The following is a 56,396-nucleotide window of genomic DNA, read 5'->3' on the forward strand; positions in this document are numbered from 1 at the left end:
CGAGCATCGCCATGTCGCCCGCCGCTTCCAGCAGGCTCGCCTGGAGCGCGGCGCCCTCGGCGCCGGTTTCCGAAAAGCCCGACGCGTAGACCACCGCGCCGCCCGCGCCGCGCGCCGCAAGCTCGCGCACGACGCCCACCGCCGCCGCCGAGGGCACCGCGATGAAGGTGGCGTCGGGTGCGCGCGGCAAGTCTTCGACGCGCGCGTAGCAGCGCTCGCCGTCGATCTCGGCATGCGTGGGGTTGACGAGCCAGACGTCGCCCTGGTAGCCGAAGGCGCGCGAGCGCTGCAGCGCGGCCGCGATGCTGCGTCCGCCAATGAATGCAATGCTCGAAGGATTGAGAAGTCGATGCAGGTTGGCGGCGAACGCGGTGTCGCCGCGCTCGGTGGCACGGGTATGGGCCATGGCGGGTGTGTCGATTGAAATCCGATTGGAAACCGAATGGTTACGTCGAGGCGTGTGGGCGCATTCAGGCGGGCGCACCGTCGCGCACCCGCCTGGGTCGCCGGCTAGCTATATTGCCGCATGATTTCCTTCGAGAGAATATGTCGCTGGATCTCCGAGGTGCCTTCCCAGATGCGCTCGATGCGGGCGTCGCGCCAGAAGCGCTCGATCGGCAGCTCGTCCATGAGGCCCATGCCGCCGTAGATCTGCACCGCATGATCGGTCACGCGGCCGAGCGTTTCGGTCGCGAGCAGCTTGGCGAGCGCCGCGTCGCCATCGGTCATGGTGCCCTTGTCGAGCTTGTCGGCGGTGTAGAAGGTCACGAGCTCCGCCGCGCGGATCTCCGTGGCCATGTCGGCGAGCTTGAACGACGTGCCCTGAAAGTCGCCGATGCGCTTGCCGAACTGCTGGCGCGTGGCCGCCCATTCGGCCGCCATTTCGAACGCGCGCTGCGCACGCCCGATGTTGTTGGCCGCCACCATCACGCGCCCCGCAGTCAGCCATTCGCTGGCCAGGTCGAAGCCATGATGCTCTTCGCCGAGGATCTGCGAGACGTGCACGCGGCAGTCGGAAAGGAAGATCTCCGACTGATGATAGCCACGCAGGCTCGTGCAGTGCGGCCCGCGCCGCACGGTCATGCCCGGCGTGTCCTTGTCGATCAGGAAGCAGGTCACGCGCTTGCGCGTGCGGCCGCGCCATTCCTCTTCGCCCGTTACGGCGAACAGGATCACGTAGTCGGCCGTGTCCGCGTGGCTGATGAAGTGCTTGCTGCCGTTGATCACGTAGTGGTCGCCGTCGCGCACCGCGCGCGTGCGGATGCCCATCGCGTCCGAGCCCGCGCCCGGTTCCGTGAGCGCGAAGCAGTCCACGCGCTCGCCGCGCACGGTCGGCTTCAGGTAGCGCTCGATCTGCTCGCCCTTGCAGGCCATCAGGATCTTGCTGGGCCGTGCGACGAACACGTGCAGCGCCCAGCTCGTGCGCCCGAGCTCGCGCTCGACGAGCGCCTGGCTCAGATAGTCGAGCCCCGCGCCGCCCACGCTCTCCGGCATGTTGAATGCGTAGAGGCCGAGCTCGATGGACTTCTTGCGGATCGAGGCGGCGAGCGCCGGCGTGACTTCGTCGGCGCGGTCCACGGCGAACTCGTGCGGTTGCAGCTCCTTTTCCACGAAGGTGCGCACCGACGAAACCAGCATTTCCTGCTCATGGGTCAATGAGAATTCCACGCGTTATCTCCCTGCGAATTGTGGGGCGCGTCGCTCTTTCGACGCGCGAAGGGCTTCCTGACCGTCTTCGCTATGGCCGCACGCGAGTCCGGCGGCGAGCTCGGCCTGGAGCTGCTCGGCGAGCGTGCTGGTGAGCGAGCGTGCGAAGAGGGCCTTGGTATGGCCGAGCGCCACGCTCGGGCCGGCCGCGAGCTGCGCGGCGAAGTTTGCGACGTGCGACTCGAATGCAACGTCGTCGACCACTTCGGAAACGAGGCCCGCTGCCAGCGCCTGCGCGGCGCTCCAGCGTTCGTTCAGGAATACGAATCGACGCGCGACGTCGGGCCGCGCGAGACGCGGGAGGAACCAGCTGCCGCCCATGTCGGGGCTGTAGCCCATGCCGGTGTAGCCGCAGCGCAGCGACGCGCTGGCGGCGGCAATCCGGAAGTCGCACGCGAAGCCGATGTCGGTGCCCGCGCCAACCACCGAGCCGTTGAGCGCCGCCACCGTGGGGCGCGGAAACGCCGCGAGCAACTGCACGAAGGCGTGGGCCTTGTCGGTCCAGCCATAGGTGTCGAGCTCGCCGTTGGCTTCGGCCTGTGCCCATTCCTCGACGTCGGCGCCGGCGCAGAACGCCTTGCCGGTGCCGGTGATCACGAGACAGCGCACCGACGGGTCCTGCGCATAGCCTTCGAGCAGTTCGCGCAGCCGGTCCAGATGCGGGCGCGCGAGCGCATTGCGCGCCGCCGGCCGGTCGATGCGCAGGGTGAGCACACCGTTGCGCGAGTCGATACGGATCTCTTCTGTAATCATGGTTTTCGCCAGTCTCCTGTGTCTCATGCAACCTGGTTGCGCACGGTCGTGTATGGATGGTGCAGACCCACGGCGGGGCAAGGGTCCGCTCTACTTGCAGCCTCCATTACGGCATAGTATAAGTTCTGTTAAATGAACGTTCAACCCAAATCGGAAAAGACGATCAGGAGACGAAGAGTGGAAGCAGGTCATGCGAGTGCGGAAATGGGTGTCGACTGGAGCGCCGGGGCGGCGCCGGCAAGCGCGAGCCGCGTGGCGTCCGGCGCGGGGCTGCTGATCGACCGGATCTCCAAGCGCTACGGGAAAGTGGTGGCGGTGCAGGAGACCACGATCGACATTCCGCGTGGCGAGTTCCTGACCATCCTTGGACCGTCCGGGTCGGGCAAGACCACCCTGCTGATGATGGTGGCGGGCTTCGAGCAGCCCACGGGCGGCGACCTGCGGGTGGGCGCGGAGAGCATCGTCGCGTTGCCGCCCGAGAAGCGCAATTTCGGCATGGTGTTCCAGGGCTACGCGCTCTTTCCGCACATGACGGTGGAGCAGAACGTCGCCTACCCGCTGATGGTGCGTGGCCAGAAAGGGCCGGACGCTGTCAAGCGCGTGAAGCAGGCGCTCGACCAGGTGCGCCTCAGCCATCTCGCGGACCGCCTGCCGCGCCAGATGTCGGGTGGCCAGCAGCAGCGCGTGGCGCTCGCGCGTGCGCTCGTGTTCAACCCGGACGTGGTGCTGCTCGACGAGCCGCTGGGCGCGCTCGACCGCAAGCTGCGCTGCGAGGTGCAGATCGAGTTGAAGGCGTTGCACGAGCGGCTGGGCGCCACTTTCCTGTTCGTCACGCATGACCAGGAGGAAGCGCTTTCGATGTCGGACCGTATCGCGATCATGCGCGACGGGCGACTCGAACAGATCGGCGCGCCGGGCGAACTCTACGAGCGCCCGGGCAATCGCTTCGTGGCGGACTTCCTCGGCGAGAGCAACTTCATCGAAGGCGAGGCGGTGGGCACGCACGACGGCGTCAGCGTCTATCGCGCCGGCAACCGTCAATTCGCGGCCAGCGCCGGCAGCGCGCGTGCCGGCGACAAGGTCCTCTACGCGCTGCGCCCCGAAAAGGTCGGCATCGCCACGACGTCGAGCAACGGCACGCTCAACGAGGTGTGTGGCCGCGTCGTGCACTGGAACTACTTTGGCGCGTCGTTCCGCTTCGAAGTCCAGACGGCCGAACTCGGCCGCATGATCGCCGACGTGCCGGCGTGGAAGGGGCTCGCTTCGCCGCATACCGGCATGGAGGTGTTCGTGCAATGGGAGCCCGACGCGACCTCGCCGCTAGCGGTCAGTTGATTGCCCTGGGCGAGCGGGCCGGCATGCGGGTGCCCGCAGTGAGCCTGCCGCGTGCCCACAGTGTGCTTGTACTTCATTCATCGAGCGAAGCATAAAAAAGGAGACACCATGACGCAACGCCATATGCGCGACCTCATCGAGCAAGCGCGCGATCTCGAGCCCCGCACCGAACAGGGCCGGCGCAACTTCCTGAAACTGTGCGCGGCGGCCGGCATCGCACCGACGCTGCTATCGGTCTGGAGCGGCGCAGCGCGCGCATCGAACCCGAAGGAGATCGTGCTGAGCGCATGGGGTGGCGAAGGGCGCGCGGCATTCCGCACGGCGTATATGGACCCGTTCTCGAAGGCGACCGGCATTCGCATGGGCTACGACTCGTCGCCCGACGACGGCAAGATCAAGGCGATGGTCGAGAACGGCAATGTCATCTGGGATGTGATGGACCTCGACGGCTTCGAGGCGATCAAGCTCGGCAAGCAGGGTTTCCTGCGCGCGATCGACTACTCGGTCGTGAACCGGCTCGCTCTGCCGGGACTCGCGTCGGACTATGGCGCGCCCGCCTACCTGCTGAGCTACGTGCTCGCCTATGACTCGCAGAAGTTCGGTGCGAATCCGCCGAAAAACTGGGCCGACTTCTGGAACGTGAGCAAATTCCCCGGCAAGCGCGGCTTGTGGAAATGGATGGGCGGCTCGCTCGAAGCCGCGCTGATGGCGGACGGTGTGGACAAGGACAAGGTCTATCCGATCGACACGCAGCGCGCGTTCAACAAGCTCAAGGTGCTCAAGCCCAACGTGCTGCTGTGGGATTCCGGTGCGGACAGCCTGCAACTGCTGCGCGACGGCGAAGTGAGCATGGCCTGCATCTGGCACACGCGCGCGAACGCGATCCAGCGTGAAAGCAAGGGGCGCTTCCGCTATACGTGGGAGCAGGGGCTGGCCTCGTGCGACGTGTGGTCGGTACCAAAGAACAATCCGGCCGGCGACCAGGTCTGGCAGTTCATCAAGTTCGTCCAGGGCATCGAGCCCCAGCTCAAGCTGCTCTCCGCACTCGGCAACGGGCCGGTGACGCCGGCCGCGACGGCGCAGGTGCCGGCCGCGCTGCGCGCGGACAATCCGGGCACGCCGGAGAACTGGGCGAAGCAGTGCAAGGTCGATCCGGCCTGGTGGGCCCAGAACTACGACGCCACGCTGCAGCGCTACACGGACCTGATGTCCTCGTGAGATCGATTGCCCGTCGCCGGCAAGCAGCACGCCGGCGATCCGCCGAACCTTCATCGAACGCCGCGCCATGAATACGCTGACTTCCTCCACGCCCGAAATCGTCGCGGTGCCGCGCAAGCGGATCGACCGCTACTGGCTGCTGGTGCTGCCGCTGCTCGCGCTGCTGGCCGTGCTGTATCTGTTTCCGCTGCTGCGCGTGCTGTGGCTGAGCTTTTCCGTGCCGCAGCCCGGGTTGCAGAACTACGCGCGCTTCATCGACAACGCGAGCGTGCACCGCGTGCTGTGGACCACGCTGCGCATCTGCAGCATGACCACGGTGATCTCGGTGGCGCTGGGCTACGCGATTGCGTTCGCGATGGTGCACGTGGGGCCGCGCCAGCGCATGGCGCTGTTCTTCGGCTTGCTGGTGCCGTTCTGGGCCTCGGTGCTGATCCGCGCGTTTTCATGGCTGTTCCTGCTCGGCGAGCAAGGGCTCGTGAACAACACGCTGATGGCGCTCGGCATGACCGACGAGCCGCTGCAACTGATGCGCAATCCGTTCGGCGTGGTGGTCGGCATGGTGCATTTCATGATTCCCTATGCGGTGCTGCCGCTCTACTCGAACATGAAGGGCATCGATCCGCAGCTGGCTCGCGCCTCGCAAGGGCTCGGCGCGAGTGCCTTCCTCACCTTCCGCAAGGTGTACTTCCCGCAGACGCTGCCCGGCATCTACGGCGCGGGACTGCTGGTGTTCATCTTCTCGCTCGGCTTCTATGTGACGCCGGTGATCCTGGGCGGCGGGCGCACCGTGATGGTGGCGGAGTACATCAGCACGCAGATCCTGCAACTGGTGAACTGGGGCAGCGGCGCGGCGCTGGCTTCCGTGCTGTTGATGGCGATCGTGGCGGTGCTGGTCGCGCTCTCGCGCTTCATCAACCTGCGCGAGCTGTTTGGCGCGAAGTAAGCGGCATCAGGAACATCAAGGACATCAAGGAAACCTTATGAATTCCAGACTCACCATCCGGCGCGCGCTCGTGATCGGCGTGGCGTGGGCGGCCATCCTGTTCCTGTTGCTGCCGCTGCTGGTCTCGGTGCCGGTATCGCTCACGCCCAACGACTATCTCTCGATGCCGGACGGCACGATCTCCATGCGCCACTACGCCGTGCTGTTCGAGGACGACGGCTGGCTCGCGAGTTTCGCGCAGAGTGGCGTGATCGCGCTGGCCTCGGCGACGATCTCGGTCACGCTCGGCACGCTGTGCGCGATCGGCCTGTGGAAGATCGCCTCGCGGCGCGGCGAGACCGTGCGCCTCGTGATCCTGTTCCCGCTCATCGTGCCGCCTATTGTTTCCGCGCTCGCGTTCTACCGGCTCTGGGCCGACTGGCGCCTGCTCGACAGCTACACGGGCACGATCCTCGCGCACGTGGTCTTGACCGTGCCTTATGTCGTGGTCTCGGTTTCCACCTCGCTCGCGACGCTCGGGCTCAAGGTCGAGCAGGCGTCGCGCAATCTCGGCGCGAACCTCTATCAGACGCTGCGCCACGTGATCCTGCCGCTGATACGCCCCGGCGTGTTCTCGGCGGCGGTGTTCGCGTTCATCCTCTCGTGGGACGAGCTCGTGGTCACGCTGTTCATTTCGAGCCGCCACATCTATACGCTGCCGCGCCGCATGTGGGACGGCATGCGCGAGAACGTCGACCCGGCGATCGCCGCCGTGTCCACCCTGATGCTCGTCGGCACCTGCGCCGCGATTGCCGTGACGCTCGCGCGCCGGCGCACGGCGGGCGAACTCTAAATATAGCCGCACTGGAGAAACAAAAACATGAAGGTATTGATCGTTCACGCCCATCCCGAACCGCAGTCGTTCACCACCTCGATGCAGCATTGCGCCGTGCGCACGCTCGAAGCGCAGGGCCACGAGGTGATGGTGTCGGACCTCTACGCCATGAACTGGAATCCGGTGGCGAGCGCGGCGGACTTCGGCATGCGGCGCAACGCGGATTACCTCGTCTACGCACTGGAGCAGCGCGAGAACGTGTCCGCCCAGGCGATCGCTCCCGACATTGCGGCGGAGCTGGAAAAGCTGCTGGCGTGCGATCTGGTGATCTTCAGCTTCCCGCTGTTCTGGTGCTCGGTGCCGGCCATCATGAAAGGATGGATCGATCGCGTGATGGTCTCGGGCAAGGTGTATGGCGGCCTGCGCTTTTACGACCGCGGCGGCATGCGCGGCAAGCGAGCGATGCTGGCCTACACCTGTGGCGGCCGCGATTTCATGTTCGGCCCTGAAGGCGTGCACGGCGAGATGGACCTCATGCTGCGCCATATGTTGCGCGGGACGCTCGGCTATGCCGGGTTCGAGGTGCTGCCGTCGTTCGTTGCGTATCACGTGCCGTATATCGCCAACGAAGAACGGGTGGCCATGCTCGAGCGTTACGCCGAGACCCTCACGAAGCTCGACCAGTTGGAGCCGCTCGCGTTCCCGACGCTCGATGATTTCGACTCCGAGATGCGCCCGCGCGCACTGGTTGAGCAGCTTGGCGAGCAAAACTAATTAATCTGAATGTGAGCATGCGATGAGTGTGAAGATCCTGGTGGGTGTGAAGCGGGTGGTCGACTACAACGTCAAGGTGCGCGTGAAGTCGGATGGCACGGGCGTGGATATCGCCAACGTGAAGATGTCGATGAACCCGTTCGATGAGATCGCCGTGGAAGAGGCGGTTCGCCTGAGGGAAGCGGGTGTGGCGACGGAAGTGATTGCCGTGTCTGCGGGCCCCGCGCAGGCACAGGAAACGCTGCGCACGGCGCTGGCCATTGGCGCGGATCGCGCGATTCTCGTCGAATCGAATGAGGATTTGCAACCGCTCGCGGTGGCGAAGCTTTTGAAAGCGCTCGTCGATAAAGAGCAGCCGTCATTAGTCATTCTTGGCAAGCAGGCCATCGACGACGATTCGAACCAGACCGGCCAGATGCTCGCCGCGCTGGCGAACCTGCCGCAAGCAACGTTCGCTTCGAAGGTCACGATCGCCGATGGTAAAGCCACGGTTGCGCGTGAAGTCGATGGCGGTGCGGAAACGCTCTCGCTGACGCTGCCCGCCGTGGTCACGACGGATCTGCGTCTGAACGAGCCGCGCTACGTCACGCTGCCGAACATCATGAAGGCGAAGAAGAAGCCGCTGGAAACGATCAAGCCGGAAGACCTTGGCGTCGATGTCGCGCCGCGTCTGAAGACCCTGAAGGTGGCCGAGCCGCCCAGGCGCAGCGCGGGCGTGAAGGTCGCCGACGTGAAGACGCTGGTCGAGAAGCTGAAGACCGAAGCCAAGGTGCTGTAAGGGGGGAGATACAAAATGACGAATCTGGTAATTGCCGAACACGACAACGCGTCGATCAAGGCGGCAACGCTGAACACCGTGGCTGCCGCGCAGAAGATCGGCGGCGACGTGCACGTGCTGATCGCGGGCCACAACGCCCAGGCTGCCGCAGAAGCGGCCGCAATGATCGCTGGCGTTTCGAAGGTGCTGCTGGCCGACGCGCCGCAACTGGAGCAGGGCCTTGCAGAGAACCTCGAAGCCACGGTCCTGAGCATCGCAAAGAACTATTCGCACATCCTCGCGCCGTCGACGGCCGCGGGCAAGAACGTCACGCCACGCATCGCCGCGAAGCTGGACGTCGCGCAGATTAGCGACATCACGGCTGTCGATTCACCGGACACGTTCGAGCGTCCGATTTACGCGGGCAATGCAATTGCAACGGTGCAGTCGCAAGACCCCATCAAGGTGATCACGGTTCGTACGACCGGCTTCGACGCCGTGGCGGCCGAAGGCGGCAGCGCAACGGTAGAGAAGATCGAAGCGGCAGCAGACAGCGGCCTCTCGCAATTCATGAGCCGTGAAGTCACGAAGCTGGACCGTGCTGAACTCACGAGCGCGAAGATCATCGTCTCGGGTGGCCGGGGGCTGGGCAGCGGCGAGAACTACACGAAGGTTCTGGAGCCGCTCGCCGACAAGCTCAACGCAGCACTGGGCGCGTCGCGTGCGGCAGTGGATGCGGGCTACGTCCCCAACGACTACCAGGTGGGCCAGACCGGCAAGATCGTCGCGCCGCAACTCTACATCGCCGTGGGCATCTCGGGCGCGATCCAGCACCTTGCAGGCATGAAGGACTCGAAGGTGATCGTGGCGATCAACAAGGACGAGGAAGCGCCGATCTTCAGCGTGGCCGACTACGGCCTCGTGGGCGATTTGTTCACGGCCGTCCCCGAGTGGGCGAACGCGCCGGCCTGATGCATACAAGCGTGGCTCGTCCATAAGGCCCGTCCATCCGGCTCTCCTCCCATCACACGACCCAACCGATCGAAACCACCATGACGTCCAGCGACGTACTGCTGTTCCTCACGGGCCTGCTCACGTTGTTTTGCCCGCCCGTTGCGATGCCGATGTACGCGGCGGTCACGGGCCATTTCCCCGACGCGACGCAGCGGCAGATCGCGTTGCGCCTGTTCGTGTGGATCGCGGCAGCGATGGTCGCAGCGGTCTGGGGCGGCCAGTTCCTGCTGCGCATGCTGGGCCTCACGCTCGGCGCCCTGACGCTCACGGGTGGTCTCGTGCTGTGCCTGTGGTCGATTCCGATGATGCGCGGCACGCAGGCGGACAAGGACGAGCGGCGCGGCGGCACGGGCCGGCTCGAGCACGCGCAGTGGCGCGGCTACATCGCGGTGCCGCTGATTTTTCCGCTCTCGATCGGCAGCGCGGTGATCTCGCTCGTCATCACGACGGCCTCGCGCTTTCATACGGTCGGCGATCTGTGCATCGTGAGCGCCGCGTGCGTGCTGCACGCGGGCGTGATCGCCCTCACGTACCTGTGCTCGGGCTCGTGGTGCAAGCGCCTGAGCGAAATGGGCCGGACCATCATCGAGCGGCTTTCGGGTATCGTGCTGACCGCCATCGCGTTCCAGATGCTTGCGCAAGGCATACGCGAATTGCTGCCGGGCCTCGCTTCATGACAAACCGGCTTGCCGGTTCCCAACACCTCCACCGATTCCTTCAAGACAGACTATGAAAACAGTCGGCATGTACCTCGTCGAGTTGCTTGCGGCCTATGGCGTGGATACCGTCTTCGGCATTCCCGGCGTGCATACCATCGACCTGTATCGCGGCCTCGAGCACAGCGGCATGCGCCACATCACGGCGCGTCACGAGCAGGGGCTCGGCTTCATGGCCGACGGCTATGCGCGCGCCACGGGGCGCCCCGGCGTGTGCTTCGTGATCACCGGGCCCGGCGTCACGAACATCGCAACGGCGATGGCCCAGGCCAGCGCGGATTCGATTCCGATGCTCGTGATTTCGAGTGTGAACGCGCTCGGGCAGATGGGCTCGGGCAACGGCCACCTGCACGAGTTGCCCGATCAGCGCCAGTTCGCTGGCAGCATCGCCGCGTTCAGCCACACCGTCACGCGCGGCGAAGAGCTGCCTCAGGTCATCGCGCGCGCGTTCGCCGTGTTTTCGGGCGAGCGCCCGCGCCCCGTGCATATCGAGCTGCCGCTCGACGTCATCAACGCGCCTGCTGGCGCGCTGCCTTCGCCGCCGCCCGCGCCCCGGCGCGTGCAGGCCGGCCCCGCGGCCCCGCAGGCGCTGGACGCACTGCGCGAGGCCGCGCAACGCGCGAAGGCGCCGCTGATACTCGCGGGCGGCGGGGCGCTCGGCGCCGCCGACGAGGTGCGCTGGCTCGCGCAAGCGCTCGATGCGCCGGTGGTCATGACCATCAACGGGCGCGGCATGCTCGCGCCCACGCATCCGCTCGCGATCTCCTGGTCAGCCTCGAGCGCGGCCGTGCGCGCGCTGATGCGCGAGAGCGATCTCGTGATCGCGCTCGGCACCGAGCTGGGCCCGACCGACTACGACCTATACGCGGACGGCACCTTCGTCGCACCGCGCACGCTCGCGCGTATCGACATCGACGCGCAACAGATCTTTCGCAACGCGCCGCCCGACTTGCCGTTGCTCGGCGACGTGGGCGAGACCATCGCGGCGCTGCGCCGCTCATGGGGCGCGGCGGGCGCACGCGCGGAAGGCGCGGGCTCGCCAGGCGCCACGCGCGCGGCCGCGTGCCGCGACGCCGCCCGGCTCGAAGCCGACGCGCAGACGCAGCGCGATCTCGCCTTGCTCGACAGCGTGCGTGAGGCGCTGCCGCAGGCGTGCATCGTGGGTGACTCCACGCGCATGGTCTACTCGGGCAACATCGGTTACGCGGCGCCGCGCCCGCGCAGCTGGTTCAACGCGTCGGTGGGCTTCGGCTCGCTCGGCTACGGCTTGCCGGCGGCGATCGGCGCGAGTCTCGCCGATCCGGCGCGGCCCGTCGTGTGTCTCGCGGGCGACGGCGGCCTGCAATACACGCTGGGCGAGCTCGGCACGGCGGTCCAGCATGGCGCGCGCGTGATCGTGCTGTTGCTGAACAACCGCGGCTACGGCGAGATCAAGAACGCGATGGTGCATCGCGGGGTGGAGCCGATCGGCGTCGATCTGCACACGCCGGACTTCGTCGCGCTCGCGCAGGCGTATGGCTGGCAGGCCCAACGCGTGGCCGAAGGCGACGCGCTGGGCGACGCGCTGCAACGCGCGGCCGCGCAGGATGCGCCGACGCTCATCGAAATCTGCGTCGCATGAAATCGCGCTAGCAGCGCGTTGCAACGAAAAAAAGCCGCCGCCTTTTTTGAAAAGGCGGCGGCTTTTTCACTGATGAGCCAGAGCAGACCGTGGCGTGCTCAGGCGCCCGCGCGCATGATCCGCGCGGTCACGAAGTTCTCCACGGCGCCCAGACAGCTACGCAGTGCGTCCTCGGCCGTGAACGAGCTCGGGTCGCGCGCGAGCTCCAGCCAGAAGCCGTCGATCAGCGCGGTCAGCGTCAGCGCCGCGAGGTCGCTGTCGACCTCCACGCCGCGGACTTCGCCAATCTGGTCGAACAGCTTCTTGAGCGCCTGCCGGTAGCCCGCATAGAGCTCCTTGTGCGCCTTGCGGATCACCGGGTCGCTATGCGCGACGCTCCAGAAGCCCAGCCAGACCTTCACGTTCTTCGGCGCGAACACGGGCGCGGCGAAGCACACCCTGATGATCGCGTCGAGCTTCGCTTCGGGGCCCGACGCGTTCGCGGCGGCCGCGCGCGAGACTTCCTGCAGGTCGGCGGCAAGGCGCTTGTAGGTCTGCACCATCAGCTCGTCTTTCGACTGGAAATGATGGTTGATGAGCCCGCGCGAGACCTTGGCCTCGGCACAGATGCGATCGATCGTCGTATCCGAATAACTGTAGCGGGCGATGCAGCGCATCGTCGCCTCGATGATGGATTGCTGGCGTACCTCAGGCGTTTCGCGCACCCCGCGCCCACGTGTGGGCACGGGTTCTTTGCGAGTGGTTTTTGGCACAGTTCACCTTTCACTATGGTTACCCAGCCGATTATATGCGACTGTCGGAAATCTGTTCAATTGCAGTGCTACGACCCCAGAGCCGGAGCCGCTTCGCGACGCAAAAAGTTTATTGAAACGAGTTGAACCAATGTTCAACAGAACATATACTCGGAACCCATGAAGGTTGGTTGACCATTCAACAAGCCACTGCGGGCGACGCTTCGAATCGCTTCAGCAGAGGGCACTGGAGACAACATGCTGGCCGTGGCAAACGACACCGCGCATCACCCCGATGCACAGCGGGGAGGGGGCGCGCAACGTGTGTGCGTGGAGAACCTGCACAAGTCCTTCGGCGATCTGGAGGTGCTCAAGGGCGTCTCGCTGGGCGCGAACGAAGGCGAGGTGATCTCGCTGATCGGCGCGAGCGGGTCGGGCAAGAGCACGCTGCTTCGCTGCATCAACCTGCTGGAAATGCCCACGAGCGGCAGGATCGTCGTGGACGGCGAGGAGATCCGCCTCGGCACCGACCGCAAGGGCCGCACTGTTGCGCTCGATGCGCGCCAGGTCGAGCGCATCCGCACCCGGCTCGGCATGGTCTTCCAGAGCTTCAACTTGTGGCCGCACCGCACGGTGCTCGAAAACATCATCGAAATGCCGGTGCATGTGCTGCGCGAACCGCGCGCCGAAGCCATCGCCCGCGCCGAGCAACTGCTCGAACGCGTCGGCCTCGCCGACAAGCGTCATGTCTATCCCGCGTTCCTTTCCGGTGGCCAGCAGCAGCGCGTGGCGATTGCGCGCGCGCTCGCCATGCGTCCCAAGGTCATGCTGTTCGACGAGCCCACCTCCGCACTCGACCCCGAGCGCGTGGGCGAAGTCCTGAAAGTGATTCGGGATCTGGCCTGCGAAGGCCGCACGATGCTGCTGGTCACGCACGAAATGGATTTCGCGCGTGATGTCTCGAGCAAGGTCGTGTTCCTGCACCAGGGGCGCATCGAGGAAAGCGGCACGCCGGAGCAGGTGTTCGGCGCGCCGCAGAGCGAGCGGTGCCGGCAGTTCGTCACCGCGCATCAGCAGCGCCGTTGAATGTCGTGCGGCCGGCGCCGCGCGACGCGGCGGCCGGCGCATTCGAGCCCATGTAGCGTCCAACCCGTTGATCGAAAAAGGTACACCACCATGAAGAAAATGATTCGCGCCCTGGCTGTGGTTGCAACGGCTGCCCTGACGATGCTGAGCGTGCCGGGCAGCGCCTCGGCCGCGTCGGATACGCTGCGCTTTGGCGTGGCCGCCGAGCCTTATCCGCCGTTTACCATGAAGACGCCCACGGGGCAGTGGAGCGGCTTCGAGGCCGACCTGATCCGCGCGCTTTGCGACCAGATGAAGGCCCAATGCCAGATCAAGGAGGTGTCGTGGGACGGCATCATTCCGGCGCTGCAAAGCGACAAGATCGACGTGATCTTCAATTCGATGTCGATCACGCCCGAGCGCGAGAAAGTCATCGCGTTCTCGCGGCCGTACTATGAAACGCCGGGCGTCTTCGTCGGACCGAAGGACGTGCCGCTCACGCTCACGCCGGCGGGCCTCGCGGGCAAGGTGATCGGCGTGCAGGGCTCCACCGGCAACGCCGAGTTCATCAAGGCCGCCTATGGCAAGACTTCGACGGTACGCCTCTATAACACCCAGGACGACTGCAATGCCGATCTCGTCGCGGGCCGCATCGACGTGATGTTCCTCGACAAGCTCGGCGTGATCGACTTCCTCAAGACGAAGGACGGCGCCTCCGTCGAAATGAAAGGCCCGGGCAGCGTGAAGATGGACCCGGCGATTTACGGCAGCGGCATCGGCGCCGGCGTGCGCAAGAACGATGTGGCGCTCAAGCAGCGCATCGACACGGCGCTCGTGCAGCTCCACGACTCGGGCAAATACGACGCCATCGCGAAGAAGTACTTCACGATCGACCTCTGGCCGCATTGAGCACGGCGCGCGCGAAGCCTGATGGGGGAATAGCATGAACACGTGGACCTGGGTGGCGTATCTCGGCATCGACCCGGACGGCTGGACCGCCGCCCTGCTGCAGGGGGCGCTCGTCACGCTCGAAATCTCGTTCGGGGCCTTTGCCGTGGGCCTCCTGCTCGGGCTCGCGGGCGCGGCGGCCAAGCTCTCGGGCGTGCGCACGCTCGAGCGCATCGCCAACGCCTACACGACGGTGTGCCGCGCGGTGCCCGAGCTGCTGCTGATCCTGCTGCTGTACTACGCGGGCACGGACGCGGTGAACCTGTTGATGCGCGCCATCGGCGTGGGCGACGTGAGCGTCAACGGCTTTGCCGCGGCGGTGACGGTGCTCGGCATCGTGCAGGGCGCCTACGCGGCCGAGATCATTCGCGGGGCGGTGCTCGCGATTCCGTATGGGCAGATCGAGGCCGGGCGGGCATTCGGCGCGCGGCCTGTGCTCGTGTTCCGGCGCGTGATCCTGCCGGCGATGGCGCCCTATGCGCTGGCGGGCTTCGCGAACCTGTGGCTCATCCTCGTGAAGGACAGCGCGCTGATCAGCGTGGTGGGGTACTCCGAGCTGCTGTACACGGCCAAGCAGGCGGCTGGGTCGACGCGCGAATATCTGCACTACTACCTGATGGTGGCGGCGGTCTACTTCGTGATCACGACCGTTTCGGGCGCGTTCTTCCGCGAGATCGAGCGCCGTTTCGGCCGCTGGATGCCGCAAGCTTGATGAAACCACGGCCGGCCGGCGGCCGGCCTGACTCTCGCAGGTGACAGTGATGGACTGGACTGTAATACCGTCGTACGGAAACATGCTGCTGCTCGGCCTCGTGACCACGATCAAGCTGCTGCTGGTCTCGGGCATCGCGGGCTTCGCATTTGCGGTGGTCGTCGCGTTCGCGCGGATCTCGCGCAATCCGCTGATTGCGAATGCGAGCAAAGGCTTCACCGCGCTCATACGCGGCACGCCGCTGCTCGTGCAGATCTACATCCTTTACTACGGCGTGGGCTCGCTCTTCGCGCAATGGCCGTGGCTGCGCACGAGCGTGTTTTGGCCGTTCCTGCGCGATGGCTTCTGGTATGTGGCGTTCGCGCTGGTGGTGAGCGTGGGCGCCTATGTGGGCGAGGTGATCCGCGCAGGACTGCGCGGCGTGCCCAAGGGCGAACTGGAAGCCGCGCGCGCCATGGGGATGCGGCCGCTCTTGATCGTGCGTCGCGTGTGGCTACCGCGGGCCATCCAGATCCTGCTGCCGACGCTCGCCGGCGAGTCGGTGATGCTGCTCAAGTCGACGGCGCTGGCCTCGACGGTGGCGGTCATGGATGTGCTTGGCGCTGCCAACTATATTCGCGCGCAAACGCTGCGCACCTACGAGCCTTTGCTCGCCATCGCGGTGATCTACGTCGTGCTCGCGTATCTGATCGAGCGGGGCTTCGGCTATCTCGAACGCCGCGTGCCGGTTCGCTCGGCGCGCTGAATGCATGATGAAGCACGATTAAGCACGATTAAGCACGAACAGGGGCGGCGCAGTGGCCGCAGCAAGGAGACTGCATGAAATTTTCGAAACTCGTGGAGCGCCTGCAGGGCAAGCGCACGTCGGCCTGGGAGATTCACTACGCGGCGCAGCGCGCGCTGGCCGAAGGGGAGGACGTGATCATGCTGAGCGTGGGCGACCCGGACTTCGCGACGCCTGCGCCCATTGTCGAGCGCGCCGTAGCCGCCTTGCGCGGCGGCGACACGCACTATAGCGAGGTGGCGGGCCGCCCGGCGCTGCGCGCGGCGCTCGCGCGCGAGCATGCGAGAGCGACGGGCTGTGACGTGACGATGGACAACGTGATCGTCACCGCCGGGGCGCAGAACGGTTTGTACGCGGTGGCGCAGTGCATCTGCGAGGCGGGCGACGAGGTCATCGTGCCCGAGCCGATGTACCTGACCTACGAGGCCAGTGTGCGCGCCTCGGGGGCGACGCTCGTGAGCGTGCCGGTGGACCCCGAGCGCGGCTTCCACCTCGATCTGGCGAGGCTCGAAGCGGCGATCACTCCGCGCACGAAAGCGATCTTCTTCGCGACGCCTTGCAACCCGACGGGCGTGGTCATGCCGCGAGCCGACCTGGAAGCGATTGCGCGGCTGGCGCGCCAGCACGACCTGTGGGTGCTGGCGGACGAAGTCTACGCGGACCTCGTGTTCGAGCGCGAGCATGTGAGCATCGCGTCGCTCGAGGGCATGGCGGAGCGCACGATCACGCTGGGGAGCTTTTCGAAGTCGCACGCGATGCCGGGCTGGCGCGCGGGCTGGGCGGTGGCGCCGGCGCCGCTCGTCGAGCATCTGGAGCGGCTCGCGCTGTGCATGCTGTACGGACTGCCGGGTTTCATCCAGGAGGGCGCGCTGGCGGCGCTCGAACAGCGCGAGCAGATCGTGGGCGCGATGCGCGACGTGTACCGGCGCCGCCGCGACGTCGTATACGAACGCTTGAGCCGAGTGCCTGGGCTGCGCTGCCTGTTGCCGGAGGCCGGCATGTTCATGATGGTGGACGTGCGCGGCACGGGGCTCGATACGCATGCGTTCACGTGGCAGCTCTTTCACGCGCGCAAGGTCTCGCTGCTCGATGCGAGTGCGTTCGGCGATACCGCGCAGGGTTTCGTGCGCTTTGGCTTCGTGGTGGATGAACAGCGCCTTGTCGATGCTTGCGAGCGGATTGCCTCGTTTGTCGCGAGCCTCGAGGTGGTCGATGCATGACGCGCTTGAATTGAGCGTGACGGGCGACTCGGGGGCGGCGCTGCCGCTGCGCGCGTGGCGCTTGAACGGGCGCGGCGATGGCCCGAGCGTTCATTTGCAGGCGGGACTGCACGCGGACGAGATCGCGGGTATGCACGTGCTGCATACGCTGTTGCCGCGGTTGCGGGAGGCGCAGGAGAGCGGGCGTCTTGCAGGGACCGTCACGGTTGTGCCGCAGGCGAACCCGCTGGGGCTCGGGCAGTTTCGCCATGGGCGTTTGCTTGGGCGCTTTCATGATGCTACGAGCCGCAACTTCAATCGGCATTTTCATGAGTCGATTGCCATGGAACGCGAACCTGGTACGTTCGCCGCGTGGCAGAAGGCGTTGTTTGCGCTGGCGAGCGAGGCGCAGATCGTGCTGGATTTGCATACGGATTCGGAGGCGTTGCCTTACCTTTATGTGCATGAGGGGTTCTGGCCGGAGGCTAGCGACCTCGCCGCTGCATTGAGCGCGGAAGTGGCGGTCGTCTGGGGCGACGATGACGATGGCGCGTTCGAAGGCGCGATTGTCGAGAGGGGGCGGCGTGAGCCGCATGCTGGGTTGCTTCTTGCTGCGACGATCGAGTTGCGCGGGCAGTCGGATGTGAGCGATGCGCTCGCGCAGCGTGATGCAGATGGGATTTATCGATTTCTGTGTGCACGTGGTGTTGTTGATGAGCGTGTTGAGCACATGGGCTGGGAGGGCGAGGCCGTGCCGATTGGGAATATGGAGACGATTTTTGCGCCGGTTGCAGGCGTGCTCGTTTATAGCTGTGAGTTGGGGGAGCGCGTGGCGCAGGGGCAGACGATTGCGCGGATCGTTGCTAGGCCCGGCGATCCTTCCAGCGAAGTCGCGATGAGGGCGCCGCAGAGCGGCCGCATTGTGACGAGGAATCGCGATCGGTTGATCGCTCAGGGCGATGTGGCGATTAAGATGACGGGCTCGAAGCCGTCGGGTAGTTGGGGCGGCGGGGCCCTCGATCCCTGAATCTTGTTGTGTGCCTAGTGTTGGCCTTAACTTGTATTCGCGGCGGGCCGCAAGCGTTGCCCCTGTGCGGGGCGGCACCTACTTTTCTTTGCAGCCGCAAAGAAAAGTAGGCAAAAGAAAGCGGCTCAAACCGCTAGTGTGACGCCGTCCCCCACTGCCCTGTATATCGGAGTGGCTCCGGGGCATCCGTCGCCTCGCACACTCCGCCTTAGTGACAAGGGGCTCATTCTTCCCGCCGCGCGCTACGCGCGGGCGGAAGGGGCTGCAAGGAAAACCGAGTGGGGTGGCCGGCGAATGCGTTGGGGGTGCCGCCCGGTAAATGCGCAGGGTGCTGACCGGTAAATACGAGGGCGTGCTGACTGGTTAATGCCAAGGGGTACTGACCGGTAAATGCGCGGGATACTGACCGGTGAATGCGCGGGCGTGCTGACCGGTGAATGCAAGGGTGTACTGGCTGGAGAATGCGTGGGCGAGCCGCCGATCGAATACGCTGGAGTCCTACGAAAATGCGTGCGTCACACTGGTTTTGATTATGCCCCACGGCGCGCGCAGCGCTGCCGGATGGATGAGCCCTTAGTCACTCCGGTTGACGGCGAGTGGTGACAGACGCCCCGGAGCCGCTCCGCTATAAGTCGAGTGGTGAACTGCGTCACACTGGCGGTTTGAGCGGCTTTCTTTTGCCTACTTTTCTTTGCCGCGGCAAAGAAAAGTAGGTGCCGCCCCGCACAGGGGCGACGCTAGCGGCCCGCCGCGAAAACAAGTTAAGGCGCAACGCCTGATACCCAACGACAAAGGCCCGAGCGCCCAGCGCTCAAACAAACCTGCTAAAAAGGCAAGCCTAGATGAACACGACAATGTTTCCGCACTTGTTCACGCCGCTAAAACTTCGCGCTGCGAAGCTAAAGAACCGCATCATGTCGACGGGCCACGACACAACGCTCCCAACGGACGGCCACGTCAACGACGCATTAATCGCCTACCACGAGGCCAGAGCGCGCGGCGGCGCGGGCCTGATCGTGATGCAGGTGGCTGGCGTGCACGAGACCGCGCGCTACACTTCGCACCTCCTGATGGCAACCGACGACAGCTGCATCGCAGGCTACCGCCGCCTCGCCGAAGCAGTCCACGCCTACGACTGCAAGCTGTTCTCACAGCTCTTCCACCCAGGCCGCGAACTAATGGAATCAGCAGACGGCCTGCTGGCAGTCGCCTACGCACCTTCACCCGAGCCCAACGAACGCTTCCGCGTGATGCCACGCGAGCTCCCCCGCGCGATGATCGACGAGATCGTACGCGGCTACGGCCAGGCCGCGCGCCGCATGCACGAGGCCGGCCTCGACGGCGTGGAATTCGTGGCAAGCCACGGCTACCTACCATCGCAATTCCTGAATCCACGCGTAAACCACCGCACCGATGAATACGGCGGCACCCCCGAAAACCGTCTGCGCTTCCTCCGCGAAGTGCTCGAAGAAATCCGCCGCCAAACCTCCGAAGACTTCGTGATCGGCATGCGCATCAGCGCGGGCGAGCGCGATGCAAGCGGCCTCACCGCCGAAGATGCGCTTCACGCGTGCACGCAGCTACAAGCGCAGCTCGACTACGTGAACATCATCGCCGGCAATTCGGCCTCGCTCGGCGGCGCGATGCATATCGCTCCACCCATGTCGTTCGCCAACGCCTACGTCGCCCCCGATGCGAAATCGTTCAAGGAAAGCCTCTCGATTCCCGTGTTCGTCGGCGGTCGCATCAATCAGCCTCACGAAGCGGAAGCGGTCATCGCCAAAGGCCAGGCGGACGTATGCGGGATGACGCGCGCGCTGATCTGCGATCCGCAAATGCCGGTCAAGGCCCAGGCCGGCAATACCGACGACATTCGCGCCTGTATCGGCTGCAACCAGGCCTGTATCGGCCACTTCCATCGCGGTTATCCGATTTCGTGCATCCAGCATCCCGAGACGGGACGCGAGCTCACGTACGGCGAGATGAAGCCGGCCGCGCGGCGCCGCAAGGTGGTGGTGGTCGGAGGCGGCCCGGCCGGCATGAAGGCGGCGGTCACTGCCGCCAGGCGCGGGCACGACGTCACGCTCTACGAGGCCGGCAATCAGCTCGGCGGGCAGGCGCTGCTCGCACAACTGCTGCCGCGCCGCAGCGAATTCGGCGGCATTGCGACGAATCTCGCGCGCGAGCTCGAGTTGTCGGGCGCACGCGTGGTGAAGAACACCCGCGTGGATGCGGCGATGATCCGTGATCTGCGGCCCGACGCCGTCATTCTCGCGACAGGCGCGATGCCCTGGCTGCCCGAATTCGAAAGCGACGGCGGCGTGGCGGTGGTGAACGCGTGGCAGGTGCTGCGCGGAGAGGCGCAAGTGGGCGCGCGCGCGCTAGTGGTCGACTGGCGCTCTGACTGGATCGGGCCCGGCGTGGCGGAACTGCTGGCGCGCTCGGGGACCTCGGTTCGGCTCGCGGTGAACGGCACGCACGCGGGCGAGACGCTGCCGCTTTATGTGCGCGACGATATTGCCGCCGAGTTGCATCGGCGCCAGATTCCGGTGACGCCCTACGCGCGCCTGTATGGATGCGATGGCGATACCGTGTTCATGCAGCACACCACGAGCGAAGAGCCCATCGTCTTTGAAGGCGTCGATACGCTCGTGCTGTGTCACGGCCACAAGCCCGAGTCCGGGCTCGAAGCGGCATTGCGGCCGCTCGCCAATGGCCGCGAAGATGCGCCGCTGGCCGAGCTGATCGTAATTGGCGACTGCCTCGCACCGCGTACGGCGGAGGAAGCCGTGTACGAAGGGCTAAAGGCCGGTTGGCAGGTTTGAGTGAGAGAAGGCAGGCGTCTGCTCAGCCCGGCAGCGCCTTGCTCTGCAGGCATTCGATGAAATACTCCGCCTCGCCGCTCAGGACGAGGTCCTTGCGATAAATGACGCTGAGTTCGAGCCGGGGCAGCGCCCAATCGAGCGCGATGCGCTCCAGCGTGCCGCGCGCGATTTCTTCTTCCAGCTGGAAGTCCGGCCACACACTCACCACGCCCGGCTCGCTCGCGAGTTCCGTATAGAGCCGCCGCGCCGTGCACACGGTGACGCGCGCCGGCAGCGGGAGCTGCGCGCCCGCGCCAGCCTGCGCGGTCAGCGTGGCCCAGAACGCCGGCATGCTCTTGCGCGTGTAGTTATAGAGCCAGTGCGCCTCGCGCAGGCGCGTGAGCCGCGTCTCGCCCGTGAGCGGGTCGCCGCGCTTGAGCGCGAGCGATTGCGCGACAAAGCCCAGCGGGACCACGCGGAACTCGGTGCCGGCGTCTCCCGGGGCCGTAAAGCCGATGCACATGTCGAACGAGCCGTCGCGCAGGCCGTCGATGAGCCGGGTCGTCTGGAACTCGAACACGTCGAGCGGCACGTTGGGAAAGCGCGCACGAAACGCGTGGATCGCATCCGGCACCACGATCGAGGCGGCCAGCAGCGACACGCCAATCCGGATCGTCAGCACCGAAGACGTCTTCATCTCCTCCAGTTCCTGCTCCGCGCGCTCGATCTCGCCAACCACGGTGCGCGCGCGCCGCAGCAGCGCCTCGCCATAAGGTGTCAGACGAATGCCCGAGCCGCTGCGCACGAGCAGTTGCACGCCGAGGCGCGCCTCCAGCTCCTTGATGCTCTTGGTCACGGCGGGCTGGGACAGGCACAGCGCATGGGCGGCGGCCATCAGCGTGCCGTGCTCGGCAATGGCCACGAGGATGCGCAGTTGGGTGGTTTTCATCGCTTTCGCGGCCCATGAGCCTTGGCTATGTACATAAAAAACTGGAAATTGACCAGTCGCGGCGCTGGCTAGTATAGCCACTTCGCCGCCACCGCACGGGCGCGGCCTGATGCACGGAATTCACGGAATGCAGCGCATGCACCGAAGAGAGGGAGGAAAAATGGGAGCGGATTTGATCGATGCGGACTTCGACGAGCTCGTCGCGTTGCGGCGGGACATCCACGCGAACCCGGAGACAGCGTTCGACGAGATGCGTACGAGCGAGCTAGTCGCGGCGAAACTGCGCGCCTGGGATATCGAAACCCACACGGGCGTGGGCAAGACCGGGGTGGTGGGCGTGATTCGCGGCTCGCGCAGCGGGCCTGAGAGCGGGCCGAACAGCGTTCGCACGATCGCGCTGCGCGCCGACATGGATGCGCTGCCCATGAACGAGGAAGGGCGTCCGTTGCACCGCTCCTTGCGGCAAGGCGTATTCCACGGCTGCGGCCACGACGGCCACACCGCCATGCTGCTCGGCGCGGCGCGCCATTTCAGCCGCCACCGCGATTTTGCCGGCACGCTGGTGCTGATCTTCCAACCTGCGGAAGAGACGGGCGGCGGCGCGCTCGCCATGCTCGACGACGGCCTCGAAACGCGTTTTCCGTACGACGAGATCTACGCGATGCACAACGCGCCCCACTTCGCGCCGGGGACGTTCGGCGTGCGCGACGGGGCCATGCTCGCGTCCTGCGACGAGTTCGAGATCGACGTGACCGGCGTGGGTGGCCATGGGTCCTCGCCGGAGAAAACGAAGGACCCGGTCGCCGCCTCCGCGCAGCTCATCTGCGCGCTGCAGACGGTCGTGAGTCGCGCGATCGATCCGGCAGCGGCCGCCGTTTTGAGCGTCGGCAGCATTCATGCCGGCAGCGCATCGAACGTGATTCCTTCGCAGGCCAAAATGACGGGCACCGTGCGCACCTTCGACGAAAGCGTGCGCGCGCGCATGAAGGCGCGCATCGAGGCGATCTGCGCGGGCGTGGCGCTCGCGACCGAATGCGAGATCGCGGTGCGCTTCTACGGCAGCTCGCCGGCGACGATCAACCATCGCGCGCAGGCCGAGGCCGCGGCGGCTGCCGCGGCCGAGGTCTTCGGCGCGGAGAACGTCCTGCGTGAGTTCGCGCCGCTCAACGGCTCCGAGGACTTCTCCGAATTCCTGCTGCGTCGGCCCGGTGCTTATGTGCTGCTGGGCCAGGGCGGCGTCTATTGCCACCATCCCGAGTTCGATTTCAACGACGAAGTGCTGCCGCTAGGCGTGCGCTTCTTCGTGACGCTGGCGCTCGCGCGCCTGAGCGCGTAGTGCGTGCACTAACGCGTCTTGAACAGCAATCCCAATCCAGTCAGGAGACACTGATGAAACCGCAACTGTTGCCGATCCTCGTCGGCACAGCGCTCGCCGCCTCGCTCGCCCTCGCGCAATCCGCGCAGGCCGAAACCTTGCGCTTCGGCACCGACCCGACCTATCCGCCGTACGAATACAAGCTGCCGAGCGGCCAGCTCGCCGGGCTCGACATCGAGCTCGGCAACGCGCTGTGCGCCGCCGCGCACGTGAAATGCGAATGGGTGGAGGGCAGCTTCGACGGGCTGATCGCCGGCCTGCAATCGCGCAAGTTCGACGCGATCAACGCGTCGCTCGCGGCGACCGCGGCGCGGCGTGCCGTGATGGACTTCACCACTCCGCTCTATCCGGCGGACATTCGCCTGCTCGCGCCGAAGGCCGCGCACCTGCAGCCCAATGCGGCGTCGCTGGCCGGCAAGCGGATCGGCGTTTTGCAGGGCTCGACCCAAGAGGCGTTCGCGAAGCTGAACTGGGCGCCACACGGCGTTTCGATCGTCGAGTACCCGGACCAGAACAGCGTCTATGCCGACCTCTCGAACGGGCGGCTCGACGGCACGCTCGTTATCGGCGCCGCGGCGCGGCTCGGCTTCCTCGCGAAGCCAGAGGGCAAGAGCTTCGAGCTGGCGGGCCCGCAGATCGTCGATCCGGCGCTGCTTTCCATGAGCAGCGTGATTGGCGTGCGCAAGAACGATCCGCATACGCTGCAGGCGCTCGATGCGGCCATCGCGCAGCTCAAGCAGGACGGCACGATCGACCGGCTGACGCACAAGTATCTGGACACCACGCCGGCAACGAAGTAAGCGCCGCACCCGTGCAGGCGCACGCGGCCTGACGCGGGGACACGCCCGCACGCGGCGCGTCCTGCGCGGTTCACCGTGGCCCGCAGTTGGGCTTCTACCCGCTGATTGAAAACATGAAACGACACGCACTACTGGGTTGCGTGCTGGGCGCGTTCGCGCTTGGCGCGCACGCAAGCAATGACTCCAGCGTCACCCTGTTTGGCATCATCGACGAGGGCATCGTCTATACCGGCAACCAGGGCGGCGCCCATGCGCTGCAGACGGTCAGCGGCACCACGGCCCCCACCAAATGGGGCCTGCGCGGCACCGAAGATCTCGGTGGCGGCAACAAGGCATTGTTCATGCTCTCCACCACCTTCTCCGCCAACAACGGCACGGCGTGGCCGAGCGGACGCATGTGGGGCGACTACGCCTGGATTGGCCTGCAGAACGAGCGGCTCGGCACGCTCAAGCTCGGCCGCCAGGCCGATTCGATGACGGCTTACCTTGGCGACTTCTCAGCCGGTGGAAACTGGGGCGGCACGTTCTTCGCCCACCCATTCGACAACGACAATCTTTGGGACTCCTTTTTGCTGAACAACGCGGTGCGCTATGAAAGCGTGAGCGTTGGCGGCTTCGACGTGGGCGCGACCTATGCGTTCAGCAACAAGGCGGCGTCGGCGACGGGCGGCTCGGGATTCGCCGACAACCGCGTCTGGGAGGCGGCTGCGCGCTATCGAAACGGGCCTATCAGCGCGGCGCTGGTCTACGAGCAGATCGATCATGCGGGCGACGACGCGCCTGGGACCTTTGGCGCAGTCGATGCGGCCGACGCCAATTTCACCGCTAACGGGCAGCGTATTTATGGTGTGGGGCTCGGGTACTCGCTCTCGAAAGTGGACTTGCACGCGAATCTCACGCGCACCACGTTCTCGCAGCCCTCGGGCGAGTATCAAAGTGCGAGCTTCACTGGTGCGAGCTCCTTGAGTTTTAACAACGCGGAGGTCAATGCGGTCTGGCACGTTACGCCCGCGGTCAGCCTGAGCGGCGCCTATACGTACACTGAGGCGCGGGTCGACGGGAGCTCGCCGCATTGGAACCAGTTCGGTTTCGTGGCCGAATATGCACTCTCGCATCGCACCAGCATTTATGCCCAAGGGGTCTATCAGCGTGTTTCTGGCGAGAGATCACCTTTCGCACAGGCGCAGATCAATACGCTGTCGCCGGCTTCGGGCGATGTTCAGTCGGTGGTTGGTGTGGGGTTGCGGCACTTTTTCTAGTACGGGGGGAGGCTCTGCCTTGCTGTGAGTAGCGGTTTGTGCTCGCGGGCCGCTGCTTCTTGGCAAACGACGGCGGCTTGCGCGCGAGGACAAGTTTGGAAACGCGTCGTGACCGTCGGCTAGGTGGCCGATCAGGAACAGGCACCATGCGCTCAGTAGCGCGAATGCGCTAAACATGATGAAGAGTTGGGTGTCCACGAACACTCCTCGGGGAAAGCGTTGGTTGCGACCGGCGCTGTTCCGCAGGATTCTTCAGCGCATTGGTGGGTGCGCTGGTGGTAAGCAAGGTTCGTGCTGGGGGGCGGCTGGGGCCGCCTGGTTTTTATGTTGGCCTTAACTTGTTTTCGCGGCGGGCCGCAGGCGTTGCCCCTGTGCGGGGCGGCACCTACTTTTCTTTGCCGCGGCAAAGAAAAGTAGGCAAAAGAAAGCCGCTCACACCGCCAGTGTGACGCTGTCCCCCACTGCCCTGTCCATCGGAGCGGCTCCGGAGCGTCTGTCACCACGCGGCGTATAGCGGAGTGACTAAGGGCTCATCCATCCGGCGGCGCTACGCGCGCCGTGGGGCATAACCAAAACCAGTGGAACGCACGCGTTTTCGTAGTACTCCAACATATTCTATGGAAGCTCGCCCACGCATTCGCCAGCCAGCATACCCTTGCACTCACCGATCAGCACGCCCGCGCATTAACCGGTCCGTATCCCTGCGCATTTACCGGTCAGTACCCCTTGTCATTGACCGATCAGCACGCCCTCGCATTTACCGGTCAGCCCCCCTGCGCATTTACCGGGTGGCACCCCAGCGCATTCGCCGGCCCGCCCACCCGGTTTCCCTTGCAGACCCTTCCGCCCGCGCGCAGCGCGCGGCGGGAAGAATGAGCCCCTTGTCACTAACGCGGAGTGTGCGAGGCGACGGATGCCCCGGAGCCGCTCCGATCTACAGGGCAGTGGGGGACGGCGTCACACTAGCGGTGTGAGCCGCTTTCTTTTGCCTACTTTTCTTTGCGGCTGCAAAGAAAAGTAGGTGCCGCCCCGCACAGGGGCAACGCCCGCGGCCCGCCGCGAAAACAAGTTAAGGCCAACGCCATATAAACCCCCACCAAATACATTCGGCATTGCGTAGAATCCCGCGGCGCGTCCATCTGAACTCAAGGCCGCGGGCTGGCTGGTGCCGCAACTTCCCGGCGAAGCGGGTGGGCGCAGGGGGTGAGCACGCCGGGCAAGGGCGTCAAAAAAAACATCACGCCTGCTCGCGCCGCGCCACCACTTCATCGACCGCCTCAACCGAGCGCGTCAACCAGGGCCGGATCTCCATCTCCTCATACCTCACGAGCCGGCTCTTCCGCACCCGCCGATAAGCCCACCATATCGCCACAAACAGCGGAATCCAGACATAGATGGAAAGAATCTCCATCCAGTCAACGCGAGCCGCAAAAAACGCCTGATAATCCTGCCCAAGCGAGATAACAACACACACAGCGATAGCAAAAAGCGGCCCAAACGGAAACCACTTCGCCCGATACGGCAGCTGATCGAGCCGGAAGCCCTGCTTCAAAAACCCCTTCCGAAACCGGTAATGACAAACCGCAATCCCAAGCCACGCGATAAAGCCGGTGATACCCACCGTATTCAGCAACCACAAATAGATACTCTGATTATTAACGAGCGAAGTCAGAAAGCACAGCCCACCCACAGCCATCGTCGCATACAGTGCATTACGCGGCACTCCACCCGGCGACAGGGTCGCAAACATGGCAGGCGCACGCCCTTCCGCCGCGAGGTTATACAGCATCCGCGTGGCCGCATAAGTACCCGAATTGCCAGCCGACAACACCGCCGTAAGAATCACGAAATTCATCGCATCGGCAGCAAGCCGGAAGCCCGCGTGGCTGAATACCAGCGTGAACGGGCTCACGCCAATGTCGGTCACGTCGCTCTTGAGCAGGTTCGGGTCCGTGTACGGAACCAGCAGCCCGATCACGAAGATCGCGAGCACATAAAACAACATGATGCGCCAGAAAATCTGCTTCACCGCTCGCGGGATCGTCTTGCGCGGATTCTCCGATTCGCCCGCCGTGATCCCGACCAGTTCAGTGCCGAGAAATGAAAATCCGGCAATCAGCGCCACGCTCATCATCGCGTGCACGCCGCCAACGAATGGCGCGTCGCCAGTCGTGAAATTGTGCCAGCCGGCCGTGTGCCCGTTCCCCAGCACGCCAGCCCCAATCAGCAGCCCGGCCGCGATGAACGCAATCACCGTGACCACCTTGATCAGCGAGAACCAGTACTCCGATTCGCCAAAGCCGCGCACGGAAAGCGTGTTCAGCAGGAAGATCAGCACGAGGAAGCCCGCGCCCCACCAGATGCCCGGCACGCCTGGAAACCAGTACCGCATCACGATCTGCCCGGCAACCAGCTCGATCGCAATCGTGACGGCCCAGCTGTACCAGTAGGTCCAGCCGAGCGCGACGCCGAAGCCTTCGTCCACGTATTTCTCGCCATAGATCGCGAACGAGCCCGATACCGGCATCAGCGCGGCCATCTCGCCAAGGCCCGTGACGACGAAATAGACCATGATCCCGATCGCGATATACGCGGCGATCGCGCCGCCTGGCCCCGCCTGCGCGATCGACGCGCCCGACGCAACGAACAGCCCCGTGCCAATCGACCCGCCAATCGCGATCATCGCGATGTGGCGGCCCTGCAGACGGCGCTTGAGCGTCGTCCCAGACGATACGGCCGTCTCATCTGCCGCTTGCAAAGCTTCCATAGTGTTCACCCAGAATGAATTCGAGCCTGTCTATTTAATTCGGAATCCGAATAAACAGGCTTGTTGTTCGAGCCGAAATCGGCACTGCCAGCCGCTCGCCTGCCCAATGCTGCCGTATAGAACGCGTTTCGATCGCACCTTGCCGCGTCAGACAACGCTGCGCTTGATCGCCTGCAGCTCGGCCGTCGTCACGATCTTCTCGATGCGGTAGCGCGTGCTTTCGAGCCAGTCGTTCGCGATCCGCCGGTACTCGTCGAGGTCTTCGCACGCGAGCCGCACGAGAAAATCGAACGTGCCGCTAACGAGCCAGCAATCGAGCACGGCCGGGTTCGCGCGCATTTCCTCTTCGAACGGCGCCTGCGAGCGTCCATGATCGGCCAGCACGATTTGCGCGAGCACGACGATCGGCTTGGTCGCGCGTGGCGCCTTGATCACCGCCCGGTAGCCTTCGATGATGCCCAGTGCCTCGAGCCGTTCCACGCGGGCCTGACACGGGCGCGGCGTGAGATTCACGAGTTCCGAAAGCTTGCGGTACGAGATGCGCCCGTCGTTGCGCAGGATGTCGAGGATCCGGAGGTCGATCTTGTCGAGCTGCATTTTCTTGTCGGTCATCCGCGTTCGCTCCGGTCGGGTCGTGGCTCGTGCGCGCAATGTCTCCCATTGCGCGCGGGACCCACATTATCCGGCCGAAGCGGGCCGCACGCCAGCCGCCTAGAAGCGCAGCGACAGGCAGGTCAGGCCGCCATCCATCTTGCGGAACTCGCTCGTGTCGATCACGTGCAGCGGCAGGCCGAGCTGTGCGATTGCGTCGTGCACGCGCGGATAGCCGGCCGGCGTGATCAGCGCACCGTTCACGCGCAGCGTGTTGCCCGCGTATTCGTCGGCGGCCGAGACCGCGATGCGGCGATAGTCGGCGAACGCGGGATGCGCGCTCAACGCTTCGGTGACGAGCAGCGTGTCGTCGCCGAGTGCGTTGACAACCGACTTCAGGTGCAGGCCGGCGCCCACCGGCACCGCAACCACCGTGTAGCCGTAGCGCGACACGAGCGACTCGAACGCGGCGATGCCGTCGGCGTCGGTGCGGCCCGTCAGGCCGATGTAGAAGCGCTTGCCCACCAGCATCACGTCGCCACCGTCGAGGCGGCCGTCGCGCATCGGCAGCAGGTCGCGATGCGCGGCCAGCGCCGCTTCGATATGCTCGGTCTCGCCGCGCCGTGCGGGTGCGCCGGGGCGCGTGATCACCGCGAATTCCGGCGTCACGACCGCGACGTCTTCGACAAAATGCGAATCGGGGAAGGCGGCCAGCGGCGGCAGCTCGGTCAGCTCGACGCCTAGCTGGCGCAGCGTCGCGCAGTACGTCTGGAACTGCGTGAGGGTCTTGTCGTAATCGGGCGCGCCGAGCGCGGCGGTGGTGAGGCCCGCGCCGCAGGAAGGCGAGGGACGGCGAACGATCGCTTGGGTGAATTGCATTGACTCCTCCATGGTTTTAATGCACCCGTGCGGCGCACGGGGCAGGTGTGTTGTGTCCAGACCATTATCGGAGGTCAAATTGAGCAATTCGTGTCGATTTCGGCTGCGGCCACAGCCGATCGCGTCGAATTGCATGCGGCACGCAGCGGATTCGGCAGACGGCCCTGAATGGCGCGCCGAGCGGGCGTTCTTCGCCAACGGTTTGCGATTCAGGCGGGCAGCAGCGTGATCAGAAAAGTCGCGCCGCAGTCGGGATGGTTGATGGCGTGAATCTCGCCGCCGTGCGCTTCCACAACGGACCGGCAGATCGCAAGGCCCAGTCCCAGCGCACCGTCCCGGGTCGTATGGAACGGCTCGAAGATCTGCGCCAGGTCTTCGCTCGCAATGCCGGGGCCGTTGTCGGCCACCGAGACGGCCAGCGCGCCCGCTTCATCGGTCCGTGAGGCAATGACGATGCGGGCGGGCCGCTCCTTCATCCCGCTCATCGCCTGCAGCGCATTGTGCGTGAGATTCATGAAGACCTGCTGGAGCTTGCCGGCGTCCGCCAGTGTTTGGGGCAGCCCCGGTGACAGACGCAGTTCGAGTGTCGCGCCGTGCCGGGCCATCTCGTGCGCGATGAGCGGTGCGATGGCCCGCACCACGTCGTTGATCGACGTGGGGATCAACTGGGGCGGGGGCCGCCGCACGCGCTGGCGAACCTGAGCCATTGTCTCGGCCGCGCGGCGGCCGTCGCTCGTCATCCGCTCGACGCAGTCCCGCATTTCGTGCTTGGGCGGATTGTCCTGGCGCATCCATCGCAGGCACGCCTGTCCGTCCAGCACGATGGCCGAAAGCGGTTGGGCAATCTCATGGGCGATCGAGGCAGCCAGTTCTTCCAGCACGCCAAGACGCATGGATTCGTCCAACCATGCCTGGGTATCCTTAAGATGTTTCCGGGCCGCCTCGAGCTTGCGCAGGTGCCGCACGAGCAACCCGAGTGCCAGCGACGAAGCAAGCAACGCAGCAAACGCGAGATATCCGGCAAGCCTGAGCATGGACGCACGGCGTTCGCACTAGCGGGCCGGGTCCGGCTGGAACCGGGCGAGTCCCAGCAGCCCGGCCTTCTGGACGAGGTCGGCCACCGAGCGCGATCCCATCTTGTGCATCACCTGGCCGCGATGCATCTTCACGGTGACTTCGCTCAGCGCGAGGTCCGCGGCGATCTGCTTGTTGAGCGAGCCGCGCAACACATGCGACATCACTTCGCGCTCGCGCGGCGTGAGCGTCGCGTAGCGCTGCTGCAGGTCGGCATGGGCGGCAAGCGAGCGCCTGCGCTCCGAATCGCGCTCGATGCCCAGCGCCACCGCGTCGAGCACCTCCTGGTCGCGCAGCGGCTTGGTGAGGAAATCCACGGCGCCCGATTTCATCGCCTTGGCGCACATCCAGACGTCGCCGTGCGCCGTGATGAAGACGATGGGGATCGGGTTGTGCCTGTGCGCCTGCTGGTCCTGGAACACGAGCCCGCTATACCCCTGCAGGCGCACGTCGAGGACGAGGCAACTGGGCACCTCCGGCCGCTCGAAGCGCAGAAATTCATCGCAGGAGCCGAATACTTCTGCCCGCATGCCGGTCGAGCGCAGCAGGCTCGACAACGCCTTGCGCTGCGACTCGTCGTCGTCGATCACATAGGCGATGGGGCCGGCCGCTGCCGGCCGCGCATCGTTCGGGACGGTGTCCATGATGCCTCCGCTCGCCGTCGAGGGCGCGTATTGGCGAGGCTCGATTATCTCCGGCCCCTGGCGGCGCTGCAGAGTAGGTAAGTTTTACAACGTGGAGGGCACGCCAGCCTGAACGATCGGGTGAGGACCCCATACGAAGGTCGGGCCTGCTGGCATGTGTACGTACAGTGGTTCGGAGCCGGTGGCGGCGCTAACGTGAACGCGCCTCGGGCCACTACCGGCCCATGCCGTTGCCGTTGAACGGGTCACCCTGCGGAGATTCCCATGCTCAAAGGTTACATGGCGCCGCTTTCCCCGCTCGGGAAGGCCTCCATCAATCCGCCCCCGCCCTGGCATTATTCGGGCGACGTCATCGGCGCCGAATTCTGGGCCGAGCCCGAGGCCACGGCGGCGACGTTGCCGCCCGGCCTCGACCCCGACCCCTCGACGGCCGGGCACGGCGTGATCCTTTTCATCGACTGGCAGTTCACGGCGCAGGACGACGAGTTCCTCGACCCGGCCCGCTACCAGTACCGCGAATGTCTCTTTCTCGTCGATGCCGTTCACAAGGGCACGCCGGTCATGTGGTGCCCGTACATCTACGTCGACAACGACGCGGCGCTCGCGCGCGGCTGGGCACAGGGCTTTCCGAAGAAGCTCGCATCGGTGTACCAGACCCGCACGTTTGCGGCGCCGAGCGCGGCGGCGGCGCCCGTGGCAGCTGGCTCGCGCTTCGGCGCGAGTCTCTCGGCCCACGGCGAGCGGCTCGCCGAGGCGCGCATCACGCTGCGCCAGCCCGTAGCGGATCCGAAGTCGCTGCTCGCGCGTCCGACCGTCAACCGGCGCTATTTCGCGAGTCTCGCGGCGGGCCTGCACGACAAGCCCGCCGTCGACGAACTGGTGCTCTCGGTCACCGACAACCTCAGCGTGGCCGACGCGTGGGCCGGCGATGCCGAGCTGCTGTTTCCCGACGCGCGCGGCGAGGAGCTCTGCGCGTTTGGCCCGGTGAAGGTGGGCGGCGGCTTCCGGTTTTCATTGGCGTATTCGGTCACCGACCTGAAGCTGCTGGAAGACCTCACACGCCCGGGTAAATAGCATGCGCGCCCGCTGCCGCCCTGCCGGGCTCACAGCGCTTGCCCAGGCGGCAGCGCACGCTGGACACGGCGCGCGCGCGGCTCGAGGGCGTGCTCGATCGAGTCGAGCAGGCGCGCGTCGTCGAAGGGCTTGGCGAGGACCCGGCAGGTGCTCGAGAGCCTGGCATTCCTGATGTTTTGATCGTCGCAGGCGGCACTCATCAGAATGACGGGAATGCGCGCGTCTTTCTCCTGAACCTGAAGGTAGAGCTCCATGCCGCTCATGCGCGGCATATGGACATCGGTAATCAGACATTGCGTGACTTCGAAGTAGAGCGAATGCAGGAAGTCCTCGGCGCACGCAAACGTATAAACCGCGTAGCCGTGCGAGCGAATCAGGCTCGTGATGGCTTGCCGGATCGATGCGTCGTCGTCGACTACTGCAATCACAGGCAATCGGGTCATGGTGATGTCCGGCGTGCGGATTCGCGCAGATTGGCAGGTGGAGCAGGTTGCCTCGATCATCACAGTAGTGTCATGTGCTGATATATGACCTCATACCAACGTATGGTCGTTCCCCGTGCAAGAGTCCAGCGCGCATGAGCTTGGGAAGGAATCGAACATGGATGCTGCTGTGTTGTCTCTCGTGCCAGCGACGGTGCCCGCGCGCGTTGCTTCGTCCGCTCAGGACGCGATCACGCCGCCCTTGCGCAACAGCTTCCGGCTCGAACGGAGCTGGCGCGACACCGTGCCGTTCGATGGCGTCGTGGCGTCGCGCTGGCGCATGCCGGCCCCGTGCGATACGGCGTTCGAGCGCGCGGGATGGGGGGAGGGCTATACGCTGGCGGTCCATCTGAGCTCGACGCGGATGCTGTTCCAGCACGAGCGCGAGATCGTCTGGAGCGGCTTCGTGGCGCCGGGAACGATGCTCGTGACGCAGCCGGGCGAGCGCGCCACAGTGCGCTTTCACGCGCCTTGCGACGTGCTGCACGTCTTTCTGCCGATGCGGCAGGTGAGGCGCCTGATCTCGGGCGCGCGCGGGGCCGACGCGCCGCAGCCCATCGCATTGGGCGGCAGCGGGCTCATGCGCGACGCCGCAATCGAGCGGCTCGCGCTGTTGCTGGCCGACGTGCAGGACGGCGCGGTGGCTTTCCATCGCGACTATGCGTGCGCGATTCGCGAGGCCATCGTCGCCCGGCTGCTCGCGCTTCAGGACGATGCGGGCGAGGCGCGCGACACGCGTGCCGAGGTGCGCCGGGCCTCGCTGCCGGACTGGCGGCTGCGGCGCGCGCTGGCGTACGTGGATACGCACCTCGCCGAGCCGATCGGGCTGCGCGATCTGGCGGCGAGCGCCGGGGTCACGCGCATGCATTTCGCGGCGCAGTTCCGTCTGGCGATGGGGCTGGCGCCACACGAGTATCTGATGCGCTGCCGGATCGAGCGCGCGAAGTCGCTGCTCCTGAATGCGGACCGCGCGATTCTGGATATCGCGCTTGCCTGCGGTTTTCGCACCCACGCCCATTTCGGCGCGGTGTTCAAGCGCATGGTGGGCGCCTCGCCCACTGGTTGGCGAGCGCAACGGCTCGAGCGCGGCGAAGCCATTTCGTGATCCCGGCCGTTCGCGCGAGCGCAGCGCGGCCGTGCGCGTACGACAAAAACCGTGCTGCCGCGAGCGCGCCAACGGCGTGCGCTCTCCAGAATTCACTCACGCGTCAATGCTGTACGCAACGGCGGCGCGCTGCGATGCGCGCGGCGCGTGCGGCGATTCCTCAACCCATACCGGGGACCTGAAATGGCACAGACGGCGGCAGACTACCTGGTTGGCGCGCTCGCACAGGCGGGCGTGCAGCGCATCTTCGGTGTCGTGGGCGATTCGCTGAACGGATTCACGGATGCCCTGCGGCGCGACGGCTCCATCGAGTGGGTCCATATGCGGCACGAGGAAAGCGCCGCATTCGCGGCCGGCGCCGAGGCCCATCTCACCGGGCAGCTTGCCGTCTGCTGCGGCAGTTGCGGCCCCGGCAACCTGCACCTCATCAACGGACTCTTCGACTGCCAGCGCAGCGGCCTGCCCGTGCTGGCCATTGCCGCGCATATTCCGAGCACCGAAATCGGCATCGACTATTTCCAGGCCACCCATCCCGAGGCCTTGTTCAAGGACTGCAGCCACTACGTCGAGCTCGTGTCGAATCCCGGGCAGCTGCCGCAGATCCTCGGCCGCGCGATCCGCACGGCCGTTGCGCGCAAGGGCGTCGCCGTGGTCGTCATGCCGGGCGACGTGGCGCTCGGCACGCTGGAGAAACCGGTGCCGGCCTGGAGCATGCCGGCCGCGCCGGTCCTGCGGCCAGCGGATGCGGAAGTGGAGCTGCTCGCGGAACTGCTGAACCGCAAGCCGCGCATCACGCTGCTGTGCGGCGCGGGCTGCAAGGACACGCATGACGAGGTGGTCGAGCTGGCGCGCAAGCTGAAGGCGCCCATCGTGCACTCGCTACGCGGCAAGGAGCATCTCGAGTACGACAATCCGTTCGATGTGGGCATGACGGGGCTGGTCGGGTTTGCCTCCGGTTATGCCGCGATGAAGAGCTGCGACATGCTGCTCATGCTGGGCACGGACTTTCCTTATCGGCAGTTCTATCCCGAGGGCGTGAGCATCGCGCAAGTGGACGTGCGGCCCGAAGCGCTCGGCAACCGCTGCCCGATCGAGCTGGGCGTGCTGGGCACGGTCAAGGACACGCTCGACGCGCTGCTGCCGCTGCTCGACGAAAAAACCGACGCCAGCTTCCTCAATCGCGCGCTCGACGATTACCGGCATGCGCGCAAGGAGCTCGATGCGCTGGCGGAGCCGAGGCCTGGCAGCAGCACGATCCATCCGCAGTACGTGACGCGCCTCGTGAGCGAGCTCGCCACCGACGATGCGATCTTCTCGTGCGACGTGGGCACGCCGATCGCCTGGACCGCCCGCTATCTGAAGATGAACGGCAAGCGCCGGCTCGTGGGCTCGTTCAATCACGGCTCGATGGCCAATTCGATGCTGCATTCGATTGGGGCGCAGGCGGCTTTCAGGGACCGTCAGGTGATTTCGATGTCGGGCGACGGCGGCTTCACGATGATGATGGGCGAGTTCGTCACGCTCATTCAAACGGGGTTGCCGGTCAAGATCGTTATCCTTAACAACGGAACGCTCGGCTTCGTCGAGCTGGAGATGAAGGCGGGCGGCTTTCCCGATACGGGCTGCGATCTGAAGAATCCGAATTTTGCGGCAATGGCCAACGCGATGGGGATCAAAGGCGTGCGCGTCGAGCATCCCGAGGCGCTGGAGGGCGGCTTGCGCGAGGCGTTCGCGCATGCGGGGCCGGCGCTCGTCGATGTCGTGAGCGCGCGCCAGGAGCTGGTGATGCCGCCCGTCACGACGCTCGACGAGGCGGCCCACTTTGGGTTGTTCCTGATGCGGGCGGTCATGGACGGCCGCGGGCAGGAGCTCGTCGATCTCGCGAAGGTCAATCTGCTGCGCTAGCGCCAATGGCACGGCGTGTCGCTCGACCTCGCCATGGCGGCGACGCCATGACCGCGCGCCGCGCAAGCCGCGCGCGGGGATGGGCCCATGCGCCCGGCGCCGCCCGATGGGGACGCACGGCGTGGGCCTGCGTGCTGTTGCAGGGCTGCAGCCGGTCGCCCTCCACGAGCGTGCTGGGCGCCTACTACCCCGACTGGCTGTTCTGCCTCGTGGGCGCGGTCGTGGCGGCGGTCGTGATACGGCTCCTGTTGCTGCGCGCGGGGCTGGAGGACTGGCTCGATCCGCCGGCTGTCGGCTATCCGTCACTCGTCGCGCTGCTCGCATTCGTGGGTTGGCTGCTGTTCTTCTGAGGTCTGACGAAAGCGGGAATACATGGAAGCAAGCACTCAGGGCCGCAAGAAGAAACTCTTCACGTTGCTGCTTTTGCTGGCGGCTATCGCAGTGGGCGTGCTGGTGATCTGGCGCGTGGATACCGAGCCGCGCACCGACGACGCCTACGTGTACGCGGACACGATCAACGTGGTGCCCGAGGTCTCGGGGCGGATCGTGAATCTCGCGGTGCGGGACAACCAGCGCGTGAAAAAAGGCGATCTGCTGTTCCAGCTCGACCCACGTCCCTTTCAGGACGCGCTCGACCGTGCCCGTGCGTCGCTCGAGCAACTGAACCAGCAGATCATGCTGACGCAGCGCTCGGTCAACGCGCAGGTATTCAACGCATCGGCGGCGAAGGCGAGCGTGGAGCGCGCGCGGGCCGCCGCGCGGCAGGCGGCGGATACGCTGCATCGCATGGAGCCGCTCGTGCAGAAGGGCTACGTTTCCGCCGACGATCTGGACCGCGCGCGCAGTTCCGCGCAAAGCACAGCGGCGGAGCTTGCCGCCGCCGAGTACCAGGCCCGCGAGGCGACGGCCGCGATCAGCGGCGTGGAAGCCCTGGAAGCCCAACGCGCGGTGGTGCAGGCCGAAATCGCCACCGCGGCGCTGAACCTCGAATACGCGACCGTGCGCTCGCCATTCGACGGCGTGGTGGTCTCGCTGCGCACGACGCGCGGCCAGTTCGCCTCCGCCTCGTCGCCGGTGTTCACGCTGATCGACACGACACACTGGTACGTCATCGCGAACCTGCGCGAGACCGAGCTGGCCGCCATCCGGCGCGGCACTCGGGCCACCGTCTATTTGATGAGCAATACCGCGAAGCATTTCGAGGGCGAGGTGGATTCGGTCGGCTTCGGCGTCGCGCCCGAAGACGGCGGCAGCCTCGCCCAGGGCTTGCCGCAGGTCCAGCGCAGCATCAACTGGGTCCATGTTTCGCAGCGCTTTCCGGTGAAGATCCTGGTCAAGGACCCGGACCCCGAGCTCTTTCGCGTCGGCACCTCGGCTGTGGCGACGTTTCACCCGGGCAGCCGGCAGGACCGGCGCAATGCAGGCTGACCGTGCATAGGCATCCTTAACGATGACGCGCCTTCTACCCTTCCTCCACGACGAGCTCGCGCCGTTCCCGGGCCGCATGAACGTCGCGCTGCGCGCCATCGCCGCTTCGGCGATCGTGATCGTCGCATCGATGACGCTCGAGGTCCCCTATCTCGCCGTGTCGCTGATCGTCGTGTTCTACGCGACGCAGGCCAACGTCGTCGTCACCCGATTGATTGCGCTCCTGTTTCTCGCGGGCGTCACGCTTGCGGTGGGCTGCACGGTGCTGGTGCTCAAGCTCACGTTCGACGTCCCGTTGCTGCGCATCGTATTCGCCAGCGCGATCTTCTTTTGCTGCCTCTACGCGATGCGGATCTTCCAGTTCGGCATCGTGTTCTTCGTGGCGGCGCTCGTCACGATCTACGTGCAGACCTTCGTGGATGTCACCGAGGACGCGGAATCGATCGTGCGCGCGACGCTGTGGGTCTGGGCCGCGGTGGGCTATCCGATCGCCGTCACGCTCATCATCAACTCGCTGCTGTTGCCCGCAGAGCCACGCGACCAGATGCGCCGCTTGATGGTGGCGAAGCTCGCGGTGGTCCAGGCGTGCCTCGAAGCATGGCTCGACGGTTCGACCGCTCGCGCGCCGTTGACGGCGCACGATGTGGAATCCACCACGACCGCGCTGCAAAAGCTGCTGAGATTCTCGGGCATGCGCGGCAAGCTCGACGCGCTTGCGCAGTCGCGCGACCTGGCCACCGTGACCGCCGTGTCGAACCTCTATGTCGCCGCGTCGAACCTGCGCCCATCTGTGGCGCCTTCAGCGCCGCTTGCCGCGCGCGGGAGGGCGCTGCGCGATGCATGCGCTGTGTTGGCTCGTGCGATAGAGAACGATGAACCGTTTGCGGTGGTAGCGCCTGGCGCGCCGCAGTCCGATCCCAACGCCGCTTCGACTCAGGCCGCCGAGCCGCCGTGGGCGCTCGTCGCGATGAATCGCGCGCTGCTGGATCTGGCCGCCTGCATGACGGCGCAGACCGTGGACATGCACGCGCCGCCGCGCCAGCCTGTCCTCGCAAAAGATGCCTGGACCAATCCGGTCTATGGCCAGTTCGCGCTCAAGACCTTGCTCGCCGTGCTCGTCTGCTACCTCTTCTATAACTCGGCCGACTGGCAAGGCGTCCATACCGTGATGCTGACATGCCTCGTCGTCGCCCAGCCGGGCCTCGGCGCATCGAGCCGGCGCTCGGTGCTGCGGTTCTGGGGCGCGGTGGGCGGCAGTCTGCTTGCGCTCTTCGTCGTCGTCTTCGTGCTGCCGCAGATCGACAGCATCGCCGCGCTGCTCGTGGCCGTGCTGCCCGTGCTGTTCGCGGGCGCGTGGATTGCCGCGGGCTCCGAGCGCATCAGCTACGCGGGCGTGCAATTGATGTTCACGTTCTCGCTGGCGTTTCTCGAGCAATTCGCGCCCACGTTCGACCTGACCGAGATTCGCGACCGCATGGTCGGGATATTTCTCGGCATTGCCGTTGCGACCTTCGTGCAGATCACGCTCTGGCCCGAGGGCGAGGCGGCGTTGCTCAGACGCCGTCTCTCGGCCAGCCTCGCTTCGATCGCGAAGCTGCTCGCGCCCGGCGATGCCCAGCGCGAGACGTCCGCGGTGGCACACGCGCGCATCGCGGCGTGGGCCGCGCTCAGCGACTGCGAGGGCTTGCTGCTGCGCGTGGCGCTCGAGCCGACCTGGCGCGAAGGCGAGGAAGAGCGCGTGACGCTGCTGGCGAACTCGGTGCTGGCGGCCGCGCGCGAATTGCTGCTCGCCGCGGACGCGTTGCGCAGTGCGTCCGATGCTGCCGGCGCGGCGTTGCCCGCGCGTCTGGACGAGCGCATGCGCGATTTCGCGTCGCGCGCGGCGTCGGCCATTGCGGAGTACGCGCGGGGGCTCGCCGAGCCTGCGCCGTCGGCTAGCGCACCGCGCCTGCCGGGCGTGATCGAAGACCGCGCAGGTGAGAGCGAGCGCGGCGCGGAACTGTTGGCCGAAGCCGAGCGCGTCCGCCGTGCCGTATCGAGCCTGCCCGACTGGGTGGGCGACGCCGCCGCTTCCCCGTTGGCGCTGCAAGCCGGTGCGCATCATGATTAGCGCCATCCCGCACGTGCGTCGCAAGCGTCGAAGCGCGCATGCGCGATCGCTTTCGTTCTGTATGGCCACCGTGTGCGCGGCCATGCTGAGCGCTTGTGCGTTGATACACCATGACCCTGGCGCGGTGGCCCAGGTCGATGCTAAACGTGTTCAACTCCCCACAGAGCTGGCGGTGCCGTCTGGAACCTGGCCATCCGAAACATGGTGGCAGCAATACGACGATCCACAACTCACGGTGCTGATCGAGCGTGGGCTGTCGGCGTCGCCGACCATGGCCATCGCGCGCGAACACGTTGCGTTGGCCCATGCGCAGGCAAGACTTGCATTGGCGGCAGCCGGCCCGCAGATCAACGCGTCGGCGGCCATCGACCGCGAGTACGTATCCTCGAACGGCTTTCTGAGCGCCTATGCGGGCAAGGACCCGGGGATAGGCGCGGACGGCCCGTGGTACACGACCGGCCTCGTGGGCTTCGACGGCGCATGGGACATCGACATCTGGGGCCTGCATCGGGCGCAAATCGCGGCGGCCGTGGGCGTCGAGAACGCGCAGAAGGCGGAGGAGGCGGACATCGCGCTCGAGCTCTCGACCGATATCGCGCGCATCTACTACACGGTGCAGACCGCGTACGCGAGCATCGATCTCTTGAAACAGGAGCGGGATGCGCTTGCGGTCCAGCTCGATGCACATCGTCTGCGCTACGAGCGGGGGCTCGAGCCTGAAACATTCGCCAGGCAGTCCGAAGCGCGTCTCCTCTCGGTCAATCAGCAGATCGCGCAGACCACCGACGAGGTGGCGACCGCTCAGGAGTCGCTGCGCGCGCTGCTTGGCGCCGATTCGACCGGGCTGGCCGCGCTGGCGCCGAAGCCGCTGCCTGCGCTCGCGACGGGCGTGCCGCCGAGCCTCGGTTTCCAGCTACTGGCCCGCCGCCCCGATTTGCAGGCGCTGCACTGGTATGTCGTGGCATCGCTCAAGCGCGTGGACGCCGCCAAAGCCGCGTTCTATCCGAACTTCGATATCAAGGCCTTCTTCGGCTTCAACGCGTTGGACCTCTCCCAGCTATTCCTGCATCGGAGCCAGCAAATCGACATCATCCCCGGCCTCTCTCTGCCGGTGTTCGACAGCGGCAGGCTGAACGCCTCGCTCAGCGGCGAGCGCGCCGCGAGCAACGCCGCCATACTCCAGTACAACCAGGCCGTATTGAACGCGGTGCGCGACGTGGCGCAAACCGGGAGCGAGCTGCAGGACCTCAACGAGCGGACCGGCATGCAGCAGCGCAAGCTCGACGATGTGCAGTTCGCGTTCGACAGCGCTTCCGGCCTGTACGGGCGCGGGCTGGCCGACAGGCTGCAGGTGGAACAGGCGCGCGAGACGCAGATCCAGGAGCGGCTGGCCATGCTGCAACTGCGCAGCCAGAGTCTGCAGGCCTCGATTGCGCTGACGAAGACGCTGGGCGGCGGGTATCAAGCGGCGGGCGACACCCATTGAATGGGCGGGCTTGTCCGCGCAAATCGCGCTGTCATGTCTTGAACCGCGTTAGGCCTGCTCGGCGAGCGGAATCGCTTCCATCACGGAGGCCAGGATCATGGCCTCGATGTTGCGCGGCGCGGGCTGGACGAAACGAGGGCGGTAGACGGCTTCCCCCCGGGCGATGGCTTGTCCGCTGAGCGCGCATCTGCCGCTCTTGCGCGCCACGCAGCGCCGCCAGAGCTGCTCGCCGTAGCAGCAGGCGGTAGGGTCGCTCCATGCGACGGTGGCGCCGCTCGGACCCTGGCGCTCGATCACCTTGACCGCGCAGCGCGGGTACGCGTCGGCGCCGTATTCCGTGCGCGCGGGACCGGGATAGGAGCGGGTACGCGGCGTCTTGACGACGCTGTCGAGGCCGAGCAGGGTCATCGTGTGACACCAGGTGCGGCCGGCTGGATCGGCGTTCTTCATGATACGCAGTCCGTAGTTAATCGAACGGGCGTGCAAGAGCGGCGCGGATCCCGATTCGAATCGGCGTGCTGGCTTCCCTGCATCACAGCATAGTGAGCGGCAGGCTAGCCCGCTATTACATGAACCTGCAGTATCAGGTGGCGTTCAGCGCCTGCTGAGGAACGCTGACGGGCGCCACGGGGAGCAATGCGCTGAAAGTGGCGCCGTACCCCGTATTGTTGGCGGCGGACAGGCGTCCGCCGTGGGCTTCGACGATCGAGCGCGAGACCGCGAGCCCGATGCCCAGCCCCTTGGTCTTGGTCGTGAAGAACGGATCGAAAATGCTGTCGCCTTCGGTGATGCCCGAGCCGTTGTCGACAACCTCGATCAGCACCGACATGGCATTGGCCTGCCCGACCTTGACGGCGACGCGCGGCGTCCGCCCGCTGCTGCGCGCCGCCTCGATCCCGTTGGAGATCAGGTTGATCAACACCTGTTGGATCTGGATGGGGTCCACAAAAACCGCAGGCAAATCGTCGGGCAAGTCGAAGCCGATCTCCGCGTCGCGCTTGTTCTCGTCCTCGCGCAACAGGCGCACCGCTTCGAGCACCATGTCGCTCACGTTGCGCCGCTGCTTCGCGAGAGACTGGCGCTTGCTGAAGAGCGCGCGGATGCTTTGCATCGTCTCGTCGGTGGCGTGCGCGTCGCGCACGAGGTTCTCGAGCGACGCGCGGGCCTCGCTCAGGTTCGGCGGCTGCGCCGCGAGCCAGCGCCGGCACGCCTGGGCATTGGCGATCACCGCGGTGAGCGGCTGCTTGAGCTCATGGGCGATCGAGGCGGACAGCTCCGCCACCGTTGCGATCTTCGTCGCGCGGGCCAGCTTCGCCTGGGTCTGCCGCAGCCGGCCCTCAGTATGCTTGAACGCGTCGATATCGAGGCTGAGCCCATACCATCGGACGATATTGCCATCGCAATCGCGCATCGGCTCGGCGGCCTGCTGGTGCCAGCGATACGTACCGTCCTTGCGGCGCAGACGGGTCACATGGCTGTATGGCTCGCCGGTCTCGATCGAGTGCGTGAAGGCCCGGATCACGCTGTCCCAGTCGTCGGGATGAATCACGCTGCGGTAGCCGAGATCGACGAGATCGCCCGCCTGCACGCCGGCATAGTCCGCCGTTCTTCGATTGATGTAGTCGGGCTGCCCCTGCGGGTCGGTGCACCAGATCATGCCGGGGATCGTTTCCGCGATCTCGCGCAACTGGTGCTCGCGCTGCACGAGCGCTTCGTCGGCGAGCTTGCGCGCGTGGATGTCCCACGCGATGCCGACCCAGCGAACGAGCTCGCCGCGATCGCCGTTGACGGCCTGGGCGCGGCACAGGAACCAGCGATAGACGCCGTCCGCGCGGCGCAGACGGATCTCCACGTCCTCGGGGTTCCGGCCTTCCGCGAGCTCTTGCCAGTAGCGCGCGTCGGCCGCCACGTCGTCGGGGTGGATGACCGCGTGGAACGCGTCGCACGCCCGCGCGTCGGCGAGGCCGGTATAGCTGCGCAGGCTCGGGCTCAGATACTCCAGGGTGCCGTCGGGCAGCGCCGTCCACACGTGGCCGGGAATCAGGTCGCCCATGGCTTCGAGCGTCTGGTTGCGCAGGCGCAGTTGCGCTTCCTCCCGTTTTTGCTCGTCGATGTTCCAGTGCATGCCGTACACGCGGAACACCTTGCCGTGGCGGTCGCGCTGCGTGTGCATCACGGCGGCGAACCACTGGTAGGCGCCGGCCGCCGACCGGTAGCGGCAGTGGTACTCCTGAGGGTCGCCGGTATCCCTGGCGCGGGCGAAGGCCCGGGCCGGAATCCAGGCATCGTCGGGATGGACCAGGGTAAAGGGCGCGCGCAGCTCCTCGAGCGTGCGGCCCGTATAGTCGAGAATGGATTGACTGATGTATTCGAGCTTGCCGTCGATGGTCCTCGACCAGATATTGCGGCTCAGCTCGTCGATGGGCAGGCCGAACGGATCGTCCTTGAGCGTGGTGGTCGATGCGCGCTGTTTTGGCCGTGGCGCGACGCATTCGGCGCACAGCCATGCCGCGGCCATGGCGACGACCGCGTGGACGAGCGGGCCGGCCCCCATGACGGAGAGCGGCGCGCCGGACGGCGCGAGCACGATGCCCAGCGTGGTGAAGCCCGCGGCCAGCCGCCCGAAGCCGCGGCCGAGCCAGTGCGTGACGGGCACCACCAGAAGGACGCCGAGGCAGCCGGAAAGTGGCTCGAGCCAGCCCGCCGCCGCCGACACGCCCGCTACGGCGACGGCGAGGAGGGCAAGCCGCGATGAACGTGGATATCGCATTCGCAAGTCACCATCGGGTTCGCCGGCGCACCGTGCAGTCCTGCTCCGCGTTGCGGCGCCTATGCAAGCGATGATACGAGCTTTTGAGGGGTGGGGACCTCGCGCACGGATGTTGGCAATTTGTCAGGTCGAACGCGGCGCAGGGGCGCGCGCCGTAGCGGCCGAACGGCAAGCCTATAACGCCGAATTCGCCGACGACACTACATATTCCTGTAACCCGCAATGCCGGCTCGCGGCGCGCGGCGCGTCTTCCGCGTGACTATAATTTCCGGATCATCGCCTCTCGGGCGGTCCTTTCAATGAACTTTCCCGCCTCGCGCGGCCGTGCGCATCATCGATGCCGGCCGTGCCGGGTGACAGAGGGGTTCGATGGAATCCGCAGGTGAAATGGTCTATGTCGTCGACGACGACGCGCGCGTGCGCGAAGCGCTGTCTGCCTTGCTGCGCGCCAACGGCAAGAACGTGCTGGCGTTCGGCTCGGGCGCCGAGTTTCTCGAGGCGCCGCGCGAGGACGCGGCCGCGTGCCTGATTCTGGACATGAGGATGCCGGGGCTGGGCGGGCTCGAGGTCCAGAAGCTGATGGCGAGCGACCTGCCCATCCCGGTCATCTTCATCACGGGGCGCGGCGACATTCCCTCGACCGTGCTGGCGATGAAAGGCGGCGCGCTGGACTTTCTCACCAAGCCCATCTGCGAAGACGAGTTGATGCGCGCCGTGGATACGGCACTGGCGAAGGCGCACGTGCTGCGCCGCGAGGCCGCCGATCGCGCGGCGCTGCGCACGCGCTACGAAACCCTGACGCCGCGCGAGCAGGAGCTGCTGCCGCTGCTGGCCAGGGGGCTGCTCAACAAGCAGGCTGCGGGAATACTCGGGATTACTGAGTATACGGTGCAGGTGCACCGCGGCCACATCATGAAGAAGATGCAGGCCGATTCGTTCGCGATGCTGGTCAAGCAGGCGAGCCGGCTCCAGCTCGACGTGTCCACCGAAGAATCCAGCGACGCGTGACACGCCTGCCGGGCGTATCGTTCCGTTTTCTCCACCCATACAGGACCGCGCCATACCATCGTATAGGGTGCGCGGCGCGAGCCTGTGGCCTACATTCGTTCCGTGCAGTGCACCTGGACGGAGGGAAGTCATGGATCTGGGCCTGGAGAACAAGACTGCGCTCGTTCAGGGCGGCGGCGGTGGACTCGGGCGCGCGATCGCCGTGACCCTCGCGCGCGAAGGGGCCAACGTCGCAATCGCGGACATCAATGAAGATGCCTTGCAGCAGACCGCGAAGGCCATCGAAGCCGTGGGCGGGAAATCCTTGTCCTTGCAGTGGGACCTGGCCGACCTCTCGCTGATCGAGCCACATGTGGCCGCGATCGAAGCGGCTTTCGGCGGCGTCGACATTCTCATCAACAACACGGGCGGACCGCCGCCCACGACGGTGGCGGGACAGTCGGCCGAAGTGTGGCAGAGGTACTTCGGATCGATGGTGCTCCCGGTGATCGCGATTGGCGACCGGATCCTGCCGGGCATGCGCAAACGCCAATGGGGGCGCGTGATCACGAGCACCTCCTCGGGCGTGGTCGAGCCAATTCCCAATCTGGGCATGTCGAACACGCTGCGGCTCTCGCTCGTGGGCTGGTCGAAGACGCTTGCGCGCGAAGTGGCGGCCGACGGCATCACGGCGAACATCGTCGTGCCCGGCCGCATTCTCACCGACCGCATCCGGTTTCTCGACGAGGCGAAGGCCAAACGCGAAGGCCGCACGCTCGAGTCCGTGGAGGCGGAAGCGGCGGTGTCGATTCCGGCAGGCCGGTTGGGCGATCCGCAGGAATACGCCGACGTCGTGACATTTCTCGCCAGCGCGCGTGCGTCCTATGTCACGGGCTGCATCGTGCGCGTGGACGGGGGCGTGATCGCCAGCATCTAAGATTGGATGGACTCCTCAATACGGAGGCGTATATGGGCATGAAGGTAGCCGAGATCATCGTCGAGGTTCTCGAGCAAGCGGGGGTCAAGCGCTGCTACGGCATCGTGGGCGACACGCTCAACCTGTTCGCGAAGAACCTGGAGCGCAGCTCCATCAAATGGGTCAGCGTCCGCCACGAAGAGGCGGGTGCGTTTGCTGCGGGCGCGGAGGCCGGCTTCACGCACAACCTGACCGCATGCGCCGGCAGTTGCGGCCCGGGCAGTCTGCATTTCATCAACGGCCTGTATGAAGCCAATCGCAATCGTGTGCCCGTCGTCCTGATCGCAAGTCAGGTGACGATGGGCGAGATGGGCTTCGAATTCATCCAGGAGGTGGACTTCAAGTCGGTATTCGAGGGCTGCTCGGTTTTCTGTGAAATGATCCTGACGCCGGACCAGGCGCGCAAGAAGACGGTGATGGCGTGCCAGGCCGCGCTCTCGAAGCAGGGCGTGGCGGTGCTGATCGTGCCGGTGGATATCTCGCACGGCGAGGTGAGCGAAGACTACCCGTATCGCGTGCACTACAGCCGGCCCGAGGTCCGGCCCGGCGATGCGCAAATGGAAGAGATCGCGCGCACCCTCAACGCGGGCAAGAAGATCGCCATCTATGCGGGGTCGGGCTGCGAGCACGCGCGCGACGAGATCGTCGCCGTGGCCGGGCGGCTCAAGGCGCCGGTCGCGCACACGTCGCGCGCCAAGTGTTTTCTCGAGCCGGACAACCCGTACAACATCGGCATGACGGGTATTCTCGGCAACGAAGCGGGTTACAACGCCGTGCTCGAATGCGACACGCTCCTGCTGCTGGGCGCCGATTTTGCATGGCGCCAGTTCTATCCCGACGATGCAAAGATCGTTCAGATCGACATCGATCCGACCCACCTGGGGCGGCGCCATCACATCACGATAGGCGCGGTAGGCGACGTTCGCACCACGCTGCAGGCCTTGCTGCCGCATCTCGAGGAGAAGAGCGACGCCGCGTTTCAGCAGAAGTACGTGCACCGCTATGCCGAAGCAATGGCCGCGGAGCGCGAGAATCTGAAGCCGGGACACAACGACAGCATTCCCGGTTCGTACCTTGCTTCGCTGATCGACCACTACGCGGCCGACGACGCATTGTTCTGCGGGGATGATGGCACCCCGGTGGTCTGGGCGCTGCGCTTGCTCGAAGCGAACGGCAAGCGCCAGATTTTCGGCAGCCTTCTGCACGGCACCATGGCGACGGCGCTGCCGAGCGCGATCGGCATACAAAAGGCGGCGCCCGGCCGCCAGGTGATCGCCATGTGCGGCGACGGGGGCATTGCCATGCTGTTCGGCGAACTGCTCACGACGATCCAGGAGGACGTGCCGATCAAGATAGTCGTGTTCGACAACGGCAAGCTCGGCTTCGTGGAAATCGAGCAGAAGTCCGAAGGCATGCTCGATACGTTCACGCGGCTGAAGAACCCGGACTTCGGCAAGGTGGCGGAGGCGATTGGCCTTTGGGGAAAGACCGTCAGGAACGCATCCGAATTGCCGGCGCTCGTGCAGGAGTGGTTGGCGCAGCCGGGCCCGGCTTTGCTCAATGTCGTCGTCAATCCGCTGGAGTTGGTCAAGCCACCGTTCTTTGAAGTGAAACCCGCGCTCGGCATGGCGCTGTATTCGGTCCGCGCCGTGCTCAACGGGCGCGGCGCGGATGTGCTCGAGATGGTTCGCGAGAATTTTCTTTGAGGATTGGGTATTCGATTTGAGCTTTTCGGCAGCATCAATGTTCACGGAGGTGTCACTGTACGGAGCTTTGCGCTGTATTCGATTGACTTGCTGGAGAAGGGGCCGGCTGCGCGCCATCGAATGATGGAGGCGGGCAAGGTGTGAAAAGTGGTGGGACTGCTCCTGATGCCGTTCAGTTAATCAACTGAACGGCATTTTTTGTTTTGATGCCGGAACAGGCGAGAAAGGGCTTGTAAGCGCGGCCGGAATATTTCGAGATATTGAGCGTGTATTGCCGAATATCAAGTTAGCCACACGCGGCAATGCGCCGTGAATCGTTCATACCTTCATTCAGACAAGTCCGATATCGCGCTCGCGCAGGCGGAGGAAATTTCGCCTGAACGGGATAAATTTGGGCCCGCTTTCCGGCCTGTGGCACGACCGGCCAGTTGCTTTTATCGGCTCCCTGGAGGTATGGAAATGGCAGAGCAACAAAGGCTATGGGTTGCGGTATGAGGCGCTATCTGCTCGGACTGGGCGACAAGTCCACCGTTGGCGGCGTCGTTATCGAAGGTGTGGAGCGTCGTACCCACCAAGGCCAGCCACTGACTTTCATCAACGCGAAAGTGCTGTGCCCAGTCTGCAATTCGGTGGGTGTCATCGGCTGGAAGGGGCCGCACCGATCGGCCACGATGATGGGCAAGCAACAAGCGCTCGAAGGCGATATCTGTCTCTGCCAATGTGATCCACCGCCAGTCATGCTCGCGTCTCAAGACACGGCCTGGCATGAGTTCGCCTCGCACGAAATGGACGGCGCGGCACATGGGTCAGCCAAGGCGCCGCAAACAGGTGCAATTCCGAGTGTCTATGACGAACAGTTCACACTGAAGGACGATACAGGTAGTCCACTTTCTAATGTTCGCTATCGCATCGTGACGGACAGCGGGGAAGTCTTTCACGGCACGACGAACGCGGCAGGGCAAACGCAGCGCGTTTCCACGCAAGGATCATCAGCGCTAAAACTCCAGTTGGAGAAGCAATAAATATGGCTGATAGCACAGAATGGCAGACCGTTCACGATACGGCAGTGACAAACACGAACCCGAATTCGAACGTAAACATTACACTCGACCCAACGCCGATCTGCTCAAACATGACCAACGGGGAATTCCGTGATTCAATCATCAAATCGCGTGAGGAAGCAGTTGGTTTGATTCAAAAGCGCATTGCTGCATTTGCTCGATGGGATGCAATCGAACAAGCGAGAGCGAAGAAGTGGTTAGGTCGATCAGATAATGTGACGCGTATCATACTGCAATCGGGATTGCTGCGACTTCTCCAAGTGATGAAAGAATTGAAGCCGGAAAATATCATTCGTGGGATCAACAGAGGCAACGAAACATCACGTGCACTATCTTTCCCGACAACGGGTTTACCGACGCAGCAGTCTGCAAACCCGACACGGCAAGGCGCATCATTGCGATATACCCGCATTTTTGCACTTCGCCCCGTTCTCAACTTTGGCACGGATGTCAAGTATTGACGTTAATTCACGAGTGCACTCACTTTACAGACGTGTTCGATTCTAATGATGAAATGTACGGCATCTCCGTTGGGCTTTCGTTTTGGGTACGGGATAACCCCGACAAGGCGATAAAGAATGCGGATAGCTTGACGTGCTATGTTGGCCTTGAAGATTAAGGGGAGGTTTGTGAAGAAAATTAAATTTTTCCATGGCGTGGCGTATTGCCTGCTAGTCCTGCTATTCGCATCGAGCGTAAGTGGCGCAAGTGCATGCACGATTTCGGAGGATATGACAAGCAGCTTGCCGCTCAATTCGACAGAGATATCGAACTCAGATCGTATCAATATTGCGAACATGGTGCTCGCCGCGAAACAATGGCCGGATGTCGAAATCAGAGGCATAGTCTACGCAGGGGGGTACATACGTGAGCGTAACCCAAAGGCTATGGCGGCAGAGCGTGCAGCGGTCCTCAAGCGCTACCTGATTCAAGTTGGGGTCAAGGAAAGCAACATTTGGGTTGATACAAGAATTATCAAAGAGCCCGATGTCGATGACAAAGGCAAAGCTACACTCAATCAGATTTCAGTAAGTCTTGTCCCCATATGCGAGGGAGGATGCGGACGGCTTTGCAATGATCCGCGCGTGACGCCCAATAGCAAGGTTATCAACTAGGCGTCAGCTATCGGCACTGTAAAAATCCCCGCTCTGGCGGGAGCGCCGTTCGGTTGCCTGACTGAGCGGCGATAGTTGCGGGCCGTTCGGCGGAACGCTGCCGAACGGCCCGCAGATGCGTAAGAAAGTCAGCTATGACCTCACGATCCAAAGAAAATATTGCAGTAGCTGACAGGCCCGACGCAAGTTGACGGATCGGCGGGCGCCTTCTTTTGCATGGGGTGGCCGGCGTCGCTGGTGCCTGCCGTTGCGGCACCCATGCCACTATCGCCGTTCTCCTGTTTTTGCCTGTCGACTTGCTGTTGAAAGACCGGTGAAACGTCAGGGTACGATGTGTCGCTCACGAAATCCAGGCCATTGCGTTGGGCATCGATCAACTCCTGACGCACCTCCGCCCGGGTCTTTTCCTGGGCCTGCGCGCTGAGCGCAACGGGAACTGCAGCGAGGAAAATCAGGGAAGCTATTACGGTTCGCTTATTCACTTTGGACTCCGATGTAAATGACGGGATTGAGCGGACCGAAACGCTGCAGTCGTCGTCGGGCGTGCTCGCACATGTAATACCGGCAACGGGCGCAGCTTATTCCCGAAACTTGCACGGCGCTTCGGGCGATGCTTTGAACCCTTTTACAACTGCGGTTGCGCAGGGACAGGCGCGACGCACGGCCGGGCCTTGTCGAGTGACATCTGCGTTGCCGGTAACGTACTGTGCGAGGACATCGCAGCGGCTAGCACTGCCAGGGCGGCGCCGGCGAAAAGCGCGCCAACGGCGAGCGCCGTGCGCCGCCACCAGGACATGCGCACGCGCAGCACCACGCACGGCACGTTTGCCTGCGCGGCTAGATCAGCGAACAGCGCACGCAGGGCGGCCCGCTGCGCGCGATAGTGTGCGACGGCGTTCGCCGCGCACCGGTCGACGGTCAGGCGCTCTGCCAGTCGCTGGCACTCGGCGTACGACAGCTCGCCGTCGACGAATGCCGATAGTGCGCGCAGCGCGGGCTCGCTGAAGCTCGCCCCGGCTGTGGGATTGAGATCGTCGCGCATCGGGTTTGCTCACTGCGTTCAATGCCGACGGGCATGCCAGCCGCTGAGCGCGCTTCGTGGCAGCTCGGCCTCGCCACGAAGACGAACAGGCGCACCTCACGCTGTTCAAGCTGGGACAAGCATCTGCGCGAAAGTCATCCCGTCTCCTGGCGGATTGCGGACGTAGACAAAACGTTCGGCATGCGCCGTTTATTCCGCGGTGCCTGAAGACGAGACGGGCCCTGACTTGAATTCCCCGATCGTGATGGTCGTAAGCGAACATGGCGATGCCATACTGTGCATGCGCAACGACCTCCCGCCCAAGCATGAATCGATCATTCCGATTGACGGCGCACTATCGCGATCTCATGGATTCAATTTCTCGCTACAACGAAAGTCTCCCGGAATAAGCGCATCGCCCGCTCGTTTACGCAAAACGCGAGTCGCGCGAAGCATGGCAGGCTCTCCGGCTGCGCGATTCGTCCCGGCGGTCCGGACCGTCCGTGCGCAAAGAGGTGGCAAATGAAAGCTTCTCGTTCTTTATCTGCATTCAGTTCATACATGGGTTTGGAGGCGCACGCGAAAGCGCCGCGCGCATCCCGCTTCGTGCGTCGTGCGGTGTGTGGAGCCGGCCTTCTTGCTCTATCGCTGGGGACGGTCTGCGCCGACGCCCAGCAGACGATCCTGCCGCCACAGTCCGCGATCGACTCGACCGTACCGGCCAACGGCGATCTCAATCCGTACGGAATCGCGTTCGTCCCGGCCGGCGTGCCGTCGTGGAGCACGCTCAAGCCCGGCGATGTGGTGGTGTCGAATTTCAATGCGAGTTCGAATCTGCAGGGCACCGGTACGACGATCGTCAAGCTCGTGCCTGGCGGCACACCGGTGACGTTCTTCGGTGGCAGCCACCTCGGTCTCACGACGGCGCTTGCCGTGCTGAGAAACGGCTCTGTGCTGGTTGGCAACGTGCCGACCACGAACGGCAAGAACGTGATCGCGCCAGGCTCGCTGCTCGTCATCAATCCGCAGGGCGGGTTGGTCAAGGAGCTGAAGGATCAGCGCCTGCTGGATGGACCCTGGGACCTCGCGGTGATCGACGCGGGGAATTTCGTCAAGGTCTTCGTTTCGGATGTGCTCGACGGAAGGGTCGCCCGGATCGATCTGGCGTTTGGGCCGAACGGCGTGACGGTGCTGCCGAGCTCGACCATCATCGCATCGGGCTACCTGCACCGCACCGATCCGGCCGCCCTGGTGGTCGGGCCAACCGGGCTTGCCTACGACCCGTTGCACGATGTGCTCTACGTCGCCTCGACCGGTGACAACGCGATATTCGCCATTTACGGCGCGGCCGGCTCGAATCACGACAACGGCATGGGCAGGATGATCTATCAGGACAACACTCACCTCCACGGCCCGCTCGCGCTGGCGCTCGCACCCAACGGCGATCTCGTCACGGCAAACGGCGACGCCGTCAACGCCGACCCGAACCAGCCGAGCGAGATCGTCGAGTTCACGGTGTACGGGCAATTCGTTGCGCAATTGTCGGTTGATTCCGTTTCCGGATCTGCGTTTGGTCTCGCGTTCGGATTCGACAGCAATCAGCATTTGCAGTTTGCCGCTGTGGATGACAACACGAATACCGCTACGGTCTGGACGTTGCGGAACAACGGTCAATAAGCGAGCACCTGGCTATTGCGGTCTGGGCGAAGCGCACCAGGCCGCCATGCCAACGGCCGGTTCACCTCGGAACCGGCCACGCGCTCTGGCAGCCGCCGCGCCCGGACCGCATGATCCGCGCTGCGCGTCGGCGGATTTTGACTAAGCTACTGTTGGTGGATGCAGTGAGTGAGCCCCGTTTTTAATTAAAAATGTATGGGAGAGTGCGCATGTCATCCTTCCGCTGGCTTTGTCTTGGTCGCCTCACGTCGCTTGTGTTTGCTTTCGGGATTGCCGGAACGATCTCGAGCGTGCCATCGTTCGCCGCCGTATTGCCGGACAAGACGCTCGTGTTCTGTTCGGAAGGCAGCCCGGCGGGCTTCGACTCGGCACAGTTCACGACCGGCCTCGAATTCTCGGCCGCGTCGTACACCGTCTACAACCGCCTCGTCGAATTCGAGCATGGCGGCACGAAAATCGAGCCGGGTCTTGCGGAATCGTGGGAGATTTCACCGGACGGGCTGACCTATACGTTTCACCTGCGCCACGGCGTCAAGTTCCACACGACGTCGTTCTTCAAGCCCACGCGCGACTTCAATGCCGATGACGTTCTGCTGACCTTCAATCGCATGTTCGATCCGAACAATGCGTTTCGCAATGCATACCCGGTCCAGTTTCCGTACTTCAAGGACATGGGACTCGACAAGGGCATCGCGAAGATCGAAGCGATCGATCCCTACACCGTGCGCTTTACGATGAAGACGGTGAACGCGCCATTCCTCTCGGAACTGGCCATGCCGTTCGCGTCCATCCTCTCGGCCGAATATGTCGATCAGTTGATGAAAGCTGGCAAGGCGTCCGATATCAATCTCTACCCGGTTGGCACGGGTCCTTTCATCTTTGTCAGCTATACGAAGGATGCGACGATTCGCTTCGATGGCAACCCTGATTACTGGAAGCCGGGCGTCGTGCGGGTGAGCAAGCTGATCTTTTCGATCACGCCGGACGCTGCCGTGCGCGAGCAAAAGCTCATGAAAGACGAGTGCCAGGTCATGACCTATCCGCGTCCACAAGCCATTGCCGCACTGGAGCACGATCCACAGATACAGGTGCTTCACCAGGTCGGCTTCAATCTTGGCTTGCTGGGGTATAACACGACGCACAAGCCGCTCGACCAGGTCGAGGTTCGACGGGCGCTCGATATGGCGATCAACAAGAAGGCCATTATCGCCTCGGTTTATGAGGGCGCAGGACAGTTGGCGACCAACCCCATGCCGCCCACTCAGTGGTCCTATAACAAAGGGCTCAAGGATGCGCCTTACGATCCGGGCAAAGCGAAGGAGATGCTCGCGAAGGCGGGATTTCCGAACGGCTTTGATCTGAGCTTGTGGGCCATGCCTGTGCAACGCCCATACAACCCCAATGCGCGGCTGATGGCGGAGATGATTCAGGCCGATTGGGAAAAGATCGGCGTGCACGCCAAAATCGTCACCTATGAGTGGGGCGAATACATCAAGCGTGCGCATGCGGGCGAGCACGACGCGATACTGATTGGCTGGACCGGAGACAATGGCGATCCGGACAACTGGCTTGGCGTACTGCTCGGCTGTGCGTCGGTGAACGGCAGCAACTTTTCCAAGTGGTGCTATCAGCCGTTCGAGGATCTGATCCAGAAAGCCCGTGCCACAACCGACGTGGCGGCCCGCACCGATGACTATATGCAGGCGCAGGAGATCTTCAAGCAGCAGGTGCCATTTACGCCTATCGCGCATTCGACCGTTTATCAGCCGATGCGCAAGACCGTCACGGGCTTCAAGATCGATCCGTTTGGTCCGACCCAGTTCTGGAATGTTGGGTTCAAATGACACGTGGGCAACATGGAAGGGTGAGCGCCCGGCTTCGCGCATGTGTTGTGGCACTGGCGCTCGCTGGTTCGGCGGCGTACGCGCAGACCACCGACTTCTGGGGAGCGCATCTTCCCAATCAGCCCACGCAGTTCATCTTCGGCTACGGCTCGCTCATCAATACGCGCTCGCGTGACGCCACGGCCGGCAAGCCGGTTGCGGCGATTCCGGTGCGCGTTTCGGCGGCGTTCGGCTATGTGCGCAGCTGGAACGAGCGCGCGCCCTCGGGGTTCACGGCACTCGGCCTGCGGCGTCCGCTCAAGGGCGAGGCGCCGATGACGATCAACGGCGTGATCTATCCCGTTGCCGGCAACGACATGTCCGCGTTCGACGAGCGCGAGAAGGGCTACGTGCGCGTCGAGGTGCCGCGCGCGCTCATCGAGGCCGTGTCATGGCAAGCGCTGCCGGCGCAGGGCACGGTGTGGGTCTACGTGCCGAAGGCCGAAGGCGAAGCGCCCGGCGAAGGGCTGCCTGGGCCGGACGCAAAGTTTCCGCTCGTTGAGTCGTATATCGACGTCGTCATTGAAGGCGGGCTCGAGTACGGGCCGGAATTCGCGCGCGAGATCATCGAGACGACCCGCGACTGGAGTCCCTACTGGCTCAACGACCGCACGCTCGCGCGCCGGCCATGGATACACGATAAACAGGCCGAGAAGGTCGATGCGTTGCTCGAGACATCGGCGCCGTGCTTCGCGCAGCGTGCCTTCTCGGAGGACTATGCCGCGCAGAGCGCCGCGATCGCCAAAAGCAAAGGCGACGTGTGCGTTCGGGAGGCGCACGCTCGCTAGAGCGCGCGCTTTCAACTACAGGCATCGATGTTGCGCTGGACACCGGGTCCGAACGTTAGCGCAAGCCATCGGCCACTATTGCCGCGCAAGCATGAGGTTCAGGTTCTGGACCGCGGCGCCGGAAGCGCCTTTGCCAAGGTTGTCGAACACCGCGGCAAGCAGGACGTGCCCGTGTTCCATATTGGAAAATACGCTCAAGCGCATGTCGTTCGTACCGTTGAGCGCTTGCGGATCCAGATGCTTCAAGGCGCGCGACTCATCCAGCGGCAAGACACTGACGTGTGCCGCCCCTGCATAGTGGCGTGCGAGGCATGCGTGCAGCGCGGCGCCGTCCACGCCGGGTGCCAGCAGCCGCAAATCGAGCGGTACCGTCAAGACGATGCCCTGGCGGAACGCACCATACGCAGGCACGAAGAGGGGACGCTGCGCGAGCCCGGCATGCTGCTGGATCTCCGGGGGGTGCTTGTGCGCGAGCTCCAGCCCATAGACCTGGTAGGCCGGCGCGCTGGAGGCACCCGGCCCCTCATGTTCCTCCACGCCGGCACGCCCGCGTCCGGAATAGCCGGACACGGCATGAATGCTGACAGGGTAGCTGTCCGGGATCAGCCCCGCCTGCAACAGCGGACGCAGCAAGCCAATTGCCCCGGTCGGATAGCAACCGGGATTGGTGACCCGACGTGCGTTCGCAATGCGCTCAGCCTGTCCCGGCGTCATTTCCGCGAAGCCGTATGTCCAGTCCGGCTGCGTGCGGTGGGCGGAGCTTGCGTCGATGACTCTGACCGCAGGATTGACGATGGCGCCCACGGCCTCGCGCGCGGCAGCATCGGGCAAACAAAGGATGGCGATGTCGCAAGCGTTGATGGCCTCTGCGCGCCGCTGCGGATCCTTGCGTTCCGCTGGGGCAAGCGTGAACAGTCTGAGGTCGGTCCGGTTGCGCAGCCGTTCGTGGATTTGCAACCCGGTGGTGCCTTGGTCGCCGTCGATGAAAACAACGGGAGAGCTCATGCGTGAATACTCCGCGGATGATGGGCCGAAACAGGGAGAGCGAGCCCCTATGTTCCATGGACGGCTAGAATAGGGAAAGTTGAATTTCATAACTTGGACATTCAGTTTTTCTGAATCTGGACGCCGACATGCGAGAGATCAGTCTGGACCGCTTGCGCACGCTGGTCGCCATTGCCGACCGCGGCTCGTTTGCCGAGGCGGCGCGTGCATTGCATCTGGCGCCGCCAACGGTCAGCCTCCATATTGCCGAGCTCGAGGACCGCATTGGGGCGCCGCTGTTGTCACGCAAGCGCGGACATGTCAGGCCGTCGGCAATAGGCGAGGTGCTGGTGGAGCGCGCACGCCGGTTGCTGGCCGATGCGGAGCAGGCGCTGGACGATATCGAACGCCAGGTGCAGGGGCTCGAAGGGCGTGCGCGGCTAGGCGCATCGACGGGCGCGATCGCGCACCTGTTGCCGCAAGCGCTCGAAGTGCTGCGCCAGCACCATCCCGGTATCGACATTCAGATTGCAGTGCTCACTTCGCATGAGACGCTGTCCCGGCTGGTGGATGGAACG

General features: G+C 64.8%; 53 protein-coding genes (2 of these 53 cut by a window edge). 37 read left to right on the top strand and 16 right to left on the bottom strand.

Annotation, left to right across the window (positions count from 1 at the left end):
- The 3 genes from E1956_RS33695 to E1956_RS33705 all read right to left on the bottom strand — a co-directional run.
- Positions 1 to 406 carry the 5' end (the start) of an acetate--CoA ligase family protein gene (locus E1956_RS33695; protein ID WP_134757346.1) on the bottom strand. It extends 1,730 nt beyond the left edge of the window, so only the first 406 of its 2,136 coding nucleotides appear in the window; its start codon is at positions 404 to 406; its stop codon lies off the left edge, out of view.
- Between the two features lie 104 nt (positions 407 to 510).
- Positions 511 to 1,668, bottom strand: a complete 1,158-nt coding sequence (locus tag E1956_RS33700) for an acyl-CoA dehydrogenase family protein (protein ID WP_134757348.1) — start codon at positions 1,666 to 1,668, stop codon at positions 511 to 513.
- A 3-nt stretch (positions 1,669 to 1,671) separates the two neighbouring features.
- Entirely contained in the window at positions 1,672 to 2,460 is a 789-nt protein-coding gene (locus E1956_RS33705) for an enoyl-CoA hydratase/isomerase family protein (RefSeq protein ID WP_134757350.1), read from the bottom strand.
- Between the two features lie 177 nt (positions 2,461 to 2,637).
- On the opposite strand from E1956_RS33705, the gene E1956_RS33710 reads away from it, so the two are divergent.
- The 9 genes from E1956_RS33710 to E1956_RS33750 all read left to right on the top strand — a co-directional run bounded on the left by E1956_RS33710 (position 2,638) and on the right by E1956_RS33750 (position 11,652).
- Complete coding sequence (locus E1956_RS33710; protein WP_232071975.1) at positions 2,638 to 3,795, top strand: ABC transporter ATP-binding protein; 1,158 nt, start codon at positions 2,638 to 2,640, stop codon at positions 3,793 to 3,795.
- Positions 3,796 to 3,903: 108 nt separating this feature from the next.
- Complete coding sequence (locus tag E1956_RS33715) at positions 3,904 to 5,013, top strand: extracellular solute-binding protein (protein WP_134757352.1); 1,110 nt, start codon at positions 3,904 to 3,906, stop codon at positions 5,011 to 5,013.
- 67 nt (positions 5,014 to 5,080) lie between these two features.
- On the top strand, positions 5,081 to 5,956 hold the full coding sequence (locus tag E1956_RS33720) for an ABC transporter permease (RefSeq protein WP_134757354.1): 876 nt from the start codon (positions 5,081 to 5,083) through the stop codon (positions 5,954 to 5,956).
- Positions 5,957 to 5,993: 37 nt separating this feature from the next.
- Positions 5,994 to 6,788, top strand: a complete 795-nt coding sequence (locus E1956_RS33725) for an ABC transporter permease (RefSeq protein WP_134757356.1) — start codon at positions 5,994 to 5,996, stop codon at positions 6,786 to 6,788.
- Between the two features lie 27 nt (positions 6,789 to 6,815).
- Complete coding sequence (locus tag E1956_RS33730) at positions 6,816 to 7,544, top strand: NAD(P)H-dependent oxidoreductase (RefSeq protein WP_134757358.1); 729 nt, start codon at positions 6,816 to 6,818, stop codon at positions 7,542 to 7,544.
- A 28-nt stretch (positions 7,545 to 7,572) separates the two neighbouring features.
- Positions 7,573 to 8,322 (top strand): electron transfer flavoprotein subunit beta/FixA family protein, encoded by a 750-nt coding sequence (locus E1956_RS33735; RefSeq protein WP_134757961.1) that lies wholly within the window; start codon positions 7,573 to 7,575, stop codon positions 8,320 to 8,322.
- A gap of 15 nt (positions 8,323 to 8,337) precedes the next feature.
- Positions 8,338 to 9,273 carry an electron transfer flavoprotein subunit alpha/FixB family protein gene (locus E1956_RS33740; protein ID WP_134757360.1) on the top strand — a complete coding sequence of 312 codons (936 nt, stop codon included), beginning with the start codon at positions 8,338 to 8,340 and terminating at the stop codon, positions 9,271 to 9,273.
- 80 nt (positions 9,274 to 9,353) lie between these two features.
- Positions 9,354 to 9,992, top strand: a complete 639-nt coding sequence (locus tag E1956_RS33745) for a MarC family protein (RefSeq protein WP_134757362.1) — start codon at positions 9,354 to 9,356, stop codon at positions 9,990 to 9,992.
- A 52-nt stretch (positions 9,993 to 10,044) separates the two neighbouring features.
- Positions 10,045 to 11,652 carry a 5-guanidino-2-oxopentanoate decarboxylase gene (locus E1956_RS33750; RefSeq protein WP_134757364.1) on the top strand — a complete coding sequence of 536 codons (1,608 nt, stop codon included), beginning with the start codon at positions 10,045 to 10,047 and terminating at the stop codon, positions 11,650 to 11,652.
- Positions 11,653 to 11,750: 98 nt separating this feature from the next.
- Here E1956_RS33750 and E1956_RS33755 read toward each other — a convergent pair whose 3' ends face one another.
- Positions 11,751 to 12,377 (bottom strand): TetR family transcriptional regulator C-terminal domain-containing protein, encoded by a 627-nt coding sequence (locus E1956_RS33755; protein WP_232071977.1) that lies wholly within the window; start codon positions 12,375 to 12,377, stop codon positions 11,751 to 11,753.
- Between the two features lie 264 nt (positions 12,378 to 12,641).
- On the opposite strand from E1956_RS33755, the gene E1956_RS33760 reads away from it, so the two are divergent.
- The 7 genes from E1956_RS33760 (at position 12,642) to E1956_RS33790 (ending at position 20,943) form a co-directional block, all read left to right on the top strand.
- Entirely contained in the window at positions 12,642 to 13,469 is an 828-nt protein-coding gene (locus E1956_RS33760; RefSeq protein WP_134757366.1) for an ABC transporter ATP-binding protein, read from the top strand.
- Between the two features lie 90 nt (positions 13,470 to 13,559).
- Positions 13,560 to 14,357: a transporter substrate-binding domain-containing protein gene (locus E1956_RS33765; protein WP_134757368.1), complete on the top strand. Its 798-nt coding sequence runs from the start codon at positions 13,560 to 13,562 to the stop codon at positions 14,355 to 14,357.
- A gap of 34 nt (positions 14,358 to 14,391) precedes the next feature.
- Entirely contained in the window at positions 14,392 to 15,108 is a 717-nt protein-coding gene (locus tag E1956_RS33770; protein WP_133197312.1) for an ABC transporter permease, read from the top strand.
- Positions 15,109 to 15,157: 49 nt separating this feature from the next.
- Positions 15,158 to 15,853: an ABC transporter permease gene (locus tag E1956_RS33775; RefSeq protein WP_134757370.1), complete on the top strand. Its 696-nt coding sequence runs from the start codon at positions 15,158 to 15,160 to the stop codon at positions 15,851 to 15,853.
- Positions 15,854 to 15,927: 74 nt separating this feature from the next.
- Positions 15,928 to 17,112, top strand: a complete 1,185-nt coding sequence (locus E1956_RS33780; protein WP_134757372.1) for a pyridoxal phosphate-dependent aminotransferase — start codon at positions 15,928 to 15,930, stop codon at positions 17,110 to 17,112.
- A gap of 16 nt (positions 17,113 to 17,128) precedes the next feature.
- Positions 17,129 to 18,118 (top strand): succinylglutamate desuccinylase/aspartoacylase domain-containing protein, encoded by a 990-nt coding sequence (locus E1956_RS33785; RefSeq protein WP_232072168.1) that lies wholly within the window; start codon positions 17,129 to 17,131, stop codon positions 18,116 to 18,118.
- A gap of 842 nt (positions 18,119 to 18,960) precedes the next feature.
- Complete coding sequence (locus tag E1956_RS33790) at positions 18,961 to 20,943, top strand: oxidoreductase (RefSeq protein WP_134757374.1); 1,983 nt, start codon at positions 18,961 to 18,963, stop codon at positions 20,941 to 20,943.
- 22 nt (positions 20,944 to 20,965) lie between these two features.
- Here the strand turns inward: E1956_RS33790 and E1956_RS33795 are convergent, their stop codons facing one another.
- On the bottom strand, positions 20,966 to 21,871 hold the full coding sequence (locus E1956_RS33795; protein WP_134757376.1) for a LysR family transcriptional regulator: 906 nt from the start codon (positions 21,869 to 21,871) through the stop codon (positions 20,966 to 20,968).
- Between the two features lie 160 nt (positions 21,872 to 22,031).
- On the opposite strand from E1956_RS33795, the gene E1956_RS33800 reads away from it, so the two are divergent.
- The 3 genes from E1956_RS33800 to E1956_RS33810 all read left to right on the top strand — a co-directional run bounded on the left by E1956_RS33800 (position 22,032) and on the right by E1956_RS33810 (position 25,305).
- Positions 22,032 to 23,207: an amidohydrolase gene (locus E1956_RS33800; RefSeq protein ID WP_134757378.1), complete on the top strand. Its 1,176-nt coding sequence runs from the start codon at positions 22,032 to 22,034 to the stop codon at positions 23,205 to 23,207.
- A gap of 53 nt (positions 23,208 to 23,260) precedes the next feature.
- Positions 23,261 to 24,046, top strand: a complete 786-nt coding sequence (locus E1956_RS33805) for an ABC transporter substrate-binding protein (RefSeq protein ID WP_134757380.1) — start codon at positions 23,261 to 23,263, stop codon at positions 24,044 to 24,046.
- A gap of 113 nt (positions 24,047 to 24,159) precedes the next feature.
- Positions 24,160 to 25,305, top strand: coding sequence for a porin (locus tag E1956_RS33810; protein WP_134757382.1), 1,146 nt, complete (start codon positions 24,160 to 24,162; stop codon positions 25,303 to 25,305).
- Positions 25,306 to 26,542: 1,237 nt separating this feature from the next.
- Here the strand turns inward: E1956_RS33810 and E1956_RS33815 are convergent.
- The 5 genes from E1956_RS33815 to E1956_RS33835 form a co-directional block, all read right to left on the bottom strand.
- Positions 26,543 to 28,072 carry an amino acid permease gene (locus E1956_RS33815; protein ID WP_134757384.1) on the bottom strand — a complete coding sequence of 510 codons (1,530 nt, stop codon included), beginning with the start codon at positions 28,070 to 28,072 and terminating at the stop codon, positions 26,543 to 26,545.
- A gap of 147 nt (positions 28,073 to 28,219) precedes the next feature.
- Entirely contained in the window at positions 28,220 to 28,684 is a 465-nt protein-coding gene (locus tag E1956_RS33820) for an Lrp/AsnC family transcriptional regulator (RefSeq protein WP_028222250.1), read from the bottom strand.
- 99 nt (positions 28,685 to 28,783) lie between these two features.
- Complete coding sequence (locus E1956_RS33825) at positions 28,784 to 29,542, bottom strand: dimethylarginine dimethylaminohydrolase family protein (RefSeq protein WP_134757386.1); 759 nt, start codon at positions 29,540 to 29,542, stop codon at positions 28,784 to 28,786.
- A 209-nt stretch (positions 29,543 to 29,751) separates the two neighbouring features.
- Positions 29,752 to 30,576, bottom strand: a complete 825-nt coding sequence (locus E1956_RS33830) for a sensor histidine kinase (RefSeq protein WP_134757388.1) — start codon at positions 30,574 to 30,576, stop codon at positions 29,752 to 29,754.
- An 18-nt stretch (positions 30,577 to 30,594) separates the two neighbouring features.
- Positions 30,595 to 31,260: a response regulator transcription factor gene (locus E1956_RS33835; RefSeq protein ID WP_134757390.1), complete on the bottom strand. Its 666-nt coding sequence runs from the start codon at positions 31,258 to 31,260 to the stop codon at positions 30,595 to 30,597.
- Between the two features lie 264 nt (positions 31,261 to 31,524).
- Between E1956_RS33835 and E1956_RS33840 the strand changes: the two genes are divergently transcribed.
- Positions 31,525 to 32,334, top strand: coding sequence for an acetoacetate decarboxylase family protein (locus tag E1956_RS33840; protein ID WP_134757394.1), 810 nt, complete (start codon positions 31,525 to 31,527; stop codon positions 32,332 to 32,334).
- A gap of 29 nt (positions 32,335 to 32,363) precedes the next feature.
- Here the strand turns inward: E1956_RS33840 and E1956_RS33845 are convergent, their stop codons facing one another.
- Positions 32,364 to 32,777, bottom strand: coding sequence for a response regulator transcription factor (locus E1956_RS33845; protein ID WP_167760199.1), 414 nt, complete (start codon positions 32,775 to 32,777; stop codon positions 32,364 to 32,366).
- Between the two features lie 157 nt (positions 32,778 to 32,934).
- Between E1956_RS33845 and E1956_RS33850 the strand changes: the two genes are divergently transcribed.
- The 6 genes from E1956_RS33850 to E1956_RS33875 all read left to right on the top strand — a co-directional run bounded on the left by E1956_RS33850 (position 32,935) and on the right by E1956_RS33875 (position 40,850).
- The gene (locus E1956_RS33850; RefSeq protein WP_134757398.1) at positions 32,935 to 33,921 is read left to right on the top strand and encodes a helix-turn-helix domain-containing protein; all 987 of its coding nucleotides are present in this window, start codon (positions 32,935 to 32,937) and stop codon (positions 33,919 to 33,921) included.
- A 183-nt stretch (positions 33,922 to 34,104) separates the two neighbouring features.
- Complete coding sequence (gene poxB / locus E1956_RS33855) at positions 34,105 to 35,826, top strand: ubiquinone-dependent pyruvate dehydrogenase (RefSeq protein WP_134757400.1); 1,722 nt, start codon at positions 34,105 to 34,107, stop codon at positions 35,824 to 35,826.
- 47 nt (positions 35,827 to 35,873) lie between these two features.
- A complete protein-coding gene (locus tag E1956_RS33860) occupies positions 35,874 to 36,176 on the top strand; it encodes a YtcA family lipoprotein (protein WP_134757402.1) in 303 nt (100 codons plus the stop codon).
- 22 nt (positions 36,177 to 36,198) lie between these two features.
- Positions 36,199 to 37,254 carry a multidrug transporter subunit MdtN gene (gene mdtN, locus E1956_RS33865; RefSeq protein ID WP_134757404.1) on the top strand — a complete coding sequence of 352 codons (1,056 nt, stop codon included), beginning with the start codon at positions 36,199 to 36,201 and terminating at the stop codon, positions 37,252 to 37,254.
- A 22-nt stretch (positions 37,255 to 37,276) separates the two neighbouring features.
- Positions 37,277 to 39,364 carry an FUSC family protein gene (locus E1956_RS33870; RefSeq protein ID WP_134757406.1) on the top strand — a complete coding sequence of 696 codons (2,088 nt, stop codon included), beginning with the start codon at positions 37,277 to 37,279 and terminating at the stop codon, positions 39,362 to 39,364.
- A gap of 82 nt (positions 39,365 to 39,446) precedes the next feature.
- Positions 39,447 to 40,850 carry an efflux transporter outer membrane subunit gene (locus tag E1956_RS33875; RefSeq protein ID WP_232072170.1) on the top strand — a complete coding sequence of 468 codons (1,404 nt, stop codon included), beginning with the start codon at positions 39,447 to 39,449 and terminating at the stop codon, positions 40,848 to 40,850.
- Between the two features lie 48 nt (positions 40,851 to 40,898).
- On the opposite strand, the gene E1956_RS33880 is transcribed toward E1956_RS33875, so the two are convergent.
- Positions 40,899 to 41,300 carry a DUF3331 domain-containing protein gene (locus E1956_RS33880; protein WP_134757408.1) on the bottom strand — a complete coding sequence of 134 codons (402 nt, stop codon included), beginning with the start codon at positions 41,298 to 41,300 and terminating at the stop codon, positions 40,899 to 40,901.
- Positions 41,301 to 41,433: 133 nt separating this feature from the next.
- Positions 41,434 to 43,620, bottom strand: a complete 2,187-nt coding sequence (locus E1956_RS33885; RefSeq protein WP_134757410.1) for a PAS domain-containing sensor histidine kinase — start codon at positions 43,618 to 43,620, stop codon at positions 41,434 to 41,436.
- A gap of 369 nt (positions 43,621 to 43,989) precedes the next feature.
- On the opposite strand from E1956_RS33885, the gene E1956_RS33890 reads away from it, so the two are divergent.
- The 7 genes from E1956_RS33890 (at position 43,990) to E1956_RS33915 (ending at position 49,465) form a co-directional block, all read left to right on the top strand.
- On the top strand, positions 43,990 to 44,628 hold the full coding sequence (locus E1956_RS33890) for a response regulator transcription factor (protein ID WP_134757412.1): 639 nt from the start codon (positions 43,990 to 43,992) through the stop codon (positions 44,626 to 44,628).
- Positions 44,629 to 44,758: 130 nt separating this feature from the next.
- Entirely contained in the window at positions 44,759 to 45,544 is a 786-nt protein-coding gene (locus E1956_RS33895) for an SDR family oxidoreductase (RefSeq protein ID WP_134757414.1), read from the top strand.
- 32 nt (positions 45,545 to 45,576) lie between these two features.
- Positions 45,577 to 47,289, top strand: coding sequence for a thiamine pyrophosphate-dependent enzyme (locus tag E1956_RS33900; RefSeq protein ID WP_134757416.1), 1,713 nt, complete (start codon positions 45,577 to 45,579; stop codon positions 47,287 to 47,289).
- A 491-nt stretch (positions 47,290 to 47,780) separates the two neighbouring features.
- Positions 47,781 to 48,311 (top strand): PAAR domain-containing protein, encoded by a 531-nt coding sequence (locus E1956_RS33905; protein WP_167760200.1) that lies wholly within the window; start codon positions 47,781 to 47,783, stop codon positions 48,309 to 48,311.
- Positions 48,312 to 48,313: 2 nt separating this feature from the next.
- Positions 48,314 to 48,811 carry a M35 family metalloendopeptidase gene (locus E1956_RS33910; RefSeq protein WP_232071980.1) on the top strand — a complete coding sequence of 166 codons (498 nt, stop codon included), beginning with the start codon at positions 48,314 to 48,316 and terminating at the stop codon, positions 48,809 to 48,811.
- Complete coding sequence (locus E1956_RS47100) at positions 48,751 to 48,969, top strand: M35 family metallo-endopeptidase (protein WP_232072172.1); 219 nt, start codon at positions 48,751 to 48,753, stop codon at positions 48,967 to 48,969. The genes E1956_RS33910 and E1956_RS47100 overlap by 61 nt, the downstream gene beginning before the upstream one ends.
- 10 nt (positions 48,970 to 48,979) lie before the next feature.
- The gene (locus tag E1956_RS33915) at positions 48,980 to 49,465 is read left to right on the top strand and encodes an OmpA family protein (protein ID WP_134757420.1); all 486 of its coding nucleotides are present in this window, start codon (positions 48,980 to 48,982) and stop codon (positions 49,463 to 49,465) included.
- A gap of 140 nt (positions 49,466 to 49,605) precedes the next feature.
- On the opposite strand, the gene E1956_RS33920 is transcribed toward E1956_RS33915, so the two are convergent.
- Together E1956_RS33920 and E1956_RS33925 are read right to left on the bottom strand one after the other, a co-directional pair.
- Positions 49,606 to 49,947: a DUF4148 domain-containing protein gene (locus E1956_RS33920; RefSeq protein ID WP_134757422.1), complete on the bottom strand. Its 342-nt coding sequence runs from the start codon at positions 49,945 to 49,947 to the stop codon at positions 49,606 to 49,608.
- A gap of 143 nt (positions 49,948 to 50,090) precedes the next feature.
- Positions 50,091 to 50,507 carry an anti-sigma factor family protein gene (locus tag E1956_RS33925; protein WP_134757424.1) on the bottom strand — a complete coding sequence of 139 codons (417 nt, stop codon included), beginning with the start codon at positions 50,505 to 50,507 and terminating at the stop codon, positions 50,091 to 50,093.
- A gap of 501 nt (positions 50,508 to 51,008) precedes the next feature.
- On the opposite strand from E1956_RS33925, the gene E1956_RS33930 reads away from it, so the two are divergent.
- The 3 genes from E1956_RS33930 to E1956_RS33940 all read left to right on the top strand — a co-directional run bounded on the left by E1956_RS33930 (position 51,009) and on the right by E1956_RS33940 (position 54,834).
- The gene (locus tag E1956_RS33930) at positions 51,009 to 52,163 is read left to right on the top strand and encodes an NHL repeat-containing protein (protein ID WP_232071982.1); all 1,155 of its coding nucleotides are present in this window, start codon (positions 51,009 to 51,011) and stop codon (positions 52,161 to 52,163) included.
- 209 nt (positions 52,164 to 52,372) lie between these two features.
- Entirely contained in the window at positions 52,373 to 54,007 is a 1,635-nt protein-coding gene (locus E1956_RS33935; RefSeq protein ID WP_134757426.1) for an ABC transporter substrate-binding protein, read from the top strand.
- Entirely contained in the window at positions 54,004 to 54,834 is an 831-nt protein-coding gene (locus tag E1956_RS33940; protein ID WP_134757428.1) for a gamma-glutamylcyclotransferase family protein, read from the top strand. Before E1956_RS33935 ends, E1956_RS33940 begins: the two co-directional genes overlap by 4 nt.
- 75 nt (positions 54,835 to 54,909) lie before the next feature.
- Here E1956_RS33940 and argC read toward each other — a convergent pair whose 3' ends face one another.
- Positions 54,910 to 55,839 carry an N-acetyl-gamma-glutamyl-phosphate reductase gene (argC, locus tag E1956_RS33945; protein ID WP_134757430.1) on the bottom strand — a complete coding sequence of 310 codons (930 nt, stop codon included), beginning with the start codon at positions 55,837 to 55,839 and terminating at the stop codon, positions 54,910 to 54,912.
- Positions 55,840 to 55,967: 128 nt separating this feature from the next.
- On the opposite strand from argC, the gene E1956_RS33950 reads away from it, so the two are divergent.
- Positions 55,968 to 56,396, top strand: partial view of a LysR family transcriptional regulator gene (locus E1956_RS33950; RefSeq protein ID WP_134757432.1) — the 5' portion only. The gene runs 456 nt beyond the window's last position; only the first 429 of its 885 coding nucleotides appear in the window; the start codon lies at positions 55,968 to 55,970; its stop codon lies off the right edge, out of view.

This window comes from Paraburkholderia pallida, assembly GCF_004524855.1.
Classification (GTDB): Bacteria; Pseudomonadota; Gammaproteobacteria; order Burkholderiales; family Burkholderiaceae; genus Paraburkholderia; species Paraburkholderia oxyphila.

What these genes read in the sequence shown, in the direction of transcription:
- E1956_RS33780 (WP_134757372.1), top strand. Translation starts at nt 15,928, where the DNA reads ATGAAATTTTCGAAACTCGTGGAGCGCCTGCAGGGCAAGCGCACGTCG.
- E1956_RS33760 (WP_134757366.1), top strand. Translation starts at nt 12,642, where the DNA reads ATGCTGGCCGTGGCAAACGACACCGCGCATCACCCCGATGCACAGCGG.
- E1956_RS33830 (WP_134757388.1), bottom strand. Translation starts at nt 30,576, where the DNA reads ATGCTCAGGCTTGCCGGATATCTCGCGTTTGCTGCGTTGCTTGCTTCG.
- E1956_RS33810 (WP_134757382.1), top strand. Translation starts at nt 24,160, where the DNA reads ATGAAACGACACGCACTACTGGGTTGCGTGCTGGGCGCGTTCGCGCTT.
- E1956_RS33745 (WP_134757362.1), top strand. Translation starts at nt 9,354, where the DNA reads ATGACGTCCAGCGACGTACTGCTGTTCCTCACGGGCCTGCTCACGTTG.
- E1956_RS33895 (WP_134757414.1), top strand. Translation starts at nt 44,759, where the DNA reads ATGGATCTGGGCCTGGAGAACAAGACTGCGCTCGTTCAGGGCGGCGGC.
- E1956_RS33770 (WP_133197312.1), top strand. Translation starts at nt 14,392, where the DNA reads ATGAACACGTGGACCTGGGTGGCGTATCTCGGCATCGACCCGGACGGC.
- E1956_RS33860 (WP_134757402.1), top strand. Translation starts at nt 35,874, where the DNA reads ATGACCGCGCGCCGCGCAAGCCGCGCGCGGGGATGGGCCCATGCGCCC.
- E1956_RS33750 (WP_134757364.1), top strand. Translation starts at nt 10,045, where the DNA reads ATGAAAACAGTCGGCATGTACCTCGTCGAGTTGCTTGCGGCCTATGGC.
- E1956_RS33820 (WP_028222250.1), bottom strand. Translation starts at nt 28,684, where the DNA reads ATGACCGACAAGAAAATGCAGCTCGACAAGATCGACCTCCGGATCCTC.
- mdtN (WP_134757404.1), top strand. Translation starts at nt 36,199, where the DNA reads ATGGAAGCAAGCACTCAGGGCCGCAAGAAGAAACTCTTCACGTTGCTG.
- E1956_RS33775 (WP_134757370.1), top strand. Translation starts at nt 15,158, where the DNA reads ATGGACTGGACTGTAATACCGTCGTACGGAAACATGCTGCTGCTCGGC.
- E1956_RS33795 (WP_134757376.1), bottom strand. Translation starts at nt 21,871, where the DNA reads ATGAAAACCACCCAACTGCGCATCCTCGTGGCCATTGCCGAGCACGGC.
- E1956_RS33870 (WP_134757406.1), top strand. Translation starts at nt 37,277, where the DNA reads ATGACGCGCCTTCTACCCTTCCTCCACGACGAGCTCGCGCCGTTCCCG.
- E1956_RS33790 (WP_134757374.1), top strand. Translation starts at nt 18,961, where the DNA reads ATGAACACGACAATGTTTCCGCACTTGTTCACGCCGCTAAAACTTCGC.
- E1956_RS33940 (WP_134757428.1), top strand. Translation starts at nt 54,004, where the DNA reads ATGACACGTGGGCAACATGGAAGGGTGAGCGCCCGGCTTCGCGCATGT.
- E1956_RS33705 (WP_134757350.1), bottom strand. Translation starts at nt 2,460, where the DNA reads ATGATTACAGAAGAGATCCGTATCGACTCGCGCAACGGTGTGCTCACC.
- E1956_RS33765 (WP_134757368.1), top strand. Translation starts at nt 13,560, where the DNA reads ATGAAGAAAATGATTCGCGCCCTGGCTGTGGTTGCAACGGCTGCCCTG.
- E1956_RS33880 (WP_134757408.1), bottom strand. Translation starts at nt 41,300, where the DNA reads ATGAAGAACGCCGATCCAGCCGGCCGCACCTGGTGTCACACGATGACC.
- argC (WP_134757430.1), bottom strand. Translation starts at nt 55,839, where the DNA reads ATGAGCTCTCCCGTTGTTTTCATCGACGGCGACCAAGGCACCACCGGG.
- E1956_RS33800 (WP_134757378.1), top strand. Translation starts at nt 22,032, where the DNA reads ATGGGAGCGGATTTGATCGATGCGGACTTCGACGAGCTCGTCGCGTTG.
- E1956_RS33835 (WP_134757390.1), bottom strand. Translation starts at nt 31,260, where the DNA reads ATGGACACCGTCCCGAACGATGCGCGGCCGGCAGCGGCCGGCCCCATC.
- E1956_RS33720 (WP_134757354.1), top strand. Translation starts at nt 5,081, where the DNA reads ATGAATACGCTGACTTCCTCCACGCCCGAAATCGTCGCGGTGCCGCGC.
- E1956_RS33905 (WP_167760200.1), top strand. Translation starts at nt 47,781, where the DNA reads ATGAGGCGCTATCTGCTCGGACTGGGCGACAAGTCCACCGTTGGCGGC.
- E1956_RS33740 (WP_134757360.1), top strand. Translation starts at nt 8,338, where the DNA reads ATGACGAATCTGGTAATTGCCGAACACGACAACGCGTCGATCAAGGCG.
- E1956_RS33840 (WP_134757394.1), top strand. Translation starts at nt 31,525, where the DNA reads ATGCTCAAAGGTTACATGGCGCCGCTTTCCCCGCTCGGGAAGGCCTCC.
- poxB (WP_134757400.1), top strand. Translation starts at nt 34,105, where the DNA reads ATGGCACAGACGGCGGCAGACTACCTGGTTGGCGCGCTCGCACAGGCG.
- E1956_RS33805 (WP_134757380.1), top strand. Translation starts at nt 23,261, where the DNA reads ATGAAACCGCAACTGTTGCCGATCCTCGTCGGCACAGCGCTCGCCGCC.
- E1956_RS33875 (WP_232072170.1), top strand. Translation starts at nt 39,447, where the DNA reads ATGCTGAGCGCTTGTGCGTTGATACACCATGACCCTGGCGCGGTGGCC.
- E1956_RS33845 (WP_167760199.1), bottom strand. Translation starts at nt 32,777, where the DNA reads ATGACCCGATTGCCTGTGATTGCAGTAGTCGACGACGACGCATCGATC.
- E1956_RS33815 (WP_134757384.1), bottom strand. Translation starts at nt 28,072, where the DNA reads ATGGAAGCTTTGCAAGCGGCAGATGAGACGGCCGTATCGTCTGGGACG.
- E1956_RS33850 (WP_134757398.1), top strand. Translation starts at nt 32,935, where the DNA reads ATGGATGCTGCTGTGTTGTCTCTCGTGCCAGCGACGGTGCCCGCGCGC.
- E1956_RS33725 (WP_134757356.1), top strand. Translation starts at nt 5,994, where the DNA reads ATGAATTCCAGACTCACCATCCGGCGCGCGCTCGTGATCGGCGTGGCG.
- E1956_RS33910 (WP_232071980.1), top strand. Translation starts at nt 48,314, where the DNA reads ATGGCTGATAGCACAGAATGGCAGACCGTTCACGATACGGCAGTGACA.
- E1956_RS33890 (WP_134757412.1), top strand. Translation starts at nt 43,990, where the DNA reads ATGGAATCCGCAGGTGAAATGGTCTATGTCGTCGACGACGACGCGCGC.
- E1956_RS33930 (WP_232071982.1), top strand. Translation starts at nt 51,009, where the DNA reads ATGAAAGCTTCTCGTTCTTTATCTGCATTCAGTTCATACATGGGTTTG.
- E1956_RS33885 (WP_134757410.1), bottom strand. Translation starts at nt 43,620, where the DNA reads ATGCGATATCCACGTTCATCGCGGCTTGCCCTCCTCGCCGTCGCCGTA.
- E1956_RS33935 (WP_134757426.1), top strand. Translation starts at nt 52,373, where the DNA reads ATGTCATCCTTCCGCTGGCTTTGTCTTGGTCGCCTCACGTCGCTTGTG.
- E1956_RS33715 (WP_134757352.1), top strand. Translation starts at nt 3,904, where the DNA reads ATGACGCAACGCCATATGCGCGACCTCATCGAGCAAGCGCGCGATCTC.
- E1956_RS33900 (WP_134757416.1), top strand. Translation starts at nt 45,577, where the DNA reads ATGGGCATGAAGGTAGCCGAGATCATCGTCGAGGTTCTCGAGCAAGCG.
- E1956_RS33730 (WP_134757358.1), top strand. Translation starts at nt 6,816, where the DNA reads ATGAAGGTATTGATCGTTCACGCCCATCCCGAACCGCAGTCGTTCACC.
- E1956_RS33925 (WP_134757424.1), bottom strand. Translation starts at nt 50,507, where the DNA reads ATGCGCGACGATCTCAATCCCACAGCCGGGGCGAGCTTCAGCGAGCCC.
- E1956_RS33825 (WP_134757386.1), bottom strand. Translation starts at nt 29,542, where the DNA reads ATGCAATTCACCCAAGCGATCGTTCGCCGTCCCTCGCCTTCCTGCGGC.